Annotated in this window: 43 protein-coding genes, 2 tRNA genes and 1 pseudogene (1 of these 46 only partly in view); 28 read left to right on the plus strand and 18 right to left on the minus strand. The window is 38.2% G+C overall.

The genetic code is table 11. From position 1 onward, the window contains the following. From I2F31_RS03790 to I2F31_RS13415, 4 genes are all read right to left on the minus strand, one after another. Positions 1-1,477, minus strand: partial view of a sensor domain-containing protein gene (locus I2F31_RS03790; protein WP_195768207.1) — the 5' portion only. The gene continues 1,100 nt to the left of window position 1, outside the view; only the first 1,477 of its 2,577 coding nucleotides appear in the window; the start codon lies at positions 1,475-1,477; its stop codon lies off the left edge, out of view. Between the two features lie 313 nt (positions 1,478-1,790). Next, the gene (locus tag I2F31_RS03795) at positions 1,791-2,507 is read right to left on the minus strand and encodes a 16S rRNA (uracil(1498)-N(3))-methyltransferase (protein ID WP_195768208.1); all 717 of its coding nucleotides are present in this window, start codon (positions 2,505-2,507) and stop codon (positions 1,791-1,793) included. 300 nt (positions 2,508-2,807) lie between these two features. After that, the gene (locus I2F31_RS03800) at positions 2,808-3,959 is read right to left on the minus strand and encodes a DUF1624 domain-containing protein (protein WP_195773482.1); all 1,152 of its coding nucleotides are present in this window, start codon (positions 3,957-3,959) and stop codon (positions 2,808-2,810) included. Between the two features lie 128 nt (positions 3,960-4,087). After that, on the minus strand, positions 4,088-4,690 hold the full coding sequence (locus tag I2F31_RS13415; RefSeq protein WP_323127554.1) for a CHAP domain-containing protein: 603 nt from the start codon (positions 4,688-4,690) through the stop codon (positions 4,088-4,090). Between the two features lie 314 nt (positions 4,691-5,004). Here I2F31_RS13415 and ahr point away from each other — a divergent pair, with 314 nt between their 5' ends. Next, entirely contained in the window at positions 5,005-6,027 is a 1,023-nt protein-coding gene (gene ahr, locus I2F31_RS03810; protein ID WP_195768210.1) for an NADPH-dependent aldehyde reductase Ahr, read from the plus strand. 57 nt (positions 6,028-6,084) lie between these two features. On the opposite strand, the gene lipA is transcribed toward ahr, so the two are convergent. Further along, positions 6,085-7,098: a lipoyl synthase gene (gene lipA / locus I2F31_RS03815; protein ID WP_195768211.1), complete on the minus strand. Its 1,014-nt coding sequence runs from the start codon at positions 7,096-7,098 to the stop codon at positions 6,085-6,087. Positions 7,099-7,623: 525 nt separating this feature from the next. Between lipA and sthA the strand changes: the two genes are divergently transcribed. Then, positions 7,624-9,039 carry a Si-specific NAD(P)(+) transhydrogenase gene (gene sthA, locus I2F31_RS03820; protein WP_195768212.1) on the plus strand — a complete coding sequence of 472 codons (1,416 nt, stop codon included), beginning with the start codon at positions 7,624-7,626 and terminating at the stop codon, positions 9,037-9,039. Between the two features lie 30 nt (positions 9,040-9,069). Here sthA and I2F31_RS03825 read toward each other — a convergent pair. Continuing rightward, a pseudogene (locus I2F31_RS03825) lies at positions 9,070-9,240 on the minus strand (IS982 family transposase); the annotation flags it as partial. A 418-nt stretch (positions 9,241-9,658) separates the two neighbouring features. Here I2F31_RS03825 and dps point away from each other — a divergent pair. The 15 genes from dps (at position 9,659) to I2F31_RS03900 (ending at position 36,244) form a co-directional block, all read left to right on the plus strand. After that, positions 9,659-10,162: a DNA starvation/stationary phase protection protein Dps gene (gene dps, locus I2F31_RS03830; RefSeq protein ID WP_195768213.1), complete on the plus strand. Its 504-nt coding sequence runs from the start codon at positions 9,659-9,661 to the stop codon at positions 10,160-10,162. Between the two features lie 162 nt (positions 10,163-10,324). Next, the gene (locus I2F31_RS03835) at positions 10,325-11,188 is read left to right on the plus strand and encodes an urease accessory protein UreD (protein ID WP_195773483.1); all 864 of its coding nucleotides are present in this window, start codon (positions 10,325-10,327) and stop codon (positions 11,186-11,188) included. 89 nt (positions 11,189-11,277) lie between these two features. Continuing rightward, positions 11,278-11,580 carry an urease subunit gamma gene (ureA, locus tag I2F31_RS03840; protein WP_195768215.1) on the plus strand — a complete coding sequence of 101 codons (303 nt, stop codon included), beginning with the start codon at positions 11,278-11,280 and terminating at the stop codon, positions 11,578-11,580. 10 nt (positions 11,581-11,590) lie between these two features. Beyond that, positions 11,591-11,899 carry an urease subunit beta gene (locus tag I2F31_RS03845; protein ID WP_195768216.1) on the plus strand — a complete coding sequence of 103 codons (309 nt, stop codon included), beginning with the start codon at positions 11,591-11,593 and terminating at the stop codon, positions 11,897-11,899. A 15-nt stretch (positions 11,900-11,914) separates the two neighbouring features. After that, complete coding sequence (gene ureC, locus I2F31_RS03850) at positions 11,915-13,615, plus strand: urease subunit alpha (RefSeq protein ID WP_195768217.1); 1,701 nt, start codon at positions 11,915-11,917, stop codon at positions 13,613-13,615. A 56-nt stretch (positions 13,616-13,671) separates the two neighbouring features. After that, the gene (ureE, locus tag I2F31_RS03855; RefSeq protein WP_195773484.1) at positions 13,672-14,154 is read left to right on the plus strand and encodes an urease accessory protein UreE; all 483 of its coding nucleotides are present in this window, start codon (positions 13,672-13,674) and stop codon (positions 14,152-14,154) included. Then, positions 14,144-14,806, plus strand: coding sequence for an urease accessory protein UreF (locus I2F31_RS03860; protein ID WP_195768219.1), 663 nt, complete (start codon positions 14,144-14,146; stop codon positions 14,804-14,806). The genes ureE and I2F31_RS03860 overlap by 11 nt, the downstream gene beginning before the upstream one ends. Positions 14,807-14,821: 15 nt before the next feature. Then, positions 14,822-15,436, plus strand: a complete 615-nt coding sequence (gene ureG, locus I2F31_RS03865; protein ID WP_195768220.1) for an urease accessory protein UreG — start codon at positions 14,822-14,824, stop codon at positions 15,434-15,436. A gap of 89 nt (positions 15,437-15,525) precedes the next feature. Continuing rightward, the gene (locus tag I2F31_RS03870; RefSeq protein ID WP_195768221.1) at positions 15,526-15,879 is read left to right on the plus strand and encodes a hypothetical protein; all 354 of its coding nucleotides are present in this window, start codon (positions 15,526-15,528) and stop codon (positions 15,877-15,879) included. 812 nt (positions 15,880-16,691) lie between these two features. After that, positions 16,692-19,352 (plus strand): DUF11 domain-containing protein, encoded by a 2,661-nt coding sequence (locus tag I2F31_RS03875; RefSeq protein ID WP_195773485.1) that lies wholly within the window; start codon positions 16,692-16,694, stop codon positions 19,350-19,352. Between the two features lie 20 nt (positions 19,353-19,372). Beyond that, complete coding sequence (locus I2F31_RS03880; protein WP_195773486.1) at positions 19,373-22,057, plus strand: hypothetical protein; 2,685 nt, start codon at positions 19,373-19,375, stop codon at positions 22,055-22,057. Then, positions 22,044-26,048 (plus strand): prealbumin-like fold domain-containing protein, encoded by a 4,005-nt coding sequence (locus I2F31_RS03885; protein ID WP_195773487.1) that lies wholly within the window; start codon positions 22,044-22,046, stop codon positions 26,046-26,048. Before I2F31_RS03880 ends, I2F31_RS03885 begins: the two co-directional genes overlap by 14 nt. A 670-nt stretch (positions 26,049-26,718) precedes the next feature. After that, positions 26,719-27,216, plus strand: a complete 498-nt coding sequence (locus I2F31_RS03890; RefSeq protein WP_195768225.1) for a hypothetical protein — start codon at positions 26,719-26,721, stop codon at positions 27,214-27,216. 209 nt (positions 27,217-27,425) lie between these two features. Further along, positions 27,426-30,101, plus strand: coding sequence for a beta strand repeat-containing protein (locus I2F31_RS03895; RefSeq protein ID WP_195768226.1), 2,676 nt, complete (start codon positions 27,426-27,428; stop codon positions 30,099-30,101). A gap of 164 nt (positions 30,102-30,265) precedes the next feature. Continuing rightward, entirely contained in the window at positions 30,266-36,244 is a 5,979-nt protein-coding gene (locus I2F31_RS03900) for an SdrD B-like domain-containing protein (RefSeq protein WP_213014808.1), read from the plus strand. 174 nt (positions 36,245-36,418) lie between these two features. Here the strand turns inward: I2F31_RS03900 and rsmD are convergent, their stop codons facing one another. Both rsmD and mrdA read right to left on the minus strand, forming a co-directional pair. After that, a complete protein-coding gene (gene rsmD, locus I2F31_RS03905; protein ID WP_195773489.1) occupies positions 36,419-36,982 on the minus strand; it encodes a 16S rRNA (guanine(966)-N(2))-methyltransferase RsmD in 564 nt (187 codons plus the stop codon). A gap of 5 nt (positions 36,983-36,987) precedes the next feature. Continuing rightward, positions 36,988-39,045: a penicillin-binding protein 2 gene (mrdA, locus tag I2F31_RS03910; RefSeq protein ID WP_195773490.1), complete on the minus strand. Its 2,058-nt coding sequence runs from the start codon at positions 39,043-39,045 to the stop codon at positions 36,988-36,990. Positions 39,046-39,360: 315 nt separating this feature from the next. Here mrdA and I2F31_RS03915 point away from each other — a divergent pair, with 315 nt between their 5' ends. From I2F31_RS03915 to I2F31_RS03925, 3 genes are all read left to right on the plus strand, one after another. Beyond that, a complete protein-coding gene (locus I2F31_RS03915) occupies positions 39,361-40,677 on the plus strand; it encodes a hypothetical protein (protein ID WP_195773491.1) in 1,317 nt (438 codons plus the stop codon). A 74-nt stretch (positions 40,678-40,751) separates the two neighbouring features. After that, positions 40,752-41,402, plus strand: a complete 651-nt coding sequence (gene adk / locus I2F31_RS03920) for an adenylate kinase (RefSeq protein ID WP_195768231.1) — start codon at positions 40,752-40,754, stop codon at positions 41,400-41,402. A 55-nt stretch (positions 41,403-41,457) separates the two neighbouring features. Beyond that, positions 41,458-41,634 (plus strand): hypothetical protein, encoded by a 177-nt coding sequence (locus I2F31_RS03925; RefSeq protein WP_195768232.1) that lies wholly within the window; start codon positions 41,458-41,460, stop codon positions 41,632-41,634. Between the two features lies 1 nt (position 41,635). Here I2F31_RS03925 and nth read toward each other — a convergent pair whose 3' ends face one another. The 3 genes from nth to I2F31_RS03940 form a co-directional block, all read right to left on the minus strand. Beyond that, positions 41,636-42,304, minus strand: a complete 669-nt coding sequence (nth, locus tag I2F31_RS03930; RefSeq protein WP_195768233.1) for an endonuclease III — start codon at positions 42,302-42,304, stop codon at positions 41,636-41,638. Continuing rightward, positions 42,301-43,092, minus strand: coding sequence for an RnfABCDGE type electron transport complex subunit B (locus I2F31_RS03935; RefSeq protein ID WP_195768234.1), 792 nt, complete (start codon positions 43,090-43,092; stop codon positions 42,301-42,303). Before I2F31_RS03935 ends, nth begins: the two co-directional genes overlap by 4 nt. Positions 43,093-43,226: 134 nt before the next feature. Continuing rightward, positions 43,227-44,006 carry a ferredoxin--NADP reductase gene (locus I2F31_RS03940; RefSeq protein ID WP_195768235.1) on the minus strand — a complete coding sequence of 260 codons (780 nt, stop codon included), beginning with the start codon at positions 44,004-44,006 and terminating at the stop codon, positions 43,227-43,229. A 100-nt stretch (positions 44,007-44,106) separates the two neighbouring features. Here I2F31_RS03940 and tsaA point away from each other — a divergent pair, with 100 nt between their 5' ends. The 6 genes from tsaA (at position 44,107) to I2F31_RS03970 (ending at position 50,269) form a co-directional block, all read left to right on the plus strand. Beyond that, positions 44,107-44,826 (plus strand): tRNA (N6-threonylcarbamoyladenosine(37)-N6)-methyltransferase TrmO, encoded by a 720-nt coding sequence (tsaA, locus tag I2F31_RS03945; protein ID WP_195773492.1) that lies wholly within the window; start codon positions 44,107-44,109, stop codon positions 44,824-44,826. A gap of 75 nt (positions 44,827-44,901) precedes the next feature. Further along, a complete protein-coding gene (locus tag I2F31_RS03950) occupies positions 44,902-46,677 on the plus strand; it encodes a GspE/PulE family protein (protein WP_195768237.1) in 1,776 nt (591 codons plus the stop codon). Between the two features lie 123 nt (positions 46,678-46,800). Next, a complete protein-coding gene (locus I2F31_RS03955; protein ID WP_228285068.1) occupies positions 46,801-48,222 on the plus strand; it encodes a hypothetical protein in 1,422 nt (473 codons plus the stop codon). A gap of 12 nt (positions 48,223-48,234) precedes the next feature. Next, positions 48,235-48,633 (plus strand): DUF1425 domain-containing protein, encoded by a 399-nt coding sequence (locus I2F31_RS03960; protein ID WP_195768238.1) that lies wholly within the window; start codon positions 48,235-48,237, stop codon positions 48,631-48,633. Between the two features lie 12 nt (positions 48,634-48,645). After that, a complete protein-coding gene (gene lpoB, locus I2F31_RS03965) occupies positions 48,646-49,245 on the plus strand; it encodes a penicillin-binding protein activator LpoB (RefSeq protein ID WP_195768239.1) in 600 nt (199 codons plus the stop codon). A 61-nt stretch (positions 49,246-49,306) separates the two neighbouring features. Beyond that, positions 49,307-50,269 (plus strand): CsgG/HfaB family protein, encoded by a 963-nt coding sequence (locus I2F31_RS03970; RefSeq protein WP_195768240.1) that lies wholly within the window; start codon positions 49,307-49,309, stop codon positions 50,267-50,269. Between the two features lie 59 nt (positions 50,270-50,328). Here I2F31_RS03970 and I2F31_RS03975 read toward each other — a convergent pair whose 3' ends face one another. Beyond that, entirely contained in the window at positions 50,329-50,964 is a 636-nt protein-coding gene (locus tag I2F31_RS03975; RefSeq protein ID WP_323127556.1) for a LysE family translocator, read from the minus strand. 187 nt (positions 50,965-51,151) lie between these two features. Further along, on the minus strand, positions 51,152-52,345 hold the full coding sequence (locus I2F31_RS03980) for a benzoate/H(+) symporter BenE family transporter (protein WP_213014809.1): 1,194 nt from the start codon (positions 52,343-52,345) through the stop codon (positions 51,152-51,154). Positions 52,346-52,486: 141 nt separating this feature from the next. Between I2F31_RS03980 and I2F31_RS03985 the strand changes: the two genes are divergently transcribed. Further along, entirely contained in the window at positions 52,487-53,899 is a 1,413-nt protein-coding gene (locus I2F31_RS03985; protein ID WP_195768242.1) for an aminotransferase-like domain-containing protein, read from the plus strand. An 85-nt stretch (positions 53,900-53,984) separates the two neighbouring features. On the opposite strand, the gene hemP is transcribed toward I2F31_RS03985, so the two are convergent. Beyond that, complete coding sequence (gene hemP, locus I2F31_RS03990) at positions 53,985-54,161, minus strand: hemin uptake protein HemP (protein ID WP_195768243.1); 177 nt, start codon at positions 54,159-54,161, stop codon at positions 53,985-53,987. Between the two features lie 137 nt (positions 54,162-54,298). On the opposite strand from hemP, the gene I2F31_RS03995 reads away from it, so the two are divergent. Continuing rightward, entirely contained in the window at positions 54,299-54,700 is a 402-nt protein-coding gene (locus tag I2F31_RS03995) for an NUDIX domain-containing protein (RefSeq protein WP_195768244.1), read from the plus strand. 51 nt (positions 54,701-54,751) lie between these two features. Here the strand turns inward: I2F31_RS03995 and I2F31_RS04000 are convergent. The 4 genes from I2F31_RS04000 to I2F31_RS04015 form a co-directional block, all read right to left on the minus strand. Beyond that, positions 54,752-54,827: transfer RNA gene (locus I2F31_RS04000), tRNA-Asn, on the minus strand. An 8-nt stretch (positions 54,828-54,835) separates the two neighbouring features. Further along, positions 54,836-54,911, minus strand: a tRNA-Asn gene (locus I2F31_RS04005). 202 nt (positions 54,912-55,113) lie between these two features. Next, complete coding sequence (locus I2F31_RS04010) at positions 55,114-56,667, minus strand: APC family permease (RefSeq protein WP_195768245.1); 1,554 nt, start codon at positions 56,665-56,667, stop codon at positions 55,114-55,116. Between the two features lie 181 nt (positions 56,668-56,848). Beyond that, positions 56,849-57,607: a Nif3-like dinuclear metal center hexameric protein gene (locus tag I2F31_RS04015; RefSeq protein ID WP_195768246.1), complete on the minus strand. Its 759-nt coding sequence runs from the start codon at positions 57,605-57,607 to the stop codon at positions 56,849-56,851. Positions 57,608-57,671 lie beyond the last annotated feature (64 nt).

Genomic DNA, 57,671 nt, shown 5'->3' on the forward strand with positions numbered 1-57,671 from the left:
CTGCAATACTTTTAAGCAACTGATTTATTGCATCAGTCCCTAAAAATTCGTGTAGTGCATTAAAGCGATCTATAGATACATTAATGACGGCAAGGCGTGATAAGTTTTTACGTTCAGTGAGCATCAGCTCATAGAGTTTAAAATTATAATAAAAGCGGTTTGGTAGCTGAGTAATGTCATCATAATTTCTTAAAAAAGACAGGCGCTCTTCTTGCCTTTTTTGTGCGGTTAAATCAGAGATAATACCAATATAGTGTGAAATATTTTGCTGTTGGTCTTTGACTGCTTGAATGTGAAAGCCAATGTTGAGTACTTCGCTAGATACAAACTTTTCTTCAAACTCACCAATGTATTTTTCTGTGTTTCTCAGTTGATCTATCACTGAAAAATGCAAGCTACGTTGTTGAGCCGTATATTTATCTGTTAAACCAAATAAATGCTTGCCAATGATTTCATTTTCGGTTGATCCTGAAAGTTTACAGAAGAAAGGGTTGGCATTTAAAAAATGAAAGTTTTTATCTAAAGTGATAATTCCAACATTTAAATTTTCAATAATATTGGTAGATAAATTAATTTGATTTTGATGTTGCTTTTGTTGCTTAATATTTTTAAATAAGCCCATCATCAGTGTAGGTTCATGTGTGATAGGGTCTGATTTTACGACTTTTCCAATGGCAGCAAACCATGTCCAATCATTTTGATGACGAATTCTACACTCACATTCAAAGAGCTCATTTCTATGATTAAAATGTTTTTTAAGCTGCAGTAAAAAGTGTTCTGTGTCGTCTGGGTGAATAAGACCTTCGGTATAATCCGTAATTAAGGCATCGTTACGTAAAAAAGCAAAAAAAACATCATTCACGTAAAATGAACTTTTTTTAATATCCCAATGCCAAATATGGTTATATGATTCATTTTGAGCCAATTCAATAAGCATTTTTTGTTTATGAATGAGTTCATCTTGTTGGTTCGTATATTCAATAGCGTTGGCAATTTTTTTCTTGAGTAGCTTATATCGGCCTAACAGCTTACTCATATGCTGTTTATGCTTGTCGTAGCGATTTTGCTTTTGCACAGCAGTGAGTTGTTGTTGTTTTAGTAACTGAGCATCATTCAATATATGTGTAATGTGTTTATTGTATGTACGGTTGAGTATGATTGCACAAATATAAACTGATAAAAAAATGAAGTTAAAAGACAGTGGTAAAAAGCCCGCGACATTTTCTTGTGAGATCGGTTGTAATAGCAATGTTGGAACAGCTATGGGTAAACCGACTAAAAAGAAATAACTGAGCCTAAAGTGAAGACAGCATAGTGCAAAAAACAAGCATGTTGAAACTAAGATGATGGTGACGTAAAACGTATCAGAAAAAGATAAGTGTGCACAAGATACGGGTAAATGAATATGTAGTAGATATACTGCACTGGCAAGTGATATACCAACCAGTAAGCAAATGACATTACAAAGATGATTCATGTAATCTAAGTTGGTTTTTTTATTTTCATAATATTGTATGACTAGAAAGAAAGCCAAAATAAGACTGTTATTAATAATAAAGAATGTATTAACAAGATAAGTATATGCAGGAAAATTAAGATTGAAATTAATACAAACAAATAGGCACACAAAAAAAACACTTAGCAAAAATGGTTGTAGGTGTTTTGTTGCTACCGCATTTTTATAGCTAGAGAGTGTCTGAGCTTGTAAATTTTCAGGTGAAAAGAACATAATAGACCTTAATCAAATACATTTTTCTTTGATAAAGATATTGAACAAGGTCATTGTTATATCATTTAAATACAAAATTTAATATAGATAGTGCCACAATGGGGGCTGTTTCTGTACGTAAAACACGCTCACCAATACACCATGCTTTAAAACCATGTTGTTGGGCTTGTTCAATCTCTGCATCAGATAAACCGCCCTCTGGGCCAATCAGTAATGCAATAGATGGATCTGCATCTTGTAGCGGGTTGGTTGTATTGTTATTGGGGGCAAGCACGAGTTTTGTTGGTGGTAAATCTGATTTTAACCATGTTTGTAAGGTGATAGGGGCGTGGATTTTTGGAACAACGTTTAACCCACACTGTTCGCATGCCGCAATGGCAATACCTTGCCAATGCTCAATTTTCTTTTGATCTCGTTCGTATTTAAGACGCATTTCACAACGTTCGCTCGTCAGAAGTTGAATGTCTGATACACCAAGTTCTACGGCTTTTTGTATGGCGTAATCCATACGGTCACCTTTAGACATGACTTGGCCTAAAGTGGCATGGAATTGAGGTGTTCGATTTATTGCTAGATGTGTGGTGATTTCTACTACAGCACTTTTTTTGTGGATTTCAATAATTTTTGCATTGTATTCACCACCTAAGCCATTAAATAAAGTAGCCTCATCATTCACTTTTGCACGTAACACTTTGACCCAATGATGAAATACGGTTTCTGTAAGTTCAATCTGTGTGTTGCATGCCAAAGTGGCATCGATATAAAAACGGCTACTCATGGGGATGGGCTCTTGGTTTGTTGTGGTTGAGGTCTAGATCCCTCACGAGGTGTTGGGTCTGCTGTGTGCATAGTAAAAAATCTAACATACATATGCTACAGTTATATCTTCGTTCGCACAGTTTTAATACAACTTAAGTCACCATCTTTTAGATTAGAATATAAACTGCCAACTAACCTAGGTTTTACACATGAGTACTTGCTTAAAAGTACTGGAAATAGAGCTTCAGAACACAATGCTTTATCCCATAGCTTGATATTCACTTGGGCAGGTATTGTAAGACTACCTGCCCAATTGCTTTTAAAAGTATTTTAAAATGCGAATGTGTTTGTTGTTATGCTTAAACCGTGCAAATAAAGCCACAAGTGGGTAGAGTGCAACAGATAAAATAATAGCAGTCACCCATAAGCTAAATACACTGTTTAAACCGAAGTATTTGCCATGGTTTAAACCATATTGCATCACCGCAAGACTATACAAGGCTTTCAGTACAAATAAATGTAATATGTAAAAAAACATGGGCACAGAGCCAAAAACCACCAAAGGTTTAATCCATGAGATATGTTGTTTTCTTTCTAGAAAACCCAACAGTAAGAGCCCAAGACCCACATTAAATAAAATAAAAAGCAGTGAGGGTGGATATTTTGTCAGGTTAAAGAAACTCATCACCGTTTCAAGTGATGTTGGCATGACTTGCCATGCATGGTCACCATAAATATTAATGAAACGTAGTACAAAAAATAAAAGAATAAAGTAGATACCTGACTTGAGAAGCGCTGTTTGACGTTGTTTTGGTTGAATACTCTTGTTAAACCATGCTTCACCAAAACAATAACCAAGCAAAATAACACCAATCCATGGTAAAACTGGGTATGACGTACGCAGTTTAAAATGCTCCCCAATGGTAATCCAACCACGCTCATGTAAAATATTCCATAGCGGTTGTATTGTTGGTAGGTCTTTAAATGAAATGGGGTCAAGTAAGTTGTGTGAAGCAATAATGAGTATAGCAAAGCCCCAGCGTGTTGCCTTTGGCAAAGTAATGAAGGCTGCTAGAGTAATCATACTCACACCAATTGCCCAGATGACCTGTAAATACATGACTTGTGGTATAAGTTGACCTGTCCAAGCAAAATTAATGACCGTGACTTCAAGTAGAATTAAAAATAGCCCTCGTTTAAATAAAAAGGCACGCGTCATGGCCACATTGTTGGTTTTGGCTTGGTATAAGTAGGCAGATAACCCGGTTAGAAAAACAAACATGGGCGCACATAAATGTGCTAAAACTCGACCAAAATAGAGTGAGGGTTCTGTATCTGCGATGACCATGGGGTCTGCAACTTGCCGATGAATATAAAAAGTATCTCTGACATGATCTACCATCATGATTAAAATAATAAGACCGCGTAGCGCATCAATGGCTAAAAGACGCTGTGAAATTTGAGCTGACATGAGAAAATAAAGAAAATAAATGATATGTTATAAAGTAACACATTTTTGGTATTATTGTTTGAAATTATGCACATAATTATGTGGTCATTACCATAAAATAGCATGTTAATGACCACGTGATTACTTTTTTAAATTAAGCGGTAATATTTGTAGCTAGCATTACTACCGTATACAGCGTAGCTATTTTGTCTAAAATCAGAGACCCAGCTCTTGCCTGTATAGCCTGCAATATGACCGTAGTTATGATTTCTTGTTCGAGAAATAATATAGATATCGCCTTCTTGTGGCTTGTCAAAGGCGGGTGATATGCGTTTATAACCAATTTTTTCGAGTGTTTGTCCCCAATCTGCTGCAGCAACAGGGTGAGATTGCACACGTGCGCCTGCAGATTCTAAAGCGATGCGTACATGCTTAGCACATTTTTCTGTACTACGGCTGTATGCATTATGGGCAAGGGTATGGGCAAATTTGGTGACGTTAATGGCTTTTTTATGTTTTTGAGGTGTTTGTGCGGTTACATGATAGGTGTGTTTGGTATGCGCATTTTTTTTCTGTGCAACAAGATGCTTATTTTTTTGTGATTCTGTTTTCTTTTTTGTAATGATTTTTTCTTGAGTCTTGGACTGCTTTTTATGTGGAGATACACTTTTTACAGTTTGTTTTTTATGAGCAATCGTATGAGTGTGCACATTAACATGGTGTTCTACGTGGTGGTGTGAATGTTCAATCATTGTAAAAAATCTCTTTAACACATATTACGAACAGCAATCGCTTTGCGACTTTCAAGGGTTGCAATGGTATAACATTACATTTTTCTAGGCCATATAAAATTGACCAAAAAGAAAATTAAGCCGTTACAAAATGTAAAATTATGTGTGGCAAAATTTATTTTGTATAGACCCTTTATATAATCTGAATCTTAAAATTTCTATAACTAGAATTGATTTAATTTGTAATGTGACGCAGGCTGTTATCGTAATATTGACTATACTCTTATGTAAATTCATTCATTGTCCATGATTTATTTAGGTTTAGGAGTGTTGCAATGTCGCAATCGAACTTAATTCAAGCTTACGCAGCTAAAGCTGCACATGAGCCACTGGTTCCTTATGATTTTGATGCAGGTGAACTTAAAAATTCAGAAGTTGAAGTTGTAGTTGAATATTGTGGTTTATGTCACTCAGATGTATCGATGATTAACAATGAGTGGGGGATGTCTTCTTATCCTGTTGTTGCAGGTCATGAAGTGATTGGTAAGGTGGTTCGTCTAGGAAGTGGGGCTAAAGGTCTGAAGTTAGGACAACGTGTAGGCATTGGTTGGACTGCTGGAAGTTGTGGTGCATGTGATTCATGTATTGGTGGTGAACAGGTGTTATGTGGTCAGCAAACACCAACAATTGTTGGTCACGCAGGTGGTTTTGCGAATAAAGTGCGTGCTGACTGGCAATGGGTGATTCCTTTACCAGATGATTTAGACCCTGAAAGTGCAGGCCCACTTTTGTGTGGTGGTGTGACGGTATTTACTCCACTGCTACAAAACGAAATTACAGCATTGCATCATGTTGGTGTCATTGGTATAGGTGGTTTAGGGCATATTGCGATTAAACTACTCAAAGCATGGGGCTGTGAAATCACAGCATTTTCATCGAATGTAGAAAAAACTGCCGAGCTCAAAGCAATGGGTGCAGATCATGTGGTGAATAGCCGTGATGCTGAAGCACTTAAAGCACAACAAGGTAAGTTTGACTTGATTCTAAGTACAGTGAATGTGACGTTAGATTGGCCCGCTTATTTGCAAGCTCTTGCACCTAAAGGAACAATGCATTTGGTTGGTTTGCCATTAGAACCAATCAAAGTACCTGCGGTTTCTTTAATTTCTGGAGCAAAGTCAGTGACAGGTTCTCCAACGGGATCTCCTGCAACGTTACGCCAATTACTTAAGTTTGCGGCACGTAAAAATATTGCACCACAAATTGAAGTTTTTCCAATGTCTAAAATTAATGATGCTTTAGCACATTTAGAGTCAGGTAAGGCAAGATATAGAGTGGTATTAAAAGCAGATTTTTAACGGGTTGCTGAATGTCAAAGAAGACTAAATGAAGTTTTTTCATTTAGTCTTTTTACTTTAAGCTTCTATCGCTTGCACTGCAATTTTGCGTGCAGGTGGGGTTTTACGGCGTACTGGTGGTACGGGTTCCCCATAATATTGACGATCTGCGAAGTAGCTTGAGCGTACCATAGGTGCAGACCATATATTTTTAAATCCAAGCTTTCGGCCATGTTCTGCATAGCGTTCAAACTCTTCAGGTGTCACATAACGGTCTAAAGCAGCATGTTCTTTAGATGGCTGTAAGTACTGTCCAATTGTGACATAGTCCACGCCGTGTGCATGTAAGTCATCAAGTAATGAAATGACTTCTTCTTCAGTCTCACCAATACCAACCATCAGCCCGCATTTGGTAGGGATGTCAGGGCAATAGTCTTTAAATCTTTGCAGGAGTGTCAGAGAATGCTGATAATCTGAACCCGGACGCATGGCTTTGTACAGTCGTGGTACAGTTTCAATATTGTGATTGAATACATCTGGCGGGCATTCAGTCATGATGCGTAGAGCAACGTCCATACGTCCACGAAAGTCTGGTACTAAAATTTCAAGCAGTGTGTTTGGGCTGAGCTCTCTCGATTTTTTAATACAATCAACAAAGTGCTGTGCACCACCGTCAAGCAGGTCATCTCGGTCTACTGAGGTGATCACTGCATATTTTAGATTCAGGTTGGCAATGGTTTCTGCCATATGTAATGGCTCGTCTGCATCAAGTGCATTCGGTCTACCATGTGCTACATCACAAAATGGGCAACGTCGTGTACAAATATCACCCATAATCATAAAGGTTGCTGTACCGCCACCAAAGCATTCTGTGAGGTTGGGGCAAGCTGCTTCTTCACAAACGGTATGTAGCTTTTGTGTACGTAACTTGGTTTTGATTCTTTGCACTTCTTCTGGTGCAGTCATTTTCACCCGAATCCAATCAGGCTTACGCAGTACATCAACTGTAGGAATCACTTTGACTGGAATTCTGGCAACTTTTTCTGCACCACGCAGTTTTACGCCTTGTTCTGGTTTTTGATACTTTGTCATGGGCAACTTTCCACTGTTTTGACAATTTAAAAAGCGATGTTCTACGTGAATAGTATAACCAAAAATAATGCACTTAGGTGTGAAAAACATATTGTTGCAACATCATGATGATGCTTTGTTACGCTTTATTCAAGGTGCTGTCTTTAGTGCAATACTGTAATGAGATGATACATGCTTATAAATCTTAGAAAAAATGGCATTGTGTTACATATTTGAGAACTTTCTGTCTTTGACCTTGAAAGAAGATATTTTTAGATTGGGAACAGTTTTAGTCATTTAAAATCATTTTTTCTTCAACAGAAAAGTATCTTTTTAGCAGTATTTGGCTTAAATATTTATACTGTCATACCTATAAATCTCAAGTAAATGAACTCTAATAACTCAGTGGTTGTTTTTTCGGCGACTTGTAATATGATCTTTTTGAGTATGTGTTTAAGTTAACGATTTTACGCTATATTTTGTACTGTTTTCATGCCATAGTAATTTGACAAAAAAAATAATGTTTACGCACAAGGAGTATGCGAGATGCCTAGGAAAAAGGATATGATTACTGGTAATTTTAGTAAGTATGATGCCGTTGTACTCGGAGCAGGCCCAGCAGGTGAAGGTGCTGCAATGAAGCTGAGTAAATCTGGTAAAACAGTGGCTATGGTTGACTTGCGAGCGCAATTGGGAGGGAATTGTACCCACGTAGGCACAATACCAAGTAAGGCTTTGCGACAAACGGTGTCTAGTATTATTCGTTGCCAACGTGATCCGTTATTACAAAAAATAGGTGAGTGGAAAAAGTTCACCATGAATCAGGTGCTCACGCATGCACATCGTGTGATTCAATCACAAGTAGCAACGCATACACGCTTTTATGAGCGAAACCACATAGATGTATTTTGTGGTCGTGCATATATTAAAGATCAACATCATATTGAAGTTTTTACCCCTGAAGGCATTAAACGACATATTCAATTTGATGAGTTGGTTATTGCAACAGGGAGTCGTCCTTATCGGCCACAAAATTTAGATTTTAGCCATCCAAGAGTGTTCGATTCAGACACAATTTTAAATTTAGATTATGGTATTCGCAAAATTATTATTTATGGTGCTGGGGTAATTGGCTGTGAATATGCATCAATTTTTATTGGCTTAAATCATAAAGTTGATTTAATTAATACCCAAACGAAATTATTAAGTTATTTAGATGCTGAAATATCAGATGCTTTATCTTATCACTTGAGGGAGCAAGGGGTTCTTATTCGTCATAATGAGCAAATAGATGCTTTAGATACCTATGATGACCATGTGGTCTTGCACTTAAAAAGCGGTAAAAAAATAAAAGCTGATGCAATTTTATGGTGTAACGGGCGTTCTGGCAATACTGATGGTTTAGGCTTAGAAAATGTAGGCTTAACGCCAAACAGCCGTGGTCAAGTCATGGTAAACGAACGTTATCAAACAGAAGTCCCGCATATTTATGCGGCAGGTGACGTTGTTGGTTGGCCATCTTTAGCCTCTGCGGCGTATGACCAAGGGCGTTGTGCAGGTTCTAACATGAGTGGTGAGGAAAATGTGAAGCCTGTAACTGATATTCCCACAGGTATTTATACTATTCCTGAAATTTCTTGTTTTGGTAAAACAGAGCAACAGTTGACTGAAGAAAAAATTCCTTATGAGGTTGGTCAGTCGTCTTTTAGACATTTGGCTCGTGCTCAAATTACGGGTGATACAGTAGGCGAATTAAAATTATTATTTCATCGCGATACCTTAGAAATTTTGGGTATTCATTGTTTTGGAAATAATGCTTCTGAGATTATTCACATTGGGCAAGCCATTATGCAAAGTCAAAATAACTCGTTAAAGTATTTTGTCGAGGCAACATTTAATTATCCAACCATGGCTGAGGCTTATCGTGTAGCAGCATTAAATGGGTTGAATCGTTTATTTTAGTACCACTTTATAACGTAACCTGAATCCTCTTTAAGCCGAAGTATTCATCATCTGAATGGTCGGCTTATTTTTATGTAAAAGCTGATACGCACATAAAGAAGCATAAATTCCAGACAAATACCCGTGAACACCTCTGGCTTTAGTTGTCACTAAGCTGTATTGCTCTTTCAATAAACTGAATAATGTTTCGATTTTATTTCGTTATCGCAATTGCAGGGGCAATTGCGATTGCTTCACTTGGTTGGCCAATTGAAAAAGGTGCTTCAGTCTTAGTCTAGAGGCTGGCGGAATAACAGTATTAATGTCACTTGGAAATAAGCATTTTATAACAACAGCCTTTGCTTAAAATATTTAGGTAAGGGCTGTTCTTAGTTGCTTTATATTTATTGGATAATAAAAAATTGAAAAACTAAATATACTATTCGTTGCATTCATAGTACTCATTAATAATCATTTTTATTCGCTTTTGTTATTTTTAAAACAGTTTAAGCTTATTTGTAATAACAATGTTTTAAAGTCGTCTATAGACTCGATTTTATACTCCATAAGGGTTATGATTTAACCATACAGAAGATGAAATAATTTACTCAAAGTGATAATGTTTGAAAGTGAGGATCTAATGAAAAGTACTAAGCCTAAACAAATTAGTCGCGTCTACACACGTAATAACCTAGACGAAAAAATTAAAGAACCAACCCTGAAAATTTTAAGCCAAGTGCTTGCAAACTTAATTGATTTATCTTTAATTACTAAACAAGCACATTGGAACATGCGTGGGAGTAACTTTATTGCAGTCCACGAAATGCTAGATACATTCCGTACAGCAATTATTACTCACTTAGATAACGTAGCAGAGCGTTCCGTTCAAATTGGTGGTACAGCACTAGGTAGTGTGCAAGGTGTTGCTGCAAATTCACAGTTAAAAGAATATCCAAGCGATATTTACGATGTACAAGACCATTTGGTTGAACTTGCAGACCGTTATGCAGTTGTTGCAAACCACTTGCGTTCAATTATTGATGAAATTAAAGACCCTATCTCAGGTGACATTGTACAAGGTGCACTTGAAGATTTAGACCAATATTTGTGGTTCTTAGAAGCAAATATTGACAAACAACACTAAGCTTTTTAGTGTTTAAAAGCCAATAGTGCGAAAGTGCTGTTGGCTTTTTTTATGCAAAATAATCTAAGTGATTAAAAAATAACTATAAATAAAACAACTTGGCTTAATTCTAGCATGCTTTATACTGAAAAAATTATTTGATGCAATACCAATAAAGACACCATGAATGGTTTAGATAACACACACGTAAAACACTGGTTTGCACGCTTAGAGCTTGGCTTTGAATTTGCACACGAACGCACCATTATGTCGCATAGGAAACATTTTGGTCCAGTTCGAGTGCAAAAAATGCTATGGCCTGAAAAAACAGGTATATGCCATGCCATTATTGTGCATCCACCTGCAGGTATTGCAGGCGGTGATCACTTAACATTTAACATGAGTGCGAACCAAACGGCACATGCTGTAGTCACCACACCAGGTGCGGGGAAGTGGTATAAAACCAATGGAAAAACTGCACATCAACATATTCAAATAGAAGTGCAAGATCAGGCCATTTTTGAGTGGATACCACAAGAAACTATGCTGTTTGATGGTGCTGTTGCAGAAACCACCACCACAGTAAACTTGTCGGAACATGCCAGTTTTATTGGTTGGGATATGCTTGTGATTGGCCGACAGGCCAGACAAGAAAACTTTGTAACGGGGCAATACTCTAGCCAATTTAAGCTACATAGAGAACAGCAACTTTTAGTTGCCGATAGACTGAGTTTTCAAGGCCAAGATCGCTTTTTAAGGTCTTATTTAGGCATGAATGGTCATGCGGTTATGGGAAGTTTGTGGGCTGTTCCACCAAAGTCACAGCGTTCAAATATTCAATTAGAGCAACAGCTTGAACTGATTAGAGAACTCATGATGCGTATTAATGTCCCAGTCAGTTTAACCATACTTAATGATGTCATTACTGCACGATTTTTAGGTGACAATGTTAGACAATGCCATGATGCATTTGCAGGCATACGGGCAAGACTGCGTGAATATTGGTTTGAGCTTGAAGAAGCCTATCCAAGAATATGGAAAACCTGACTAAAAAGGTGTAAAACAATACAACGTATGCATGATGTGATTGTAACAAAACAAGATTGGATCACCATTTAAAATCAAAGGATAAGATCATGGAATTGAACCCAACAGAAAAAGACAAGTTACTTATTTTTACTGCGGGATTGGTTGCTGAACGCCGAAAAGCAAGAGGATTAAAACTAAATTATCCTGAATCAATTGCTTATATTTCAGCCGCACTGTTAGAAGGTGCGCGAGATGGCATGACAGTTGCTGAACTTATGCACTTTGGCACGACTTTACTTAAACGTGATGATGTCATGGACGGCATACCAGAAATGATTCTTGAAGTACAAGTTGAAGCAACATTCCCAGATGGCTCAAAACTTGTCACTGTACATCAACCGATTGTATAAGGATAAATCTATGATACCCGGTGAAATTATTACCCATGACGGTGACATCGAGCTCAATGTTGGCCGTCAAACCCTTAAGTTAGATGTGTCGAATACAGGTGATCGTCCAATACAAGTCGGTTCACACTTTCATTTTGCAGAAGCCAATGATGCTTTAGATTTTGACCGTGTGCAGGCGAGAGGGTATCGGTTAAATATTGCTGCAGGTACAGCCATTCGTTTTGAACCAGGCCAAAGCCGTGAAATTGAGCTCGTGGCATTGGCAGGGCATCGTGTTGTGTATGGTTTTGCAGGTCGTGTGATGGGGCCTTTAGATTAAAATAGGATAGATAACATGAAAATGTCACGTAAAGCCTACACAGAAATGTTCGGCCCAACACTCGGTGATAAGGTACGTCTTGCAGATACAGACCTGTTTGTTGAAGTTGAAAAAGATCTGACCATTTATGGTGAAGAAGTTAAATTTGGTGGCGGAAAAGTCATTCGTGATGGTATGGGGCAATCACAGCAGCTCAGTGCTGAAGTGGCAGATACTGTCATTACCAATGCTTTAATTATAGATTGGTGGGGTATTGTTAAAGCAGATGTTGGCCTCAAAAATGGTCGCATTTGGAAAATAGGTAAAGCAGGTAATCCAGATATTCAACCGGGCATTACCATACCCTTGGGTGCTGCCACAGAAGTTATTGCAGGCGAAGGGCAAATTTTAACCGCAGGCGGTATTGACACACATATTCATTGGATTTGTCCTCAACAGGTTGAAACCGCACTGATGTCAGGTGTTACTACCATGATTGGCGGTGGCACAGGCCCAGCGGCAGGTACATCGGCTACTACAGTGACCCCAGGCCCGTGGCATATTCATAGCATGTTACAAGCCATAGATGATATGCCAATGAATATTGGGTTATTGGGTAAAGGCAACTTGAGTCTACCTGATCCTATTCGTGAACAAATTAAAGCAGGGGTTGTGGGATTAAAACTACATGAAGACTGGGGCTCAACACCGGCTGCTATTGATAACTGCTTAAGTGTGGCCGATGAGTTTGATGTGCAAGTGGCGATACATACAGACACCTTAAATGAAGGCGGATTTTTAGAAGAAACTTTGGCAGCATTTAAAGACCGAACTATTCATACCTACCATACCGAAGGTGCTGGTGGTGGGCATGCGCCAGACATTTTAAAAGCGATTGGTCAAGGCAATGTTTTACCTTCATCAACCAATCCGACTCGACCATACACGGTCAATACCATTGATGAACATTTAGATATGCTGATGGTTTGCCATCACTTAGACCCTGCCATTGCTGAAGATGTTGCCTTTGCAGAAAGTCGTATTCGTAGAGAAACCATTGCAGCAGAAGACATTTTGCAAGACTTGGGCGCAATTGCCATGATGTCTTCAGACTCACAAGCCATGGGCCGAGTGGGTGAAGTGATTATTCGCACATGGCAAACTGCACATAAAATGAAACAGCAACGTGGTGCACTTGAAGGTGATCGCCACCAATGCGATAACCAACGCGTTAAACGCTATATTGCAAAATATACCATTAATCCTGCCATCACACATGGTTTAAGCCATGAAGTGGGTTCGGTAGAAGAAGGGAAATTGGCAGATTTGGTATTGTGGAAACCTGCATTTTTTGGGGTGAAGCCTGCCATGATTATTAAAGGTGGCATGATTGCCGCAGCACCAATGGGTGATATTAACGCATCTATTCCAACACCACAGCCTGTGCATTATCGTCCAATGTTTGGGGCATCTGCACGAGGTGCACAGCAAACATGTATTACCTTCTTGTCAAAAGTGGCCATAGATGCAGGTATTGCACAGCAATTGGGCTTAAAAAAGCAAATTAGTCCATGCTATAACACCCGTAATATCACTAAAAAAGACATGAAGCACAATACCTATTGCCCAGATATGGATGTACACCCAGAAACCTATGAAGTACGTGCAGATGGGCAGTTGCTCACCTGTGAACCTGCCACAGCATTGCCAATGGCACAAAGATACTTCTTATTTTAATCGTGATTATACAGCTTCTTTTTAGGCATAGATTTAAGCAAAGATAGACCGTTTTTATGAAAATTTATACACAGCGTTTAGATGAGATTTCATCTACAGATACATTTGAAACACTCGAGTTAACATTTGACACACGGCAGAAATCTCGATTTCGTGCACAAATGAAAAATGCCACAGACATTGGTGTAGACTTACCTAGAACGGGTATTTTACGTAGCGGTGCATATATTGCGACCACAGAGGGCGATATTTTGCGTATTGATGCTAAAGCAGAAACACTCATGCAAGTCACTGCACCCACTGATTTTGACTTATTAAAAGCAGCATATCATTTAGGCAACCGTCATGTTCCGCTCATGTTAACCCCCACCGCTTTATACTTTGAACCAGACCATGTATTGGCTGAAATGGTCGAAGGTTTAGGCTTAACGGTTACTCAAGTAGAGCATCCATTTGAGCCTGAAAGTGGTGCGTATGCACAGCATGCACATGAGCATCGTTTAAGCCCAATAAAGTCGCTACATCATCATGGACATTAATGCCGCACAACTACTTAAACTGTTGACGTTATCATCTACTGCTTTGCCTGTTGGTGCGTATTGTTATTCGCAAGGAGTAGAGACTGCAATACATAATGGTACTGTGCATGATGAAGCATCAGCTATTATGTACTTCGATGAAGTATTGCACATGCTATTGGCTCGTTTTGAACTGCCTGTATTAAAGCGTTTGCTAGAATCTTATGCAGATGAAACACAGTTTTTACATTGGGCCAATTTGTATAGGGCAAGCCGTGAAAGCAAAGAGCTTTTGGCAGAGTCACAACAGTTAGCATTTTCACTCAATGCATGGATTAAAGACGTTTTAAAACGGCCTGTGCAGGTTAAAAAACAGTTGGGCTTTGTGCCTGTGTATGCTCATTTATGTGGTGAGATGAGGCTTGGTATTCATGAAGTACTGACGGCTTATACCTTTACAGTGCTTGAAAACCAAGTGCTTGCTGCCGTAAAAACTGTGCCACTTGGTCAAATGAGCGGTCAGCGTATTTTATGGCACTTACATGCCCATGTACCACAAGCGGTTGAACAGGCTATGGCTTTGCCTGATGAGCAATTGTCGAGTGCATTGCCTCAATATGCCATGCTGAGCATGCAACATGAAACCCAATATTCACGACTTTTTAGATCTTAAAATAAGGAAGAACATATGACACAACGTAGCCCTTTACGTGTAGGAATTGGTGGACCAGTGGGTTCGGGTAAAACAGCACTTACTTTAAACCTATGCCGTATTTTAAGAGAAAAATACAATATGGCGGTTGTGACTAATGACATTTATACCAAAGAAGATTCAAACTTTTTGACCCGTAATGAAGCCATGGACCCAGAGCGTATTGTTGGTGTGGAAACAGGCGGTTGCCCACATACGGCTATTCGTGAAGATGCATCAATTAACTTGGCAGCCATAGATGATTTATGTGAAAAATTTGAAGGCCTAGAGCTGATTATTATTGAAAGTGGTGGTGATAATCTAGCGGCAACCTTTAGCCCAGAATTATCAGATCTAACGTTATATGTGATTGATGTGTCTGGTGGTGAGAAAATTCCACGTAAAGGCGGACCGGGTATTACTAAGTCAGATTTATTAATTATCAATAAAACAGACTTGGCACCAATGGTTGGCGCAAGCTTAGAAGTCATGGCACAAGATGCAAAACGTATGCGTGGGGATAAGCCATTTATATTTTCAAATATGAAAACGCAAGATGGCGTACAAGATGTGATTGAATTTATTGAAAAACAAGGGCTATTTAAATCTTAGTGTGTGATTGCTTTGATCAATAAACTTGCATTCCATAGATAAGCGTTTTATGTTGTTTATGTAAGTGTATAAATAACAAGGACAACAATATGACATGCAACCATAAACATCATACAGATCATGAGCATCAACACGGAGAAGGTTGTGGGCATACTGCAATTAAACACAATGACCACGTAGACTATTTACACGATGGTCATTTGCATCACCCGCATGAGTCACATGTCGATGAGCATGTGATTGCAGTTGATGACCATAACCCTGCGGTTTGTACCCCAAATCATACTTGTGCGGGGCATGACAAAGACCATGTACATGGCCCAAATTGTGGTCATGAAGCTGTACCGCACGGTGATCATATCGATTACTTGGTTGATGGCCACTTGCATCACCCCCACGGTGACCATTGCGATCATCATGGTAAAATTGAAGTGATTAAGTAGTCGTCATCATTGGTCATAAAAAACCCCCAATCATTTGGGGCTTTTTTATACGAGTTTATTTGAATTTCAAATAAGATATTTACTGTAAATCCGTAAAATGGATATTTTTGATTTTTTTGTGTTGAGTGAAATACTTTAGGGGTTAATGGAAGTTTTTAAACCCAAGATCTGTGATGTTTTGACGTTGTGTTTACATCAATTTAAAATCTATCCGTGATTGAGAGTTGAGCTAAAATCATCTATTTAGCTTTTACAATAATAGGTACTTTTATTGATGTTTGGGTACGTTAGGCCAGTTTTTATGATTTATGAATCTAAGATGTGGTCTATCTCCAATACATTGTTGCTAATGATAGAAATGTAAATAATCTCTGCCTAAATTGTATGAAGCCATAGGCTACCTGATCTACTTTTATTCTCTTTTCAGTTTAGGGCTCTTAAATAAAAGTAGAGGCACTTGATATATTTGTCAGATAAAATCATTTTTTACAATAAAATATGTCGAAAGTCACAAATATTTTTAATATGGCGAATTTTGTTTTACTTTGGGTTGTGTGCTACTTTTTTAAATTAAGTTTTTTTTATATATTTGATTTTAAATGTTTTTGTTTTTAATGGTGCTGTGTGTGTATTTATAAATAATTGGTTTTTAGTGTTAAAGCCCTTGATTTGATAAACACAAAAAAATGTATGCACCTTGTTCTATTTTATAGATTTATTTAATATGTTGCATGGAAAGTAAACTTTTTGTAGTTTTTTTTTAACATTTGTAATAAGAAAATTATGATGTTCATCTGTTTTAAGGAAAAAAAATGATAGCCCTTCTGAGTAAAAGTGCTGTTTTACGAACAACATTCGTTGCTTTGATTGGTTTACTCATTGCTTGTTATAGTAGTGTGGTTTTGGCACAGCCTAAAGCTGGTAGCAGTATTACCAATATTGCGAGTGGTGATTTTTATGACGAGCAAGGCCACCTACAAGTTATTAACTCTAATCCTGTTATTTTAACTGTTCAAGCGATTTATGCACTTAACTTGCAAAGCAATCAACAAAATATTGCCACAGTTGGGGGGAAAGTCAGTTTTCCTCATGTATTGATCAATACAGGTAATATTGTTGATGACTATAAGTTGACTTTAAGTCAATTGACCAATGATCAATTTAACTTAGAGAACATGGCAGTCTATATAGATAGAGACCAAAATGGTGAACCTGATGACAATAATAATTTACTCAATGACACGGCCACTTTACGACTAGAGGCTGGTGAGTTCGCCTCATTGGTGGTTGTGGGAAGTATTCCAACCAATGTCTCAGAAAATAATATCGCAAATTTTAATTTAACAGCGACAAGTCAGCACAATAATAATCTTTCCATGACTGTAAATGACACTGCAAAAGTTGTTGATGATGCTGTGCTTCAGGTGACTTTGGCACAAAGTGTCAGTACAGGAAAAACTGGTACCGAAATTACCTACACACTTAATTATACAAATACGGGTACAGCCGCAGCCAAATTGGTTTTAAAAAATACACTTGCTTCAGATTTGAGTTATGTGGCAAATAGTGGCCGTTGGAGTAATGGTTCTGGTGAGTTAACTGATGCCGATGATGTTGAATCTTCATCAAATACGGGTATTAAATACAAAGAAAGTAATGGCGAACTTGAAGTTGAGTTGGCAAGTGTTGCACCGTTAAGTAAGGGAAGTGTGAGTTTTAAAGTTGTTGTAAATACAAATACAGCAGAAAAAATTACCAATACTGCCAGTTACCAACAATATAATACTTCTAATACTGTCATTAAAAATACATTGACCAATAGTGTTATTTTTAATGTAGAAAAAACATTGGCAGTGGTATTGAACTCAGATGGCAGTAATGCAAGCGATGATGGTGAGCCCAATTCAGGTTCAAGTAACTTGCAAACGATAAATAATACCTTTGGTGGTATTGCAAAAGAAGTCCAATTTGATAACTATATTTGGAATACAGGGCAAGCCACAGATAGCTATAACTTAACCTATACTGCCAGTAATTTACCAAGCTGTGCAGTGGTTCGTTTTTATCATGCAGATGGTCGTACTTTATTGACAGATACCAATGGTGATGGCGTTATAGATACGGGTGGTCTTGCTGCAGGTGCATTTAAAAAAATTAAGTTAGGCGTTTATTTTCCCGCAGACTGTACCTCAACAAATGTCATAGACTTTGACATTACGGCCACATCTGTTACCAATACAAGTATAAAAAATAGCACGCGTGATCGACTTATTAATACTGTAGCAGTTGGTGAGAGTGACTTATATAATAGTAATAACTCAGGTGTTGGTGTAGGCAATGTCTCAGGGTCAAGTGGACAACCATTATTGACTAAAAGTGCTGTAAAAGGTACAGATGTTGTTTTTCCACTCAGCATTAAAAATAGTAGTACGACTTCAAATAATTATAATTTATATGCCTCAAGTGCAAATATTGATATCAATAATATAAGCACCACACTTCCTTCAGACTGGACAGTGAAGTTTTATAATGGTGATGCTTCCTGCCAGAACCTACAAGGTGAAATTACAAATACAGGTACTTTAGCATCAGGTGCTGTTAAGCAATATTGTGCTGTGGTGAGTGTGCCTGAAAATACCACTTTATCGAGCTTACAACTTTGGTTTGCAATGAAATCTCCAATGAATAATCAAGGCGATAGCATTAAAGATCAGGTGAATGTTGTTGTGCGTAAACTTACACTGGCGAATGACCAACAAGGGCGTATTAATGTTGGTGGCACAGTGGTTTATGTACATACCTTAAAAAATACTGGCACTGTGGTTGAAGGTGACAGTAGTGGTAAAGTTATGCTTAAAGTCGCACCTCAAGATAGCAATGATGGCTTTATATATACTTTGTACTACGATGCTAATAATAATGGTGTTTTAGATGAAGCAGATCCTATTGCTAACGATTTATTCGTCACTGGTGGTTTGAATCCACAAAGTTCAGTTCAACTATTGTTAAAAGTACAAGCACCAACCACTGCAACAAATGGTATGTCTAGTATTGCAAATGTGACTGTATCAGCAAGTAATACTGTGCAAGGTTTAACGCTCACATCTGTGCAAAACACTGACGTTACAACGGTTGACCCCACGCAGCTACGTTTAATAAAAGAACAGAGTAAAGATGAATATTGCGTACTGACCAATGTGACAACAGCAACATATACAGGGACGCCACTCATGATTAAGCCAAACCAGTGCTTAACATATCGGCTCACTGTTAAAAATGATGGCTCGACAAAAGCAGGTAATGTTGTCATCAATGATGTTGTGCCTGCATATAGTATTTTACGAAGTAATTTAGCACCTTCTGTGAGCAAAGGTACGGTAGTTGTCAGCGGTAAGCAAATTTCAGGAAATGTTGGTGAGCTTGCACCACAAGAACAGGCCATCTTGTATTTTTCTATACAAGTAACACCTTAATTAGGGGCGGATTATAGAAAATGAATATTGCGCGTATATTAGAAAAATTCCGTACTTATATGGTGGCCTGGGTATTTTTTATGGTAGCAATCTTTTTGCTACCACAAGCAAGTCTTGCTGCATCTACACAGCAAATTATTAGTAACATGGCTGTTGGTGAGTACAGTGAAGAAGGGTCAACTGTCGTACAAGTGAGCCGTTCTAATTTGGTTCAAACCACAATATTGCCCGTTTATTCTTTAAATCTAACGGCAAATACGACTAAAACAGTGATATCTGGTCAAAAAGTATATTTTAACCACACTTTAAATAATACCGGTAACGAAACAGACCAATATACATTTACAGTGAGCAATAACACTGGTGATAACTATGACCTGAGTGACTTGTCTGTATTTTTAGATAAAGACAATGATGGTGTACCTGATGGTAATCCCATTACCTCTTACGCACTGAGTGCGGGCGAGTCTGTAAATCTTATTGTGAGCGCAACGGTACCAACATCTGCAACTGTGGGGCAAAAAGGATTATTTACATTCAATGTGAGCTCATCCAATAATGCATCAGGGACTAAAAGCAATATAGATACAACGACAGTCACCAACCAGTCTGCACTCATTATACGTAAAAAGTTTTCTCAAACTGCTGTTGCCAATAATGATGTGGTTACTGTACGTTTAGACTACCAAAACCCAAGTAATACCGCCACAGGCGTAGTTACAGTTAAAGACACTCTCGATTCTAGTTTGGTTTATCAGGCGAATAGCGGTGAAAATTGGAATGGTGTAACGGTTAATCCGAGTGAGGGAAATAATGACCCTGCAGGAATTAACTATAGCGTGACATCAAACGTTGTGACGGCGGTATTAAATAGTGTGGCTGCCAATAGCAGTGGTTATATCGAATTCAAAGTTAAAGTAAATAAATCATCTGCAGGTGTGATAAATAATACCATTCATTTTGATTATGACCATGATAATAACAGCTCAACGACAGTCATTTCAGATGTGAGTAATACTGCTGCCGTGACAGTGACACCAATTTACGCTGTTAAAATTAATGGTAACTCTACGGATAGTACAAGCAGTAATAATGTGGTGGCGACACCTACAACACAAGGTGGCACGCTTACTTTTAATAACTATGTATGGAATACAGGTAATACAACAGATCGTTTTAACCTTACATTTTCAGACAATACTTTTCCAACAGGAAGCCAAATTGAGTTTTATCGTGTTGATGGAGTTACACCACTTTTAGACAGTAATGGCGATGGAATTGCCGATACAGGGTTACTTGCATCTGGTGCACAGCTCCCGATAGTTGTAAAAGTACGTTTACCAAGCAGTTATGCTGTGACGACAGACACGACATTTACTGTATCTTCCCAAGCACAGTCTATAAATGATATGACCAAAAGCAGTAGCATAAAAAACCAAGGGACATTAACTGCAACGACATCCAGTCAACTGGTTGATTTGGTGAATAGCCCAGAAAATAATGCAGTGGGTAATGGAAATATTGATAATGATGGTAGTGCTTGGAAAACGCTACAAACAGCCACGAGCGTAAATAATATAGCAGGGGGGCAAGTTGTTTTTCCATTGAAAGTGACGCATGTGGGAGTAGCTACTGAATATTTACTGAGTGCAAATGCAAGTGCCGACTTTAGTCATTTGGTACTACCTAGTGGTGTGACTAAAGTCCGTTTTTATACAGCACAAAATAGTGAAAACTGTAATACTTTAGGTAGTGAAATTGGCAAAACACGCTATTTAAGTGATGGGGAAAGTCAGCTTGTGTGTGCGGTTGTATCAGTTGATCCTTTGAGTGTGACGACAACCACACCGATTTATTTTCGTGTGCTATCAACAAGCTTTGTGAGTAGCAATAATAATAGTAATCCAAGCCAAGATATTATTAAAAATGCCATTACCATTCAAAGTGTGAGTGCAACTTCTCAAGTCGAGTTTATGCCAAGTTCTCGTGGTCAAGTTGCACCTTTAGGTACAGTGATTTATAAGCATATACTCACCAATAATACAGATACTGAGCTCACGGGAAATTACAATTTTATTGTGAGTAATAGCCAAGATACATTTAAAAGTACCTTGTTTTATGATGTGAATGGCAATGGGGTGTTCGATGCGGGTGATTTATCGATTAAAAATATGAGTGATCTACCCAATGCTAAACTTGCTGCACACCAACAGGTTAATTTACTTCTAGAAGTGAAAAATTTAGTTGCAAATAATGTCACGCAAGCCAATAACACCACAGTGAGTCTTACAAACTCAGGTAATAACCAAGTTTTAGCATCTATCACAGATGTGACAGTCGTTAGCCAAACACAGCTAAAATTGAATAAACTACAAGCACGTGATCTAGACTGTGATGGCTCGGCCGATGAATCTTATACATCGAATTCGCTGAGCATTGGAAAGCAAGCCAATGGCCAAGGGCAATGTGTGCTATATAAAATTACTTTAGCCAATACCAGTGCAACAAGCTTAGAGAAAGCATTTAATTTTAGAGACATGACACCTGTCTATACCGTTTTGTTTCAGTCACCAAGTTGTGCTGAATGTAGTAGTGTAACTGCACCAAATGTTGGTCAAAATGGAGTCGTTACCGGTACATTAAGTCGCGTGGGTGCAAATCAAAGCTATGATTTTTATTTTGGGGTACGTTATGTTGGGCAGTAAACTAAAAATACAACGACACATGACTTTGAACCTGAATTTTATGGATAGAGTAATGAAGCGCTTTTTATCTTGGGTGCTTATGTTAATAAGTACTGTAATGTTTGCACAAAGTGTTTTTGCAGCACCACCCACTCTTGAAATTTATTCAGGTTCAGGGGCTGGGAGAGGTCCCCAATCAGAAGTTGGTTCATATAGCTTTTTACTCAATGAAAATAACCCATCAGACAATAATAGTAGGGCATATACCCCGACAACAACGGTAAGTTATAAAATTTCTAACTCTGTATATAATGATGCTGTGTATGCGACTCGAAATAATGCAGGCAACTTACCTGAGCTTATGTTTGGTGGGGATCTTGATGCAAGTAACTCTCGTGTCACGGCTGCTGATACATTACAATCCTTAAATGGTATTGGAAGCGCAGCTAATAATATGTTTGCTGCATCATTACAAAATGCGCCTTCAGGTTGTAGTAATAGTGGCGGTGCGTGCTTGAGTAGCAATGGCGGTATAGATGTAGCAACGAATTATGGTGTACGCTTTTTAGCAATGACTAAAAGCTTGGCAAATAATGGTATTTCTAGTAGTGCAAGAGTTAAAATGGGAACAGTAGAAATTACCTTTAACCGACCAGTGACGAATCCAATAATACAAGCAAGTGGTCTAGGTGGAACAACGGGTAATTTAGGCTTTAGTGCTGAGTTTACATTGACAGGTAGTGATGCACCTGTAACATTGCAGCGAATTGCAGGTAATAGTAATTTCGCAGTTAGTGGGAGTGATATTAAGAATACAGCGAGTAAAATAACGGCATCAAGTGCCAGTGGTGGTGGCGGTGCGAGTGGTAGCGTGTATGTTAAAGGGAAAAATATTAAATCGTTAACCTTTGATGTATATTTGAAAGGTGATGGTGGGGCAAGCTATACCACGAATGGTGGAGATGTTTTTTTCTTTGGCGTGTCGAGCATGGATGCCGATAGTGATCTTTCGATTGTAAAAAGTCAACGTGTGGGTACATCAGGTGATTTTGTACAAACACAACTTAATGTCCCTTTTAATTCAACTGTTCAGTATAAATTGTTAATCAGTAATAATAAACCGCAAAATGCAACGGTAGGAGGGTCTGCATATTTAGCTCCTTTTACAGATGTCATGCCATCTAATTTAAGCAACGTCAGTATTGTTGGAAATACAAGTACAGGTACAGGAACGACATGTTCACCAACACTTTCAGGTGATAATACAAGTGGTTATACACTAAAAGGTACTTTTAGTGGTGATGCTGCAACAACGTGTACGATCATACTTCAGAGTACTGCCAGTAAAGCAGGTACTATAACTAATACTGCAAGTATAGAAGCAACATCAACAGACCTAACAACCACAAATGATACAAGCTCAGTCAATACGGTTATTACGTATCCATCAGTAACAGCAGACCCAACAATTTTAGAAGCACGTTTTAGTGTTAATCCTGATGTACCTACCATTGAGCGTGGTAGAGTTGGTACACAGCTGATTAATATAAAAAATGAAGGGCCAAATGATGCAACAAATTCAGTTGCCACTTATGTTGCTACACCCAAAACGGGTGTAACTGTTGCATCTGTGAGTGTTGTAGATGGGAATGCGTGTACAGTAAGTGGACTAAACTGGACATGTCCTTTAGGAAGTATTGCCAATCAGGAGACAAAGCAACTGTCTGTGAGTTATAACACTGTAACAGTAGCATCATTGGGGAATGCTCAGCAACAAGCAACAGTTAAAGTAGCAAGTGATGAATTTAACCCTGGTAGTGGTGCAGGAGAGACACTCTATAAAGTTTGGGGTACCAATGAAAATAATGAAATTCGAACAAATGGGGCATTTTGGGTTGGTTATACTGGTGCAGGAGGTCAAAACATAGAGGGTACATATGCTAATGAGTACACAAGTATTACAGGTGCATGGCCACTTAATCAAGCCAGCCCAACGGGTGGCTATTTAGTCACGAGTGGAAATGACGTGAGAGATTCTGTCTATGCTGCATCAAGCTCCACTGCTCCAGCACAGCTACAAAAGGTTATTACTAATATGGTTTCAGATCCTGCTCGTGCAGTTAAGCTAAGTTATATTGTTAGTAATACAAATAATGAAGTTATAGGGGATAACCGTCGTGCATGGGAATTTACCACAGGTGTCTATATTTCTAACTCACAGAACGTGCAAGTGTGTATGGGCAATAGTAGTTCACGTATTGATGATAGTGGATACATTATGATTGATGGTGTTGAAATTACCCGTATAGATGGCTATAACGACAAAGTTTCATTGCAAGGTAGCCGTAGTTTAGATGCAGGTTATCATCGAATTACTTATCGTATTGCCAACCGAAATTCGAATAGTAGTAATGAAAGGTCTCAGGGTAATTATGGTGCGATAGGCTTATCGTTAAGTGGCGATTGTACAACTGCAAATTATGATCAGGCTACTGCTGCAGGTATTCCTGTGAGCATTAATATTATAGACGGTGCAAAAATTAAAATTGCTAAAAATTCTGTCAATGGTACAGGTACTTTTAATTATATTAATCTGAGTAACTTGGTAAATAACACAACAGATGTGACTACAGATAGCGTAACAACCACAACAGCAAATACGCCTACAGACTCTACGCAACAACTATGGGCCAAAGTACTCAATAAAGATGTATCTGTGACTGAAAGTGATTTAACTGGATATGTATTATCTGGTGTGAGTTGTACAGATGCCAATGGCTCTACTACAGGCAATACAGGTACTTTTTGGGCATTGGTAAATAATGTATTGACGATTCCTGCTGAACGTATCAAAGAAGGTGCAAATATCACCTGTACGTTTACCAATAGAAAGCTTATTTATATAGATATTTCAGGTCGAGTATTTGTTGATAATAGCGGTACTACACTAGATGCGAGTAAAGCCTATAATGGCATTCAAGATACAGGTGAAAAAGGAATTGCAGATACTACTATTGTTTTAAATAACTGTGGCACAACTCAACTGGGTTCGTTATTAACCAATGCCAATGGAGATTATGCTTTTTCAATTGAGCACAGTTTACTGCCAGCATCATTTTGTATCGTTCAACAGAATCTCCCTGAATATACTTCTGTGAGTGGTACAAGTGGATATAATCGGTCTACAAACACAATTAGCTTAACTAAAACGAGTGCTACAAATTACACTGGAAATAACTTTGGTGATGTGATTGTCAGTGTGGTTTTGAATGAAGATGGACAACATACTGTCACTGCTGGAGATGTAACGGACTACCCACATCGTTTGACTACACAAATTCCAGTGAAATTGACCGAGTTGTTACGCACACAAACGCAACAACCGAATTCTAGTATTGATCAGCCATGGCAAGCTTTAATTTATCAAGATACTAACTGTAATGGTCAGGTTGATTCGGGTGAGTCTATTTTTAATCCGACCACATCAAATATGATTTCATTACAGCCAAATAGTGATTTGTGTTTAGTGCAACGTGTTCATGTACCAAGTAATGTGGCTACAGGAGCACAGCATATTGGAGAGCTACAAGCAAGCTATCAATTTACTTTAGCGAGTCCTGCAGAAACTATTTATGGAAAAACAAACAAACGTTATGATGTTACGCTGATTGGTACTGCTGGACTAACATTGTCTAAAAAAGTGCGTGCAGTTGCAAGCTGTCCATCTACATCATCTGATGTAAATGCTTTTTCAACAATAAATCAGGCTTCAAAAAGTGATCGTTTGGAATACGAAATTACTTATAAAAACAACAGTACCAAGAAGCTACAAAATGTAAAAGTGAAAGATAGCTTACCTATAGGTACTAGTTTTGGCAGCCAGACTTGTGGTGTAACACCGAGTGATAATACTTGTAGTACGACACGTTCAGACAGTGCAATGCAGTGGAATTTAACGGGCTTATTAATGCCAGCAGCTTCAGGAACACTTAGATTTTGTGTTGCTCAATAGTAGACGTGCTTTACTATCAAATGTTACGTATTCGATTTGTTGACAGATAGCAATAATAGAGCCCATAGCAAATTTTGCCATGGGCTCTGAACAAAGTGAGTAGGGTATAACTGCTTTTTAAATTAGAGCTAGGGTTATATTGATTTGACGACTATCTTTAGTAATAAATGGTATAGCTAGACGACGCATAACTTGCGACAGATAGGTTTTTTTTGAAATAAAGTGGACTTGTCTTGATGTACCTTTAATATTTGTTGAAACTATAAATTAGCTTACTTGTTTCTTTTTTAATATTTATTTTGTAAGTGGCCATCTCTCATGAAAGGTTAGATCTGATCGATTGACGCAAATAAATATATTTATATATTAATCCGTTATATTTTTATTATATTAGTTTTTATTAGAATTAGATGTACAATTAATTTTTGCAAACAAATTATCTTTTATCTTGTTTTATGTTGTTTGTGTTGGGTATTTTTAAATTTGAATTACCTAATTGGTGTATTATTCTCATTAAGTATCTTGTATTATGTTTTATATGAAAAAAGTATTTTGGTTTGGGTGAATTTACACAAGATGGTGTATATTATGCATACAATGTGAAGACGGCTTGAGCGATGTATGAGAAACTATCAAAAATACTTTATGTTAAGTTGAGGAGCGATAGGTAGTGTATTTCACGAATTATTGGACAAAAGGTCTATTGGGGGTAGCAAGTTTTATTTTAGCACTGAATGTTTCTGCTGAAACGAAGTTAGCAAAAGATCCTGTGTCTGTAGAGCTTAAAACCTATCTGATGACCACAGGGACTGACGGTAACCCAGTTGCAAAACTTGTGAGCAATGTGAAGCCAAATGATGTTGTTGAGTATCGTGCAACGTATACAAATAACACTTCAGGTGATATTAAAAATCTTGTTGCTACTTTACCTATTCCAGTAGAAACCTATTTTTTGGCTAAATCAATGCCAGAAAATGCACAAGCAAGTGTAGATGGTGTGAGCTTTTCAGCTATGCCACTCAAACGTAAAGATGGCGATAAGTTAGTGAATGTCCCACTCAAAGACTATCGTGCATTACGTTGGACTATTCCTGTACTCCCAAAGGGTAAGTCTATTACCGTTTCAGCAGAAACACGTGTTAATGGTGAGAAGTCACAAACGAAATAATACCTCATTTTTGAAATCAATAATTTGTTTAGATTTCCGTAGGTTATTATTCAACATGTGCCAGTTTATATTGATCTAGTATTTTTTAATCGCAATCTTGATTTATGGTTAAGTTTTGATTATTTCAAGATCTTTAGTTTAAGCGTCTTTGTCAGTAATTCAAATCAAGTTAGTTGATATTGAGTATTTTAATAGGGGAAATATCCGCAATGCTAAATCAAGCACAACGTTTAAAACTGACGCAACTAGCAACTTCAATGGCTTTGGTTGCTGGTGGTGTTGTTTTTGCTTCAACAGCACAGGCTGCTGCACCAAGTGCAGGTACGAATATTAGTAACATTGCATCTGCAAGCTATACCGATAGTAATGGTTCTGAAAAATCTGTAACGTCGAATGTTGTAACAACGACTGTTCTACAAGTGGCTAGCTTCACTTTAGAAGCAGATACAACACAAAATGCGAATGCGAACGGTCAAGTATCTATTTCTCATACCTTAACTAACACGGGTAATGGTAGTGATACGTTCAGTGTTGCAGTTGCAAACAATGACAGCCGTGATAATACGACAGATAACTATGACTTTAATGGTTTAAGTGTTTATCTTGATGCCAATAAAGATGGTATTCCAGACAGCCAAACACCAATTAGTCAAGTCACGTTGGCTGCTGGTCAATCGGTGAATGTTATTGTACGTGCAAATACTGCAAGTACAGGTGTAACTGCAGGCGATCTTGGTAAGTTAACCGTATCTGCAGGAAGTGGTGTAGATACATCTCTGACTAAGAAGAATGTAGATACTGTTAAAATCACGAATGGTGCAGTGATTAGCTTAGTGAAATCTGCAAGTGTACAAAACGTAGATCCGACAGCGTCAGATGCTTCACGTGAAGTTGAATATACTTTAGCTTACCAAAACACCGGTAACACAACAGCAACGAACGTAACTATTACTGACGTTTTACCAGCGAACCTTATCTATACTGCAGGCTCTGCAACGTTAAATGGCTCAAGCTTGTCAGATGCATCAGATGCAGATGGTTATGTCTATGATTCTGGAAAAGTAAAGTTAGTACTTCCTAGTGTTGCTGCTAACAGTTCAGGTGTATTGAAATTTAAAGTCAAAGTTGTTCAGAATGCACCTGCAGGTAAAATCACCAACGTTGCAAGTGTTGATCCAGATGGCGACAATGGCCCAGAAGGTTCAACAAACTCAAACTCAAATGACGTGACTGTAATGTCTATCAAAAAAGGTACGATCAACGACAGCCTTACAGATGCGTTTGCTGATGGTGCTTCAACAACAACACCAACTCCAGATGTTGTGAGTCAGTCAACGACTCAAGGTACATCGATCAGTTTCGGTTCAGCTAGTGGCGAGCCAATTGTTGTCCATAACACAGGTAATGTTACAGAATCCTACAACATTACAGTAGATAAGAACACTTTGCCTTCGGGTAGTGTTGTTGAGTTATTTAAAGCAGATGGTGTAACACCATTAACAGATACTAATGGCGATGGTGTTTTAGACACAGGGCCGATTGAAAAAGGTGGGAAGTACCAAGTTGTTGCAAAAGTAACACTGCCTTCAACTTATTCAACAACAACAGCTGTGAATGCAATCTTAACAGCTTCTCCTGTGAGTGATTCATCTCTTAAAGATACAATCAAATTAGAGGTAAGTAAGGTTACGGCCGCTACTGTAGATTTGTCTAATGGTGATGCAACGAACTCTACAGGTTCGACACCTGGTGCATCTGGTCAAGATACTGCACAATATATTGATACTAAATCAACTAAACCCGGTCAAGGGGTGAGCTTCCCATTGGCTGTAACAAACACTGGTGCAAATGCAGATAACTACAACTTATCTACAGCAACAGACTTACCTACAGGTTGGACAGTACAATACTATTTAGCAGATAGCTCAGGTAACCCTACAGGTTCAGCAATTACCAATACAGGAAATGTTCCAAGTAACACGACTATAAAATTGGTGGCGGTTGTTACACCTGCACAAAATACGCCTGCAGGCAATCAAGAAGTATTGTTTAAAGTTGCTTCACCAGCAACAGGCTTAACAGATGTAATGTCTGACCGTGTGGTTGTAGAAACTGTTCGTACAGTAAGCCTTCAAAATGACCGTTCTGGTCAGATTGCACCAGGTGGTACGGTTGTTTATAAACATACGCTCACGAACAATAGTAATATTGTAGAAAGTACGAAAAACTTACCATTTACATTGACGAATGACCAATCTAGTAATGGTTGGGTAACAAGTATATTTGTTGATACAAATGGTAATGGTATTGCAGATTCAGACGAGTTAGTAACAGGTAGCGATTTTTCTGATAAGAAAGCAACGCTAGCTATTGGTGAGTCAGTGAACTTACTTATTAAAGTTCAAGCGCCAACGAATGCGACAGCAGGTACTGCAAATGCTGTAACGTTTACAATTACGCCAACAGATGTAAATGGTCAATCTGCTAAATCTGTGACGAATACTGACTTAACGACAGTGACAAGTGGTCAAGTACGCTTAGTCAAAGAGCAGGCATCTGTAGATTGTTCTACAGGCCAAGTTTCATCTGGTTCTTATTCTCAAAACTCAATATCTGCAAAACCAGGTACGTGTGTGAAGTATAGAATTACTGCTTACAATGAAGGTAATGCAAATGTTACCAATGTTGTAGTAAGTGACTCTACACCTACATATACAACGTTGAAAGTGATTAATGGCGTATCACCGTTAGCGACAAATGCAACGCTAACGAGCTCAACGACTGCTTTAACTGATGGTTCAACAGGCACAATCTCTGCAGAGAAAACACCGCTTGTACCAAATTCAAATGCCTCATTAGAGTTTGTAATCAAAGTGAATAATTAATTTTTATGAGCAGTTTTAATTGCTCATCATCAATTGGTTAAAGCTGTGAGCATTTGCACTTTGCAAGTGCTCACATGCAAATTTTCTATTTACACTATTGGGTTGAATGGTAAAGCACTGTGCTACGACAGAAGAACACTAAAGTACGTCAAAACATATCTTTCATGCTATCTACATTGACAGTATCTATATTGTCTGCCCAAGATAGTTATGCTACAAATGTTCCAAATGCAGGTACTACAATTCAAAACATTGCGTATGCAAACTTTTTAGATACAAAAAATAATCAACAACAATTGGCTTCAAATACTGTGCAAGTAAATGTTGAAGCACTTTATGCTATCGCTTTCTCTGCATCACCAGTACTAGAGGTAGAGCCAAGTGTGCGAGTCATATGGGCAAATACCTTATCAAATAATAGTAATGCACCAGTGAATGTTCAACTAGATGCATTAGCCACAAGTACATTAAATAATGTAAAGATTTACATAGATACAAATAAAGATGGTCAGTTTGATGACAATGACCAAGAAGTAACAACGTCTGTCCCTTTAGCTGTTGGGCAGAGTGTTAATGTATGGGTTGTTGCGACAACCAATGCAGACTTGAGCGAAGGTCAGCAATTAAATCTACCTATTAAAGCGACAGTCATAGAAGACCCACAAGTGATGGCGACGACTACAGATCGTGCAGTCAGTTATGGTGCCAATTTAGTTGCAAACTTAGAAGTACAACAAAAAACATTTGAGCCGACTACAGCGACAAATTACGATTTAAATTACACGCTAAATATTAGTAACCAAGGTAAACAAACAGCTCGACCTATAGATGTCATGGTTGATGGTCAAGTACAAAAACTGGTTCTGTTAGTGGATGATTTGCCACCAAATACAACATTTAAGTCAGCTCTGGCAAAAAATACACAGGCTAAAATTTTATATAAGCTGACCAATAATACATATACCACGATCATACCAAGTGACTTGACGCAGATTAGTCAATTAGTGGTTGGGTTTCCACAGATTGCTGCAAATGCTTCTGAGCAAGTTGATCTTGCTGTGACGATGAATAGCAATATTGCCAAAACTACCGTAAAAAATACCTATAAAGTATCTTATGCAGTTTCAAATACCCAAAAAGATATTTCATCAAATATTGCCTCTACGGTTGTTGCAGGTACGACAGGTATTACTAACAACACAAGCAACTTTAAAAGTATTTTAGCAACAGGCAGTGTGAGTAGTCCGCTGAATATAGAGGCGACAAACTCGAGCTGTAATATTAATCGTGATGCAATTGATCACGTAAAAATTCAAATTAAGTCTACGAAAACAGGCGATATAGAAACGGTTTTGGGTGTTGAAACTGGTGTAAATACAGGTGTTTTTCACTATACATTGCCAACAACACTTTCAGAAACTGCTGTTCCATATGATACAGTCTTGCAAACTGTAAAGCGTGATCAAGTGAATATTCGCTTAACAGATTGTTCTGACTCACAAGGTCAATCGACTGAAGCAGTAACAGATGTTAGTGCTGATGTAATGATAGACCCATATGGTATTGTTTTTGATGCAAAAACTGGTTTACCTGTGTCTGGTGCCACAGTTACATTGCTAGATCAAGCGGGTCAACCGATTACCGATAATGTCGCTTTTAAAATAGATGCTCAAACGGGTGAAACGATTTCCATTCCTGCTAAGCAAGTAACAAATAGTGCAGGTGAGTTTGTTTACCCATTAGTCAAGGCAGGTACTTATAGTATTGCTGTTGATACAACAACAATTCCTGGTAATACCAAGTACACTTTCGTGAGTGATAAAAGTGTTTATCCAAGCTTTTCAGCAGATAAGGTTGTTGATTTAAAGTGGTCTTATGCAGGGCAATTCACGTTAAATAATGGTGATCCTGCATTAAATATTGATATACCTATTGACCCTGCAGCGACAACGACAAATTCATCTTTATTTGTAAAAAAAGTAGCATCAAGTAAAACTGCTGAAATTGGTGAGTTTGAAGAATATACCGTTACTGTAGCAAATCGTGGTACAGCGGACTCAACGAATGTTGCGATGACAGATACATTGCCAAGAGGCTTTGTCTATATGCAAGGTTCTATGCGTGTAGATGGTACAAAAGTCGCTGACCCGATTGGCGGTAAAGGGCCTTACTTGAAGTTAGGGCTTGGTACGCTTACACCAAGTAAAGAGGTAAAAGTACAGTATCGTGTCTATATTGGGCCAAATGCACTCAATGGCGATGGTATTAACCGAGTACGGGTAAAAGATGCAACAGGCACAGAATCGAATGAAGCCTTCGCTGCTGTAGAGGTGACCCCCGGTGCATTAATTTCTGATGGGTTTATTGTGGGTAAAGTATTTACCGACTGTAACCAAAATGGTATGCAAGACTCTGGTGAACTTGGTGTACCCGGCGTACGACTTTACCTTGAAGATGGTAGCTATGTTATTACAGACAGTGAAGGGAAGTACGACTTTTATGGAGTTAGTGCTAAAACTCACGTTTTAAAAGTTGATAGCACAAGTTTACCGATTGCATCTCAATTAAACTTAATTAGTAATCGTCAAGCGGGTGATCCCAATAGTCGTTTTGTTGACTTGAAACGTGGCGAATTACATCGGGCTGACTTTGCAATCAGCGATAACGCTTTACAGTGTGGTCAACCGTTAATACAACGTGTGCTAGATCGAAAAAAGAAGATTGAACAAGATAATACTAATTTAGAGCAGGTATTGCGTTCTGACTTAACGGCAGACCCAATTTTCTCTAAAGTGACTGACGTACGAAGTCAGCCAGCGAGTGGTTGTATTTCTGCACAAGGTTTTCCTGCAAACTGTAATCTTGATTTTTCTAAAGAACAACTGAAAGAGTTAAAACAAGTACAGTTTGAACCTGAAAAAAATCAACCTCAGCCAAATGACTCAGATTCAAGTCGTGCTATAAAAATGGTGAGTTTGGAAACTGCTTTAGAAAATGCACCAAATAATCAATTAGAAATTTTAAACTTAAAAGATGGGCAAGTCCTATCTTATCCTCAAACAGCTGTTCAGTTAAAAGGTACTGCAGGTACTCAGCTAGAGTTATGGGTAAATGGCAAGCAAGTTTCAGAAAAGCGTATTGGTAAGCGAGCAGTACTACCCAGCTTACAGGTCTCAGGATTAGACTTTATTGGTATAGATTTGCAAGTTGGGCGTAACACCATTGAAGCACGTCAAGTTGATATGATGGGTAATGTTCGTGATAAAAAACAGATTGAAGTGGTTGCACCGGGTCAACTAGATAAACTGAAACTTGAGCCCAGCAAGGTTGCTGTACAAGCCAATGGTTATGACCGTTATCATGTTGTGTTAAAAATTGTAGATAGTCACGGTACTTTAGTTTCGAGCCGTACACCAGTTACCTTAGATACCTCTATTGGTAAAATAGATTTAGTCGACTTAGACCCGAAACAAGCAGGTACGCAAGTCTTTGTTGAAGGTGGCACACTTGTTGTACCAATTATCGCACCGATTGAAGCGGGCGAAGGTGTACTGTCGGTTGAAAGCGGTATTTTTCATGCCAACATGCCAGTGCGTTTTTTACCTGATTTACGCCCACTTATTGCAGTTGGTATGCTTGAAGGTTCTATTAACTTTAAGAAATTTGACCCTACACAATTGGGAAGTACTCACTCAAATGATGGTTTTGAAGAAGAGCTAAACGAAATTTCATCTTCCCATAATGGTAAACGTAGCGTGAATGGTCGTGCGGCACTATTTTTAAAAGGACAAGTGAAAGGCGAATATTTACTGACTTTAGCGTATGATTCTGATAAAGATAAAAACCAGCGCTTATTTCGTGACATTCGCCCAGATGAATACTACCCAGTATATGGCGATTCAGCGACAAAAGGTTTTGATGCACAATCAACAAGTAAGCTCTATGTTCGCGTAGATAAAGGCCGTTCATATGCAATGTATGGTGACTATGTCACCCGTACTGAAAATGATGAAGGTCTATCTTTAGGGCAATACAACCGTTCATTGACGGGTCTTCGTAGTGGTGTGGAAACAGATAAATACAAAGTCACTGCATTTGCGGCCAATACCAATACCCAACAAATCGTGAATGAACAGAGAGCAATGGGAATCTCAGGTCCTTATAGTTTAGGTGGAATTAATGCCCAAGATATCCAAGACAATAGTGAAAAAGTTGAAGTGATTACACGAGACCGCAATAATCCGGGACTCATTATTGCACGCAGTACACTCACTCGTTTTACAGATTATGAAGTAGATTCTTTTAGTAACAGTATTTATTTAAAAGACCCTGTTTCAAGTGTTGATGCAGATTTAAACCCGATCTATTTACGTATTACCGTAGAGTCAGATCAGGGCGGTGAAAAGTATGTAGTCGGTGGTGTCTCTGGTTCAATGAAAGTCACTAAGCAAGTCAAAGTTGGTGGTTCTTATGTCAAAAGTGATAATCCGCTAACACAAGACCAACTTGCCAGTGTAAATACAGTGGTTAAATTTGCCAATGATAAGGGCAAATTGATCACCGAATTTGCACGTTCAGAAAATATTTACAGTGATTTGACCAGTACAACAGATATGAAGGCTCAACCTGATGCTTCGGGTAAGTTATCTGGCAATGCAGCGCGTGTTGAGTTGAATTATGCATATAAGGACTTAGATACAAAAGTCTATCGTAACCAAGCAGATAGTGGCTTTTACAATACAGCTGCACCCATTACAGCGGGTCGTAAAGAAAGCGGTGTCAAAACACGTGTGCAATTGAACAATATTGGTTTAGCTAAGTTGGAAGCGATTCGTACTGAAGATCAGACCAATGGCATTAACCAAGGTGTTTCAGCAAGTATAGAGCGTGCAATTAATCGAATGATTGCCATAGAGTTAGGTCTAAAATACTATGATAAATCAATCATTCAATCTACTTCGAATACCTCTATCACACCTTATCATGGCACAACGGTACGAACTAAGTTAACGAGTCAACTACCTTGGCAAGGCTCAAATGTATTTGCTGAATATGAACAGGATATTATAGAGGCCAATCGTCGAGTCTTTGCCTTGGGTGGAAATTATCAAATTAATTCAAAACTCAGAGCATATGGCCGTCATGAAATCCTTTCTAGTCTCGGTAGTACTTATGACTTAAATAGTAGTGACCGTAAAAATGTAACCGTTTTTGGTCTAGATAGTAAATATAACAATAATGGTACAGCATTCAGTGAGTATCGCGTACGTGATGGCGTGAGTGCACGTGAAGCTGAGGCAGCGATGGGTTTACGTAATCGCTGGGAAATCGAAAAGGGCTTTTATGCCAATACAAGTTTTGAAAAAACGAAAGCTTTAGTCAGCACTACAAGTAATAGTTCGGAAAGTACAGCGGCTTCATTAGGTCTGGAGTATTTAAAAAATCCAAACTGGAAAGCCGTTGGACGTGTTGAAGGGCGTTTAACAGATCAGGCCAATACATTTTTAAATACTTTAGGGATTGCATATAAGTACTCTGAAGATGTGACATTATTAGCAAAAAATATTGTGAGTCAAAGCAATAGTAAGAGCAAAAGCAGTGGCGATCGCTTAATCGATCGTTTTCAGTTGGGCTTAGCGTATCGAGATAATGAACGTAACCGTTTCGATGCTTTGTCAAAAGTAGAGTATCGTTATGATCATAATCAAACTGATTTAACGAATCCTTACTTAAAGCAAGTTTATATTTTCTCTCATCATGTAAATTATCACCCAGTGAAAGATTGGACGGTTTCTGGTCAATATGCAGTAAAAAGTGTGAATACAACTTTCTCTAATGTAGAGTCTAGCGGTATAACACACATGCTGAGCGCACGTACAATGTATGACATTAATGACCGATGGGATGCGGGTGTGCATGCGGGTGCTTTATGGTCAAATGTCACATCAGGGCAACGCATTTTATTAGGTGCAGAAGTGGGATATTTAGTTGCGGCCAATTTATGGGTTTCTGGGGGATATAATTTCTCTGGTTACAAAGATGATGACCTTGTGGAAAGTGATACGACACTCCAAGGCGCTTACTTACGCTTTAGATTCAAGTTTGATGAAAACTTGTTTAAAAGTGGAAAAAATAGTTATTAATCATTGCGAAAATAGTCATAAATGATTCACTGTCTGAATTGATTTTGAAGGGAATGGAGAGTTTAAGCCCTTCAAAATCAAATCTAGTTTGTTAAAGCCTGAGTGGTTTGGGTATATGTAAATATACGATAACTTGGCATTTAAGCTTTGGTTTTATCTTAATATGACCTACGTTTAACATGAATCATTTGTTGATTTTTGATATAAGCCTGCTCTAAGCATGCCTGCCTTTAATTGCTTTTTTTGTACCCAAGTACTTGGAAGCTGTAACGTATTTAACTCACGATCTGCTTCGACATAAATTAAAGCGTTTTCTGATAAAATGGTATCTACTTGTTCAGCTAAGATTTGCCATAAATTGAGGCTATAAGGTGGGTCAAGAAAAACAACATCAAATGGGCCAGCTGTTTTATTTAATGCAACCTGTGCTGTTTGTATATGTAGTGTGCATTGGGTTTTTGCATCAAGTAATGTGATATTTTGCTGTAAAAATTTTGCTTGAGTCGTATTTGGCTCAATCATAGATACATGCTTTGCTCCACGTGACAATGCCTCAAATGCCAATGCTCCAGAACCTGTGCAGACATCAAGCACGTTGGCATTTTGAATATCCCACATGAGCCAATTAAATAGGGTTTCTCTGACACGGTCAGGGGTTGGTCGTAAACCATCGACACTGGCAAAACCCAGCTGTCTACGTTTCCATTGGCCACCAATAATACGTAATTGATTTTTCATATAAATTAGTCGCTTATATCGCTATCATCATCTGGGATTGACGCAACAGGTGGGCGCACTTGAGGTGTGCTTTGCGTTGCTGTACGTTGCTGACGCCGTGCAGTTGGGCTATTCGGTAAAATTGCATTTGGGTCCGCTTCTAACATACGCCCACCACTTGGTAGCTGACTTGGTCGGATACCTGCGGTCATGAGGCCACCATTAACCTGTTGTGGTGTAGGTTGGATAGGGTTATTTTTACGCTGAATCATCCAATAGTCAAAAATGGGTTTCGCAATATGTGCTGCTGCACCACCGTGACGACCATTTTCCCAAACCACCGCAATTGCAATTTCTGGGTCATCTGCAGGGGCAAAGCCGACAAATAAACCATGGTCATACTGTCTATGGGTGAGTAAGGCTTCGTTATACTTTTTACCCTGAGCAATACTTTTAACCTGAGCCGTACCGGTTTTACCTGCAATTTGATACACATTACTGCGAATACTACGTCCAGTACCCTGATTGATCACATCAATCATGGCATTACGCATTTTAACCCAGTCTTCTGGTGTACCATTAAATTTGACTTCACCATCAGGTGCATTCACCACTGTATGTGGTTTTGCACCTTTTACATCGTATAAAACATGAGGGGTAATGTGTTTGCCTTGATTAGATACAATCGCTGTTGCCATTGCGAGCTGTATTGGTGTGGCAGTAAATGCACCTTGCCCAATACTTACAGAAATGGTTTCACCTTTGAGCCATTTTGACTTATATGTTTTGAGTTTCCATGCAGGGTTTGGATAGATACCAGCACTTTCGCTCGGTAAATCAAGACCAGTTTTAGCACCAAAACCAAATTGACGCATCCATTCATTCATGCGGTCAATGCCCATTTGATTCGATAAAACGTAAAAATAGGTATCGCAAGACTCTTGAATGGCTTTGCTCATATTAACAACGCCATGGCCTGTTTTTTTCCAGTCTCGAAACTTATGTGAATCGCCAGGAAGTTGGAAGTAACCAGGGTCATGAATTGCTGTTCCCCAGTCGACGACACCAAAATGAATACCCCCTAAACCTTCCATGGGCTTAATGGTTGAGCCCGGTGGATATGTGCCTTGCACAGCACGGTTATAAAGCGGTTGGTCAAGGTTATCTCGTAAAGATGAATAATCTGGGCCACTAATACCTGTAACGAATAAGTTAGGATTAAAACTTGGACTTGAAACGAGTGCTAAAATTTCCCCTGTTTTGGGGTTAATAGCCACTACAGCACCACGCTTACCTGCAAGTTGCTCAGATGCAACGACCTGTAGGCCATAATCAATAGATAAATAGAGGTCATCACCCTGAGCCGGCTGTTTTCGGCCTAAGTGGCGTAAAATATTACCATGGGCATCGGCTTCAACGGACTCATTGCCGGGTGTACCATGCAGGAGAGATTCATATTGACGTTCTACACCACTTTTACCAATCAGGTTTGTTCCTGAGTAGAGGTCTTTATCTATATTTTTGAGTTCTTTGTCATTAATTCGACCGACATAACCAATCACATGTGCAAAGAGTTCACCATATGGATAGTAGCGTGTCATTTGGGTTTCAATTTGAACACCCGGGAATAAATATTTTGCCTCGCTAAAACGAGCAATCTCACTTTCATTGAGGTTGAGCTTTAGTGCAACACGTTCAGTTTTTTTAGCGGTTTTAATACGTGCTGTAAATTTATCAATATCATCTTGGCTTAAGTTTAATACGGGAGTAAGACGGCTGACTGTATCATCAATATTATCAACATCTGCTTTACTTAGTGTTGCAGTAAATACAGGGTAATTGTCTGCTAATAAAATACCATTACGGTCATAAATGTAGCCACGGGTCGGGGCAATGGGTTGCAGTCGAATACGGTTGTTGTCTGACGCGGTAACAAAGTCTTTATGATGAATAATTTGTAAGTAAATATAACGAGAAATTAAAATAGAAAAGCAAAATACCACAATCCCTACAGCAATAAATACACGGTTCCGATAAATCTTTTTTTCTTGTTGCACATTTTTGAGCGGAAAGTGTTGCTTCATATAGATTACATTATACAGAGGTTAGATTTGCAAGGGCTCACATTCTACCCTAACATATGCCGAAATTATGCGGGTATTTTCTTAAATTATGTAACTATTTTACCTGCAAACACGATGGGCTACTAAAAAAGACTAGGTGTTTGATGTCTATTTTGTTACATTCAGAAAAAATCACTGAAGCACATCGCGTTTATGCTGATGATGCATCATAAACTGCACAGCTTTTCTCTATTAAAAGCTGATATCCTATAAAGATTCTAGATTTGGTGAACTTACTTTCATCATGCATAGTCAGGCACGTTTGAGAGCAGATACATGTTGGATTATATCAGTCATCTTTGGCATTTATTTTGGCTCAGACCAGATCATTGGGCTGTGTTAAGTATTATTCCTGTGACTGCTTTTGTAACATGGGCTCATGTGTGGATGGCACTGCGGATGGTGTTTTATCCGATTCAATTTTGGGGCGTGCATATTGGCCCTATTCCGCTGGGTTGGCAGGGCATTGTGCCTCGTAAAGCGGGCCGTATTTCAGGCATTATTACAGACAATACACTGAAAAAAATTGGTTCATTGGCTGAGTTTTTAGATGCCATGGATCCTAATGAAATGGCCGATATTATTGGTCAGCAGATTAATGCTGAACTTGAGCATTTGATTGATGAAGTCATGTGTGAGCGTAATGCGGTACTCTGGGAAAATTTACCTTTTGCTATCAAACGCCGTATTTATGAGCATGCACATAAACAGCTGCCACAGTTACTACATGATTTGGTGATTGATTTAACTGACCATGTTGAAGATTTAGTCGACATGCGAGAAATGGTTGTTCACCAAATGGAGAATGACCGTAAATTAATGGTCAAAATGTTTTTAAAAGTCGGACAAAAAGAAATCGACTTTATTTGGCATATTAGTGCTTTAATAGGGTGTTTCTTTGGTCTTATCCAAATGCTCGTTTGGTTTATTGTGCCATGGCATTGGACCGTGCCTTTTTGGGCAGCCATTTGGGGGCTACTGACCAATTGGATTGCCGTGTGGATGGTTTTTAATCCATTATATCCGCATCTTGTAAAATATCCTCAGTGTTTTAAACGCACTAAACATCATGGTTTTCCTTGGATTATACCAATTGTGCCACGTATAGGGCGGTATAATATTCAAGGGGCGTTTATGAAGCGTCAGGTCGAAGTCTCTGATGTGTTTGCTAGGGTGGTAACGGAAGAACTCATTACTTTAAAAACCATCATGACTGAGATGATGTATGGCGGGCAGAAAGAAAAAACGCGTCAAATTGTGAAAAAACACATTAATCATATTACAGATACACCTTTAGTTCGCACCACTTTACAGCTGTCTTTAGGGCCAAAAGAGTATGCAAAATTAAAAACGGACTTGATTGACCGTTCAATAGAAATTACGATGGTGCCTGTGAGTGACCCTGCATTTAATGCCAGTCGAGCACAAAAAATATTTACAATGTTTAGAGATCGGATTCGTGATCTTACACCACACGAGTTTCAAAACTTGTTACGTCCTGCATTTCAAGAGGATGAGTGGATTTTAATTGTACTGGGTGGAGTCACAGGCTTCATTGCAGGTACAATACATTTGTTTGTTGCTTTTTTATAATTGTATGTTGTTCTGCTTTCATTTTATTTAGGTAGAATGTATTGGTAAAATTTATTGTTAAATGAGGATTTATAATGCGCATTATCTTACTCGGACCACCTGGAGCAGGTAAAGGTACACAAGCTCAGCTGATCTGTAAGCGCTATGATATCCCACAAATTTCAACCGGTGATATGCTCCGTGCTGCAATTCGTGAAGGGACTGAACTTGGTCTACAAGCAAAAAGTGTGATGGACGCAGGTGGCCTTGTATCTGATGAGTTGATTTTAGGCTTGGTAAAAGAGCGTATTTCACAACCTGATTGTGTAAATGGCTGTATTTTTGATGGTTTTCCTCGTACTATTCCACAAGCTGAAGCTTTGGAAAAAGAAGGGATTGCAATTGATCATGTGATTGAAATTGCTGTGCCTGATGAAGAAATCGTGCAACGTTTATCGGGTCGTCGTCAACATGCGGCATCGGGTCGTGTATACCATGTAGTGTATAACCCACCAAAAGTTGAAGGTAAAGATGATGTAACGGGTGAAGATTTAATTCAACGTCCAGATGACCAAGAAGAAACCATTCGTAAGCGTTTGACAGCGTACCATGCTGAAACGGCTCAGTTGGTTGGTTTTTATCAGTCACGTGCAAATACTGACAACAGTGCCTCTTATGACAAGTTAGATGGCTTACGTCCGATTGATGATGTTCAAGCAGATTTGTTTGCAATTTTAGACAAATAATTGAATGATATAAAAGAGCCATTGAGGCTCTTTTATATTTACATGAGTACATGTTATGAAAGTCTTACTGATTATATTTGTTGTTGTGAGCTTAGTTGGCTTGATGGTTTTAGCATGGCAAAGTCGTAAAATGCTTAAACAAGTTGTAGAAGAAAATAATCAGCGTCCAAAGCAAGTCAGAGCAAGACAATTACACCCTAAATTGCAACAGCAACAAAAAAATAAGAAATAGTTTAACTGGCTTTTTGAGCACCAAATTCAAAACGGTCTGGCCAACGGCAGACATCTGACACCACACACTCAGCACATTTAGGTTTTCTGGCAATACAGCAGTAACGACCATGTAAAATGAGCCAGTGGTGTGCATCGAGTATAAATTCTTTTGGAATGACTTTAATTAAACGGTGTTCCACTTCAAGCACATTTTTACCAATGGCTAAACCTGTACGGTTACCTACTCGGAAGATGTGTGTATCTACAGCCATGGCAGGCTGACCAAATGCTGTATTGAGTACGACATTGGCTGTTTTGCGTCCAACACCCGGTAAGGCCTCAAGTGCAGGGCGTGTATCGGGCACTTGGCTTTGGTGTTGCTCTATTAAGATTTTACAGGTTTTAATGACGTTTTCGGCTTTTGAGTTATATAAGCCAATGGTTTTAATATAGTCTTTTAAACCCTCTACACCGAGTGCATAAATAGCTTCAGGAGTATTGGCTACAGGGTAAAGCTTGTCTGTGGCTTTATTTACACTAACATCAGTTGCTTGTGCTGAAAGCATGACTGCAATTAAAAGTTCAAAATTAGATTGATAATTTAATTCAGTTTTCGGTGATGGTCGTTGTTCTTTGAGACGTTCAAAAAACACCTGAATTTGCTTTTTGGTCATGTTTTTACTGCTCATGACATCGCCTCTGTTGCTGTAATTTGTTGAAGGAGTTGCGCTAACTGCTCACGTTTTTTAGCATCTTCTCGTACACTAAGTTGCTTTTCTAGTTTTTTAATTTGTGTACGTAGGCGAGCCATTTGAATAGTCGTTTGTGGGTCAATCTCAGTTTTTTCTTCAATCGGTTTTTGTATTTCTATGCTAGGCACAGATTGAATGTGCTGCGAAAACTCGGCAAATAAACCTGTATTAATTTCAGCTTTTACAATTGGGCCACGCCGTGCAAAACGCTGTTTTTCTTCTCGTTGAATGTGAGCATAGTATCTGTGACGTAGGTCATCTTGCTCAAGCTGTTGTTGCTCAGTATTGAGTATTTGTGTGTCTGCAATCAGGTCAATACAGTCGACAGGGCAGGGGGCAATACATAGCTCACAGCCGGTGCATAAATCACTTAAAACGGTATGCATTTGTTTTCCACTGCCAATAATTGCATCGACAGGGCAAGCACTAATGCATTTGGTACAGCCAATACATTCATCTTCACGAATGACAGCTTTCATGCGTTGTGGCCGACCATTTTGTTGTATAGGCCATTCACTTTTTAGGGCAGTTAGTGCAGGGCGACCAAGCAGTGTGCTGAGTGCATCGGCAACAGGCTGACCACCAGGAATACACTTGTTGGCATCTTCACCTTGGCTGATGGCTTGAGCATAGGGTAAACAGCCATCTCTATGACCACATAAACCGCATTGGGTTTGTGGTAGCTTGGCATCAATTTGCTGAATGAGGGAGAAGTCTAAACTCATGTGGCTGGTCAATGTACTTTAAACGAAGGGATTGTGCATAAAACTGCGAAAAACAGCAAGTCATCATAACATAGCTGGGCCTTAAAATGAAAAACCGATGCATGGGGCATCGGTTTTACGCTGTGAAGGTAAAATTATTTTTCTACAAAGGCTCGTTCAATGACGTAGTCGCCCATTTCACCCATACGTGGTGACTCTTTTAAACCATGTTGATCAAGTAGTGCAGCGACATCTTTTAAAAATGATGGGCTACCACATAACATGGCACGGTCAGTTTCACGGTTAAAACGTGGTAAACCAATTTTTTCAAAGATTTCACCACTTTCAATGGCCGTAGTTACACGACCTTGCGTGTGAAACTCTTCACGGGTAACTGTTGGGTAGTAAACAAGTTTATCTTTAATGCCAAGTTCTTCAAAAAACTCATGGTTCGGTAGTTCGTTTAAAATGAGGTCTTGGTAAGCAAGCTCACTCACAAAGCGTGTACCATGTACAACAATGACTTTTTCAAAGCGTTCGTAAGTTTCTGGGTCACGGATAATAGATAAGAACGGTGCAAGCCCTGTACCTGATGACAATAAGTATAGGTTTTTACCTGGCAGTAAGTCATCATGTACCAATGTACCTGTTGGTTTTTTTGAAATTAAGATTTCATCGCCTACTTTTACTTTTTGTAAAATAGAGGTTAAAGGGCCGTCTTGTACTTTAATTGAAAAGAATTCAAGTTCTTCTTCGTAGTTGGCACTGGCAATAGAGTAAGCACGCATCAGTGGTTTGCCATTCACTTCTAAGCCAATCATCACAAACTGACCATTTTTATAACGTAAAGCTTGGTCACGTGTTGTTTTGAAGCTAAATAAAGTGTCATTCCAATGGTGAACGTCTGTAATGCGTTCAACGTTAAAAGCAGCCATGCAAAAGTCCAATTACAAATAATAAATATTACCTGCTATTTTAATCTAAATTCAATGCCTATAAACTGAATATATTTAATGGTCTTTATAAGAAAAAGTGATGAACGAATCGGTACACTTCCCAATCATAGCCACCATACATTCACCGTTTAAAGAAAAATTTGGTATACCTAGACAGCCAAATTTGGTTGATGTGCCTTGTTATATTGAATTGCTTGCACCTTATAACGATAAGTCTGCTTTTGAAGGCATTGAAGCATTTAGTCATTTATGGCTATTGTGGGTATTTCATGACAATAAAAAACAGCAAAGTTTTAAACCCCAAGTACGCCCACCAAGACTTGGTGGTAATCAAAAAATAGGTGTGTTCGCTACACGTAGTATGTATAGACCTGCAAATATTGGCTTGTCTGTTGTAAAACTGGTGAGTGTAGAGCAACATAACAATGGCATACGTTTGTGTGTGCAGGGGAGTGATTTATTAGATGGTACACCCATTTTAGACATTAAACCCTATATTTCGTATTCAGATGCCATTATTGATGCAAAGTCTGGCTATGCTGTTGAAGCACCCTTATTAAAACAGGTCTTTTGGCACACAGAGGCACTCAACCAACGCACAGCACTATTGCAACAGCATCATACCTCAGAACAAGAATTAAAATATTTAGAACAAGTTTTGGCTTTAGACCCTAAACCTGCGTATCAGCAAGATATAGAGCGTGTGTATGGGCTTAGGTTTTCTAACTTAGAGGTGAAGTTTAAAGTGAAATTGCAGGATGTCTTTATTGTTAATTTACAATATGTTGGTTTGGGGTGAAACAAGTTTTATCTAACTGACTTTGTGACTGAAATGATGTAGTATTGATTTAAAACTATTCAGAGTGTTTTGCAAATGACAGGCTCTAAATCACACACACAATATTCTTTTTTAATTGATTTACAGTGGTCCTTGCAGGCACTTGTGACAGATGGTCTAATGAATGAGCGAGATAAAATATTGGTGCAAACCACGCCACGCAATAAAAATAATATTACCATGCATCCACTGCAATGGATTGCAACCTTCGATTTAAAAAACCAGAAAAATAAAGATCAAACCTTAAGTTTAACCACACTTATGCGTTGGTTGGCAGATAAAAGTGGCTTAGAGCTATTTACAGTTGATCCATTAAATGCAGATGTAGCAAATTTAACGCAAGTGATGTCACAAGAGTTTGCTTTTAAAAATAATATTTTGGCAGTTTCAATCAATCCAGAGCAAGTGACTATTGCCACAGATCAACCTTTTTTTAATGACTGGCAACGGAGTCTTGAGCAAAGTATTAAGCCAAGAACGATTAAGCAGGTGTTAATCAACCCCGAGCATTTAAAACGTTATTTGGCTGAGTATTATCAAGTCAGCCGTGCAGTTTATTTATCAGAGAAGAAGCAACAACGTTTTGATACTCACAGTGTAGAAGCACTGCTTGAAATTGGTCAGTCAAACCAACCAGATGCCAATGACCAACATATTGTGAAGTTGGTCGATTGGGTATTGGAATTTGCCTTTGAGCAAGGGGCAAGTGATATTCACTTAGAGCCTCGTAAAGAAAAAAGTAATATCCGTTTTCGTATAGATGGTATTTTGCATACCATCTACCAAATGCCAACCAATACCATGACAGCAGTCATTGCCCGAATCAAAATTTTGGGTCGTATGAATGTGGCAGAAAAGCGTAAACCACAAGATGGACGCTTAAAAACCAGAACCATTAAAGGCTTAGAAACTGAACTTCGACTGGCAACATTGCCGACTGCTTTTGGTGAAAAAATGGTCATGCGTATTTTTGATCCTGAAGTGCTAGTACGTGGTTTTGAACAGTTGGGTTTTGATCGCCATTTGCATCAACAATGGCAAGATATGACCAAAAATACCCATGGTATTATTTTGGTCACAGGGCCGACAGGGTCGGGTAAAACCACCACACTCTATTCATCATTGAAGCACTTAGCTACAGATGAAGTGAATGTATGTACCATTGAAGACCCTATTGAAATGCTTGAAGAAAGTTTCAATCAAATGCAGGTTAACGCTATGATTGATCTAGGTTTTGTTGATGGTATACGTGCACTTATGCGACAAGATCCAGATGTGATTATGGTGGGGGAAATACGTGACCAAGACACTGCGGATATGGCGATACAAGCAGCACTCACAGGGCATCTGGTCTTATCTACCTTGCATACCAATGATGCACCATCAAGTTTAATGCGATTACATGACTTGGGTGTACAACCTTTTTTAACTGCATCAACGTTATTAGGTGTGCTTGCACAGCGTTTATTACGTACATTGTGCCCTAAATGCAAAAAACAAAATGCGGTAGATGCTCAAGCATGGCAAAAACTGACAGCAGGTTATACTGTGACTGTACCAAATTTGGCTTATAGTGCTGTCGGTTGTGAAGACTGCCGTTATACAGGTTATAAAGGGCGTGTTGGTATTTATGAGTTTATGCCAGTGTCTTTGGCCATTAAGCAAATGATTAGTGAAGATGAGCCATTGTCTCGCATTCGTCATCAAGCAAAATTAGATGGTGTAGAGCCTTTAAGAATTGCGGGTGCTCGAAAAATTATGCAAGGTGTGACTTCAATAGATGAAGTATTGCGTGTTGTGCCTTTGACTTGATTATTTTGTGACATAAGTAGTCTTTTTAAAAAAAAAGTAAACATATTTGGTGTATTACACTTGTAAATATAAACCATACAATTATAATACATTTGTTTTTTAAGTATAAAAAGATGAACTAATATGACATTAATAAAGTACGTACAACGTACTGGACTGTTTAGTATTTTGTTATGTGTAATACCTTTTGCTGATGCAAGCACGTTTAAAACATATACAGAGGAAAGTAATCAGTTTCGTGGGGTAATGAATCTAGATAGTGCAAATACGTTGCCAACTAAACTAAAAGATAAGGAAACAGGAAAAGATGCAGTTTTATATATTCTAGAGAAAGCACGTATTTATCAGGTTGACCAAAAATATCAAGAAAGTATAGACGCTTATAAAAAAGCATTTGAGCTGTTAGATAAACAGAATAATCGTGCAGTGGTTAGTGTTAGCCGAGTGGGTTTTAAAGCTTTGTCAATGTTAAGTAACGACTCAGTTGTACCCTATTTAGTTGCACCTTATGAGCAAGTACTTGCCCATATTTCCCAAGCAAAAAACTATATTTTCCTTAATGATTTACAGTCTGCTGGTGTTGAAATGCGTATTGCACAGCAACTACAGCGTGAAATAGAAATTAATCATGAAAAAGAGTTAGCAAAAAAAGTAGAGAAAGCAAAAGCAAAAAATCCTCAGAAACAAGTAGCAGATGAGGAAGACTTTGAAAATGCAGAAGCACCGACTCAGTTAAATGATGCTTTATCAGGTCTGGATCAGATTGCAGGTAAAATTAAAAATACATATCAAAATAGCTATGCATTTTATATGGCTGCAAATGTTTGGGAAGCTATGGGTGAGTATAACGATGCTTTAGTCGATTATAAGAAGGCTTATGAGTTACAACCTGATCAACAAATTAGTCAAGATGTTAAACGTGTAGACAATGTTGGTCTTCAGCAAAATACAGCAACAACTCCTGTGGTGATTTTTATTGAACAAGGTCTCGTACCACAAAAAATAGAGCAAAAAATTACTGTACCTGTACCAAACGGATTAAGCAGTATTTCTTTTGCAATGTATGACCCATTAACGTATCAAATACCCAAACCAATACAAGTATCTATAGATGGCCGTGTCTTACAGCACAGTTATGTTATGAGTGATATTGGTGCTTTAGCCGTAAAACAATTGAAAGAGCAAACGCTTTCTACAGTCTCCACACAAGTGGCACGTATTGTTGCAAAGTATGCTGTACAACAGCAATTGGGGCAGCAACTGGGAACGTTAGGGCAGCTTGCGGGTAATTTAATGAATATTGCAACAGAGCATGCTGATTTACGTTCATGGTCAACCTTGCCAAGTAATACACAAGTTGCTCGATTAAATTTAAAGCCTGGTACTTATCAATTGAAGTTGAGTCAAACAACAGGGTTAGAGAGTGACATCTTACCGATTACTGTACCAGCAGGTGTGACACAGCCTATTTTTGTATATGCATATGATATTAATAATAAAATATCTTTAACGAGTAATTCTGTTGCAGGTGCAACAGTAAAATAAATAGAGTTTAATATGAAATTTTATCAAGCGTTTATAACAACAAGCACATTATCAATGCTTGTTGCATGTACTGCACCTAATGCACTTATGACACATACAGATAGTCATGGTGCAACATCGGTAACTACGCGTACAAATAACCCCGTGTTGCTGACAGAAATAGGGGTTGACCGTGTAAATATGGTTGAGGTCGGATCACTTAAAAAAGTAGCTATTGCAATTAAAAATCAGCGTTTTAATAATAAACACTTTTTTTACAAAATTATCTGGGTAGATGCTCAAGGTATTGAGGTAAACCCAGAGGGCGTTATTTGGAAGCCTATTGAATTGACAGGGCGTGAAATTAAAAGTGTTCAGTCATTGGCTCCAAATCCATCAGCTGTAGATACAGTTGTTTATTTAAAGAAATAATTGAGAGAAAAAATGAAATTAAAATTAGTAACAGGGCTTGTTTTAGGAACAGCTTTATTAGGTGGTTGTGCAACAACAGGTAATGTAAGCTATGGTGATGCACAGTCTGTAGAAACATTAACAAAAGACTTTGGCTCTACTGATTTACAGATGATCGCTAATAAAATGGTGGATGATTTGTTGAGCTTTCCACCTGTTATTCAGATGACACAAACTCGCCGTCCAGTTATGTTTGTTGATCGTATTAAAAACAAAACACAAGAACATATTGATACAGAGTCTGTGACGGATACCATTCAAAACAAATTGATTAATTCAGGCAAATTCCGTTTTGTTGATATGACTTCAGTTGGTGCTGTGGCTCAGCAGATCGCTTACCAAAAGCAAAGTGGTATGGTGAATCAAGCAACATCTGTACGTACTGGTGCACAAGTAGGTGCTGAGTACATGCTAAATGGTAATTTATCAAGCATTGTAAAAAATGCAGGTGGTAAGAGTGATGTGTACTACAAATTTACGTTGAAGTTGACTAACTTACAATCAGGTATTGTTGAGTGGACAAGCGAGAAAGAAATTCGTAAGGCTTCTAAGCGTTCAACCTTTGGTCTATAACTTTTATTTGTAAAGATGGCGATAAATTTTGCGTCATCTTTACGCTATTTAATTTTTTATTATGAAAAAATATATTTACGCATTTTTAGTGCTTTTAGGGTTCATTTCTTTGCCTGCTTTTGCTGCCTTAAAAGAAGTGGTAAAAGATACTGTGGGTACAGGGACAACACAACAACAGGCGATTGCACAGGCATTACTCACCGCTGTTCAGTCTGTGAATGGTACATCTGTCTCATCACGTGTTGATTATCAATCTACAGTTAAAATGAGTGTGAGTAATAGTGAGTGGAACTATAAAAGCCAAGTTTCGCCTGTATTTAGTGTAGATACAACAGGATCTGGTTCAGTAAATCGCTATCAAGTACTGAGTTTAACTGGTTCGCCGAATAATTATCATGCCAAAGTACGTGTGTATGTCAATAAATTTCAGTCAAATGTACAAGATCAACATCTGAGTCGCATTGCAATTTTACCATTTCGTGTGACGCGTGGAGCTTCTTATGATGATGAGTTTAGTAGTGAGTTGGCTGACTTAATTGGTACGCATATTACACAATCTGGTAAGTTGAGTGTATTAGATCGCCAGTATTTAAGTGAAATGCAACAAGAAACGGACTTTTTAAATTGGGATGGTGCACCACAGGAGTTGGCTCGTTTGGGGCAAAAAGTGGGGGTGGACTATCTGGTAGTAGGTAAAATTACTCAAATTGGTAAAGCATCACAGTCTATGTATGGTCTAAATGACAATGCGGAACAAGTTCGCTTAACTTGGCGTGTGATCGAAGCAAATACAAGTAAAGTTGCCGCTGCAGGAACACTGAATAAAACATTCTCTGGCTTTACTGCACAAAATTTAGTGTCTGGACAAGAAAATACGACCGCAGACCGTGTAGCTCAGGAACTTTATCAAGATATTTTGATTGGTTTAAAGCTACAAACAGGTAAAACAAACTCAGGTTCAGTAGATACATCCCCTGATTTTGAAATGACACCTGGTTCTAGTGATAAACCTTTACAATGGTAATGATAAAGACATAAAAAAGACCGATTCAATAATCGGTCTTTTTTATTGGCTTCATATTATTAAAAATAATGCATAAGAAATTTCCAGCTTTCAATCATTGGATTGATAATAGATATAATAAGTAAGCTTGCCATAATCAGATTAAATAGCTTTAAATGTTTAGGTCTATGAATTATTTTTTGCAGGTGACTTCCGATATATGCCCATACAGATGTACTTGGTATGTTAATAATACAGTAAATGAAACCTAAAAATAGTATAGACATAATACTAGAGTTTGCTGATGTGTATGTGGATATTGCTCCAATTGCCATGATCCATGCTTTGGGATTAATCCATTGAAAGACAGCTGCTTGCATAAATGTAAATGGTGAGTATACGGTGCTAGAAGAAATATTTAGATGACTCGATTTTATGAGTTGGTAAGATAAGTAAAGCAAATAAACAATGCCAATGATTTTAATACATTCGTAGAATAAAACTGAAAAATGAAATAAATGAGAAATAAAAAAGCCGATAAAAACAAACATGGCAAAAAAACCAATCCCAATGCCTAAAATATGAGGAATGGTTCTTTTAAAGCCAAAATTAAAACCCGATGAAATCAGCATAATATTATTTGGCCCCGGTGTGATCGAGGTGACGAAACAATAAAGTGCAAATGAAAAGAATAATAGAATGCTCATGAGTGACATCTTCCATAGTGATTTATAGTGCGTATCTTTAAGGGAAAGACTGATGTTAAAAGTACGTGTTCGACCCAATTTTTCTTATGAAACCTTGTGCAAAGGTCATTTTTTTACGACTTGTCTCTTTCAACAGGTATAGGGCATCTAGATCAAAAGTAGAGACCTTTGATCATCAATGTATGTTTAGGTAAATTTATTTAAGATCAGAGTATTCAGATTTTGGCTTTAAAATAAAATAGGCAACTAAACCAAAAACAACGCCCCAAAAAGCAGATCCAAGACCAAGTAAAGACACTCCAGAGACTGTTGTAATAAAAGTAATTAAGCTGGCTTCTTTATTTGCTGTATCTGCAACTAAACCTTGTAGACCATTTAACATTGCCCCGATTAAGGCTAGCCCTGCTAAGGTGGTGATGAATTCATATGGAAGAGAGATGAACAGTAAAGTAATGAATGAACTTAATAGACCAAAAATAATATAGAACACACCACTCAATATGCCTGCAATATATCGTTTCTCTTTGTTGTGATGACATTCGTTGCCTGTGCAAATGGCTGCTGTGATAGCAGCTAAGTTAACGCCGTGTCCACCAAATATAGATATGACCCCTGAAATGATTGCAGATAAGGTAATAATAGGACTAGATTTTACAGCGTAGCCAGAAGACCGTAAAACAGCCATGCCTGGCATAAATTGCCCTGTTAAGCTCACCAATAGTAGCGGTATGCCTAAACTGATGACTGAGTGAGGGTTGAGTACAGGAGAAATAAAAATAGGTTGGGTAAATGTAAAGTGCAGATTTGAAAAATAAGTGAGTCCTGAAGAAACTGAATAGATAAAACCTGCAATAAGCACCATTGCCAGAGCATAACGACTGATGAGTTTTTTAGAAAATAAATACACCAGTAGCATGATTGCAACCAATAAAAAGTTACTTTGCATTGCTTTAAAGGTATTTATACCAAAGTTAAATAAAATACCTACCAGTAGTGCTGAGCATATCCCTTTGGGAATCATATTAATAAATTTATCAAATATGCCCGATAAACCAATCACGAAAGTGACTATAGCGACAATCATGTATACGGCAACCGCTTCATGAATGTTCACTGTTGTAAATGCTGTGACCAGTAACGCTGCACCTGGTGTTGACCATGCTGTAATAATTGGGGTTTTATATTTGTAACTTAAGACAACGCCTAAAATACCGCTACCTATTGAAATCGCCCAAACCCAAGACGATACGATGTCCGTAGATAAATGAGCAGTTTTGGCGGCTTGAAAGACAATCACCAGTGGCCCTGCGTAAGAAATCAGAACAGCAAAAAATCCTGCAATCAGCGCAGAAAAGGAAAAGTCTTTTTTGAGTTGAGTGATACCATGCATTTAGTTTTATATTCCATAGGTCATTAAATCATTGTGTGATGTCACTTTTATAAGTATGAACATCATATACTTGTATTTATGACAAAATACCTATGGTTAAAGTAGTTACAGATACATACAATCTGATATAACTGTTATGGTATGAATATAAAAACTGTTATGGATAAAAGACCAACAAAAATAGATGGTGTGATTCATTTTATATCTGAAAAAATAAATACATACGAAATTTTACCAGGAGGGAAGTTGCCTTCCTTAAGGGTATTGTCAAAACAGTTGGGTGTCTCTATCTCTACAGTACTTGAAGCATATGAAAGAATGCTTGCAGAACATAAAATAGAAGTGAGGCATGGCTCTGGTTATTTTGTTAAAAATACGCCTTATATTGCCATTAAAAATACAACAACATTTCAAAATATAGAAAGTGATCCGTTCTGGGTTGCTCATCAGTCATTAATGGCCACAGAAGCTTCTTTGAAGCCATGTTGCGGTTGGTTACCAACAGATTGGCTACCAGAAGCACATATTAAAAAATCGCTTAGAGAGTTGCTTACAGGGCCCTCTGAAGTTTTGCTGAGTTATAGCTCTGTATTAGGCTACACACCATTAAGAGAAATGATTGCAAAAAGAATAAGTGATTTGGGTGCGTTGATGCACCATGACCAAGTATTACTCACAGACAGTGCAACCCAAGCATTAGATATGATTTGTCGTGCATGGCTCAAAGAGGGTGATACCGTTATTGTTGATGATCCGTGTTATTTTAATTTTTTTAGTGTGATTAATTTACTTGGGATTAATGTGATTAGTGTGCCATTTACACCTCATGGCCCAGATGTCAGTCAATTTTTATTGGCAATGAAGCATTCTCCTAAGCTTTATATTACCAACTCAGGTATACATAACCCAACAGGGACATCTATTGGTATTGGTACTGCACATAAAATACTAAAAATTGCTGAAGAGCATAATGTGCTTATTGTTGAGGATGATGTATACAGTGATTTTGAAAGAGTACCTACTCCAAGGTATGCATTGCTATCTGACTTTGAGCAAGTGATTCAAATTAGCAGTTTTTCTAAGTCATTATCTGCATCATTTCGTTGTGGGTATATTGTGGCAAAGCCTGAATATATAGAAATATTGGCAAAGATTAAAATTGCAAGTAATTTTAATAGCAGTCAACTCAATGCAGTGTTGGTTCATAATACATTGAAAGATGCTCAATATCGCCGTTATTTAGAATATATGCAACATCGGCTGAATGATGCAAGACACTATACCGTACATCAATTAAAAGGTTTAGGAATCGAGCCTTGGGTCATTCCGAAGTCGGGTATGTTTTTGTGGTGTGAGCTTCCTGTCGGTATTTCTGCAAATGCATTGGCAAAGAGTTGTCGTGAAGATCATTTAATTTTAGTTGCAGGTACAGTCTTTAGTCAGGCCAAAAGTGCCGATCAATTTATACGCTTTAATGTCTCTCATTGTTTAGATCAGCGTATTTTTGATCTGTTAAAAAAACATATGATGCGACTAAAAGGGCGTTTGGTTTAAATTAAAAAAAAGCAGCTTCTTGGCTTTGAAACTGCTTTTGTCCACGTTTATTTTTAGCAAAGTGAATGTTGCTTCTGCTCGGTGCTTATTTCGTTAAAATGAGGCGGTTATTACGAGTAAGGCGTAAACGATATTCTTCACCAGCATGCATAATGCGAATTTCACGACCAAGGGCAAAAAGGTTGTTTGAATGTAGCATTGGTAAAGTTTGTGTGTTTTCAGTATTGGTGCTGCGTGTAAATAAGTTAAAAGGTGCGTTCATTGGGTTGCTTCTCCGTGGCGTTTGCTAACGATATAAATGATAATCATTATCGAATAATGCTGTCAATGAAAAAATAGTCTTTTTATGAAAATTTTTGTATGTGTAAAATAAACTAAATGTTATATGAGTGAATAAGTATGTCGAAAACTGAAGTAAATGTTGCAATTGCACTTATTGTTTGTGAGAAGTCTGTTTTAGTGGGGTGGCGTGGTGCTGAGCAACATCAGGGTAATAAAAATGAATTTCCAGGTGGAAAGCTAGAACATGGTGAAACACCTGAAGGTGCTTGTCAGCGAGAGATTTTTGAAGAAGTTGGTATTCAAATTTCAGATTGGCAACAAGTCGATTTTATTCAGCATGAGTATGATGATGTTATTGTGAATTTATATGTTCATCTGTCTGAGGTGGATGCAATGCAATACGCACAGATTAAAGCACCTTGGTTTTGGGTGGAGTGTCATCAAATACAGACCTTAAACTTTCCTAAAGCAAATGATGTCATATTAAAACGTTTGAGTGAGGGAAAATATTTTCAGTAAGCCATAAAAAATCCCCTAAAGTTATTTTAAACTTTAGGGGATTTAGAATCTTGGCTCTCCCACCTGGGCTCGAACCAGGGACCTGCGGATTAACAGTCCGTCGCTCTACCGACTGAGCTATGGGAGAATAAGCTTTGGCTCTCCAACCTGGGCTCGAACCAGGGACCTGCGGATTAACAGTCCGTCGCTCTACCGACTGAGCTATTGGAGAATCTGTGTCGCATTCTATGGGTGATCGTTTAACTCGTCAAGGAAATATTCTATTTAAATGCATTGATTGTATTTTTTATGAGCAAAATCAATGTGGTGGGTTTTTATTTGAGCAATATTGTGTGGATTTACCTCATGTACATTATTATATTGTTGGGTAAGGCATATTAAGGTGAGTTACTTTAATATGCCTTTACTCCATCTTATAGTGTATTTAGTTTTTCAACGATATTTTGTTTTTTCATGTACCAAACGCCATTACATACTGCAAAGTAGTAAAAGACATAGCCTGAAATTGCCACAATAATGGACATATATGGTTCAGGTAAAATGCCTATGCCACCAAAATTTCCTAAATAAGACAAAATGACAAGCATGAAAATATAAAATATGAAGTAAATACCACCTAAGAACTCTTCTTTCGGATATTTATTGACAATGTGTAGTATAAGATACGCAATTACACCACAGGTGATACCTGTAAGTGCTAGTTGGACTTTGGCCCATTTTGTCCAGTAAATTAGTAGTGTGGCGAGAACGAAAGCAAGTGGGGCAATAAATTGCATGGCTGGTAAGCCATTATTTTTTGTGAAGCCTACTTTTCGAAATACCATGACGGTAACGCATGCAGATGCATATTTGAAAATACTGATTGCTCCAACAATTGCAATAATGGCACTCCAGCTTTTTAGCGGGAATAAAAATAATAGCCCGATAACAAAGTTTAAAATAAGTGCTCGAGTTGGAACGCCAAAACGTTTGTTAATGGCTTCGAAGTATTGTGGTAAAAACCCACTTTTTGCCATACCAAAAACATGACGAGATGTTCCTGCGGTATAAGATAATGCAGATCCCGTCGGGGAGAACATTGCATCAGCAGTAATGATCCATGATAACCAGACCATATTAATCATGATTGCTAAGTTGGCAAAAGGTGAGTCAAACTTGATGCCACTCCAACCATGTTCAAGTAACTGAGGTGGCACAGCACCAATAAAGATGGCTTGAAGTGCAATATATAATATTGCTGCTGCAACTAATGACGTAATTAAGGCCAATGGAATATTACGTTTGGGGTTTACAACTTCTCCGCCCATCATTACGACATTACCAAAGCCAGTATAAGCAAAGAAAATACCACTTGTTAAAATGGCACTTAAACTTGCGCCAATGCCATTAGGTGCAAAACCATGGCTAGTAAAGTTCTCTGGGTGAAAACCTGAAAATAGAAAAATAACAATCGTTAAAACAGGTACAATAAATTTTAAGATAGTGATAAAAGTATTGGTAATTGCAAATAGCCGAACACCCCAATAATTAAATAATACGAAAAATGCCATTAGAAAACAGGCGGCTGTAATGCCTTCAGCGGTGAGCTTTTGTACTTCTGTATCATATAGATGGGGGTAAAATTGATTTGCATATTGAATAATACCAGCCGATTCTACAGGGGCAGTCGCACAATATCCAAGCCATATAGAATATCCTGTTAAGGCTCCTAGCATTTTCCCATGTGAATATATAGGGTAACGTCCTAATCCACCTGTTTCAGGTTTTACTCGCCCAAGTTCTGCGTATATAAGTGCAATTAGAATAATAACACCAGCACCAATTAACCATGAAATGATCGCAGATGGTCCTGCCAGTTGTGCCGTAACATATGGGCCAAATAACCAGCTTGACCCAATAATGCCACCAAGAGACAAGGCCGTAAGTGACCAAAACCCCATTTTCTTTTTTAGGTACTGTTCTTGCATTTTCTTTATCTCTATATCTTTATAGTTACTTATAGTAGCTCAGGATAAGCAAAAAATATGCCTAAATATTTTTTACGAATTTACTCTACGACGGTCAATCTGTTTTTAGTCAAAATGACGAGTAGAGTATTTGGTGTTTTAGATGGTTTTAGCCAAAGGTGTATTGGTTTACTACAATCATTTATACAGGATTGTTTTGCTCAAAGTAGTGGTATTCTAAATCAAACTGCTCACATACTGCCTGTGCTAAGCGTTGTACGCCATAACGTTCAGTTGCATGATGTCCACATGCATAATAATGCACATCAAGCTCTTTGGCTTCATAAAATGTTCGCTCGCTTACTTCGCCAGATAAATAGGCATCGCAACCTTGTTCAGCGGCATGTGAAATAAAATCTTGTGCTGCTCCTGTACAGAAACCGATTTTTTGAACATGTGTTTTATTGGCAGCTAAGTGCAAAATCTGTGGCTGTAGTGATTGAGCAAGCTTTTGTTGAAAGTTATGTGCTGTGACTGGTTCGGGTAGAATGCCAATATTACCAATAGCATGTTTTTGATTTGGGTCGAGCGCACTAACATCTTGTAAGCCTAAAATCTCTGCAATAGCCGCATTGTTGCCAAGCGTTGGGTGGGAATCTAATGGTAAATGATAGGCGACTAAGGAAATTTCATGTTGAATTAATTTTTTAATTCTGTTGCCACGCATTCCTGTAATGGGGTAGGCTTCACCTTTCCAAAAGTAACCATGATGCACTAAAAGTACTTTGGAGCCATTTTTAATACATGCCTCTATGGCATCTAAAGATGCAGTAACTGCACAAGTAATTGAATTTACTTCATTTATCCCCTCAATTTGTAAACCATTAGGTGCATAATCTTTAAATTCGTTGCTTTTTAAGGTGTGGTCACACCATTTAATAATTTCGTGAAGCTGTGCCATTGCCTATATCTGCTCAAAAGTTGATATTTGTTTAAATAACATATTCATGATCGCAATATGTTAA

The sequence above is a fragment of the Acinetobacter rathckeae genome, from assembly GCF_015627125.1.
In the GTDB taxonomy this organism is placed as follows: domain Bacteria; phylum Pseudomonadota; class Gammaproteobacteria; order Pseudomonadales; family Moraxellaceae; genus Acinetobacter; species Acinetobacter rathckeae.

Excerpts from the sequence above, each read along its gene's own strand:
- I2F31_RS03795 (WP_195768208.1), bottom strand. The coding sequence starts at position 2,507 with ATGAGTAGCCGTTTTTATATCGATGCCACTTTGGCATGCAACACACAG.
- I2F31_RS03800 (WP_195773482.1), bottom strand. The coding sequence starts at position 3,959 with ATGTCAGCTCAAATTTCACAGCGTCTTTTAGCCATTGATGCGCTACGC.
- I2F31_RS13415 (WP_323127554.1), bottom strand. The coding sequence starts at position 4,690 with ATGATTGAACATTCACACCACCACGTAGAACACCATGTTAATGTGCAC.
- ahr (WP_195768210.1), top strand. The coding sequence starts at position 5,005 with ATGTCGCAATCGAACTTAATTCAAGCTTACGCAGCTAAAGCTGCACAT.
- lipA (WP_195768211.1), bottom strand. The coding sequence starts at position 7,098 with ATGACAAAGTATCAAAAACCAGAACAAGGCGTAAAACTGCGTGGTGCA.
- sthA (WP_195768212.1), top strand. The coding sequence starts at position 7,624 with ATGCCTAGGAAAAAGGATATGATTACTGGTAATTTTAGTAAGTATGAT.
- dps (WP_195768213.1), top strand. The coding sequence starts at position 9,659 with ATGAAAAGTACTAAGCCTAAACAAATTAGTCGCGTCTACACACGTAAT.
- I2F31_RS03835 (WP_195773483.1), top strand. The coding sequence starts at position 10,325 with ATGAATGGTTTAGATAACACACACGTAAAACACTGGTTTGCACGCTTA.
- ureA (WP_195768215.1), top strand. The coding sequence starts at position 11,278 with ATGGAATTGAACCCAACAGAAAAAGACAAGTTACTTATTTTTACTGCG.
- I2F31_RS03845 (WP_195768216.1), top strand. The coding sequence starts at position 11,591 with ATGATACCCGGTGAAATTATTACCCATGACGGTGACATCGAGCTCAAT.
- ureC (WP_195768217.1), top strand. The coding sequence starts at position 11,915 with ATGAAAATGTCACGTAAAGCCTACACAGAAATGTTCGGCCCAACACTC.
- ureE (WP_195773484.1), top strand. The coding sequence starts at position 13,672 with ATGAAAATTTATACACAGCGTTTAGATGAGATTTCATCTACAGATACA.
- I2F31_RS03860 (WP_195768219.1), top strand. The coding sequence starts at position 14,144 with ATGGACATTAATGCCGCACAACTACTTAAACTGTTGACGTTATCATCT.
- ureG (WP_195768220.1), top strand. The coding sequence starts at position 14,822 with ATGACACAACGTAGCCCTTTACGTGTAGGAATTGGTGGACCAGTGGGT.
- I2F31_RS03870 (WP_195768221.1), top strand. The coding sequence starts at position 15,526 with ATGACATGCAACCATAAACATCATACAGATCATGAGCATCAACACGGA.
- I2F31_RS03875 (WP_195773485.1), top strand. The coding sequence starts at position 16,692 with ATGATAGCCCTTCTGAGTAAAAGTGCTGTTTTACGAACAACATTCGTT.
- I2F31_RS03880 (WP_195773486.1), top strand. The coding sequence starts at position 19,373 with ATGAATATTGCGCGTATATTAGAAAAATTCCGTACTTATATGGTGGCC.
- I2F31_RS03885 (WP_195773487.1), top strand. The coding sequence starts at position 22,044 with ATGTTGGGCAGTAAACTAAAAATACAACGACACATGACTTTGAACCTG.
- I2F31_RS03895 (WP_195768226.1), top strand. The coding sequence starts at position 27,426 with ATGCTAAATCAAGCACAACGTTTAAAACTGACGCAACTAGCAACTTCA.
- I2F31_RS03900 (WP_213014808.1), top strand. The coding sequence starts at position 30,266 with ATGCTATCTACATTGACAGTATCTATATTGTCTGCCCAAGATAGTTAT.
- rsmD (WP_195773489.1), bottom strand. The coding sequence starts at position 36,982 with ATGAAAAATCAATTACGTATTATTGGTGGCCAATGGAAACGTAGACAG.
- mrdA (WP_195773490.1), bottom strand. The coding sequence starts at position 39,045 with ATGAAGCAACACTTTCCGCTCAAAAATGTGCAACAAGAAAAAAAGATT.
- I2F31_RS03915 (WP_195773491.1), top strand. The coding sequence starts at position 39,361 with ATGTTGGATTATATCAGTCATCTTTGGCATTTATTTTGGCTCAGACCA.
- adk (WP_195768231.1), top strand. The coding sequence starts at position 40,752 with ATGCGCATTATCTTACTCGGACCACCTGGAGCAGGTAAAGGTACACAA.
- I2F31_RS03925 (WP_195768232.1), top strand. The coding sequence starts at position 41,458 with ATGAAAGTCTTACTGATTATATTTGTTGTTGTGAGCTTAGTTGGCTTG.
- nth (WP_195768233.1), bottom strand. The coding sequence starts at position 42,304 with ATGAGCAGTAAAAACATGACCAAAAAGCAAATTCAGGTGTTTTTTGAA.
- I2F31_RS03935 (WP_195768234.1), bottom strand. The coding sequence starts at position 43,092 with ATGAGTTTAGACTTCTCCCTCATTCAGCAAATTGATGCCAAGCTACCA.
- I2F31_RS03940 (WP_195768235.1), bottom strand. The coding sequence starts at position 44,006 with ATGGCTGCTTTTAACGTTGAACGCATTACAGACGTTCACCATTGGAAT.
- tsaA (WP_195773492.1), top strand. The coding sequence starts at position 44,107 with ATGAACGAATCGGTACACTTCCCAATCATAGCCACCATACATTCACCG.
- I2F31_RS03950 (WP_195768237.1), top strand. The coding sequence starts at position 44,902 with ATGACAGGCTCTAAATCACACACACAATATTCTTTTTTAATTGATTTA.
- I2F31_RS03955 (WP_228285068.1), top strand. The coding sequence starts at position 46,801 with ATGACATTAATAAAGTACGTACAACGTACTGGACTGTTTAGTATTTTG.
- I2F31_RS03960 (WP_195768238.1), top strand. The coding sequence starts at position 48,235 with ATGAAATTTTATCAAGCGTTTATAACAACAAGCACATTATCAATGCTT.
- lpoB (WP_195768239.1), top strand. The coding sequence starts at position 48,646 with ATGAAATTAAAATTAGTAACAGGGCTTGTTTTAGGAACAGCTTTATTA.
- I2F31_RS03970 (WP_195768240.1), top strand. The coding sequence starts at position 49,307 with ATGAAAAAATATATTTACGCATTTTTAGTGCTTTTAGGGTTCATTTCT.
- I2F31_RS03975 (WP_323127556.1), bottom strand. The coding sequence starts at position 50,964 with ATGTCACTCATGAGCATTCTATTATTCTTTTCATTTGCACTTTATTGT.
- I2F31_RS03980 (WP_213014809.1), bottom strand. The coding sequence starts at position 52,345 with ATGCATGGTATCACTCAACTCAAAAAAGACTTTTCCTTTTCTGCGCTG.
- I2F31_RS03985 (WP_195768242.1), top strand. The coding sequence starts at position 52,487 with ATGAATATAAAAACTGTTATGGATAAAAGACCAACAAAAATAGATGGT.
- hemP (WP_195768243.1), bottom strand. The coding sequence starts at position 54,161 with ATGAACGCACCTTTTAACTTATTTACACGCAGCACCAATACTGAAAAC.
- I2F31_RS03995 (WP_195768244.1), top strand. The coding sequence starts at position 54,299 with ATGTCGAAAACTGAAGTAAATGTTGCAATTGCACTTATTGTTTGTGAG.
- I2F31_RS04010 (WP_195768245.1), bottom strand. The coding sequence starts at position 56,667 with ATGCAAGAACAGTACCTAAAAAAGAAAATGGGGTTTTGGTCACTTACG.
- I2F31_RS04015 (WP_195768246.1), bottom strand. The coding sequence starts at position 57,607 with ATGGCACAGCTTCACGAAATTATTAAATGGTGTGACCACACCTTAAAA.